This window comes from Mucilaginibacter angelicae (assembly GCF_042434235.1).
GTDB classification, from domain to species: Bacteria; Bacteroidota; Bacteroidia; order Sphingobacteriales; family Sphingobacteriaceae; genus Mucilaginibacter; species Mucilaginibacter angelicae.
The window spans coordinates 173,015-230,685 of record NZ_JBHLTS010000078.1 but is presented as its reverse complement, the minus strand read 5'-3'; the positions used below and the strand labels follow the sequence as shown (position 1 = coordinate 230,685).

Below are 57,671 nucleotides of genomic sequence, written 5' to 3'. Positions count from 1 at the left end.
TAAAAGTTCGTACTGTGCCGGCTTTTAGTTTTCTAACAGACAGATCCGCGCCATCATGTGTAGCCGGGGCAACAGTTGCAGCTACCGCTTTTTTTGAAGTATCACCTGATGCAGGTTTTTTTAGTGTATCGACTGTTGCCAGGTAAGCAATAACAGCTGCGTCTTCGGCTATTTTAAATGAGCGGATAGCCGGGACTTTGATTACGGACGATGATCCTAAAGTAATTATGCCCAAAGTATCTTTAGGGAAATCAGCCTGCTTTTTCTTCTTTATTTTAGCTTGCCTGGTATCCTTATAAAACGGACGGATGAGGCATACTGCAAATTTGGAATCACTACTTATTTTTACGGTATCAGCACGGGGGATTTTTACAGAGATTGCGTTTTTCGAATCTTTTATGATCAGCTCGGCATCTCCCTGCTGTGGTTTTATTACATAGCCTACCCACTTGCCATCGTTACTTATACGCTGCCCGGCTGTACTTTGCCATCCATCAAACACAGTATGATCTAAAGGTTTTTTAGTTGTTTTTTGAGCAGATACATGAAGCCCCAAAGCCAATAACAGGCAGGTTGGTAGTAAAAGTTTACGCATACAGGAAAGATGTCAAACCTAAATATGCTGAAAACTTATGGCTTATTAAAATAAGTTGCGGGAAAGTTACATGAGGATATATATAATAGTGGGAGATAGATTTAATTAAACATGCTATATTTAAGAATAAAGTTCTTTGTGAAATACTATTTTAAGTTTGCTTCTGAGTTATGGGGTTTGATCTTTAATCATGCCCTTTGGCTGTGTATTTGTTGGATTCACGTTATAAGGTCTGCAAGTAGTAATTTTAGCTATTTTTATTTTTTTGCCGGTATTGTGTGGGTGTTACTTACAGTATTTAGATTTATAAAACTGCATAATTTAATCAGCCTGGCTTTAAAAAAGCAGCCTTTATTAGAAGCTAACGAAAATTATTTATATGATCATGTAAGCGGGATTAAATTTTACTGGGATGATATTGAAGAGATCAGCAATGACGAATATGTTTTGTTGCTTAAAACATATGATCCTTCAAAATATTTAAGTCAGTTCAGAAGACCTATTGACAGGTTTTACAACTATTCAAAAAAGAAAAAGGTTTTTAAAATCTCTTTGGATTACATCAAAGCTGATCTTAAAAACCTCGGAGAAACGCTTAATAATTTTAGTATCCTGGCCTTAGCAATTCAGGAAGGAAAGAAATAACCCCTTTTTCCTTTTACCCTTCACCTAAAAACTAACACATCGCCTTGTTCAAAGCGCAGATAGCCTCGTTAAAATCTTCGCGGGCTACTAAAAACTGGATATTTACCATTCTTAAAGCAAAGCCGCAGCTTTTGATATTGATCCCGTTCTGGGCCAATGCTGTAGCTGATTTTGCCAGCAAGCCGGGCTGATCCATATTGGAGCCTATTAAACAAACCATTGCTATTTTTTCAACAGCCACTTTTTCGTAATTATCCTCTAATTCGCTGATCAGTTTTTTGTTATAGTCTTTTTCCCATATCACTATCGAGATGCTGTTAGCGCTGGTGGCCTTAAAGCTGTAACTAACGCCAAATTTGTAAAACAGCTGCATAATATGGAAATCCGTACCAACGTTACCCACCATAGATGGATCATAAATGTCGATCATGATCACCCTATCGGTACCGGTTATCACCTCAACGCGTTTTTTATCGCAAATATATTCGCGGGTGATCAGTGTTCCCGGGTGCTCCGGCTGGAAGGTGTTTTTGATCCGCAGGTCGATATCATTTATTTCCAGCGGTTTTGATGCCTTGGGGTGGATGGCCTCCATACCTACATCAGCCAGCTGATCGGCAACATCATAATTGGTATTACCTACCGGAGAGCAGTTTTCAACACCAACCAGTTGCGGGTCGGCAGTACAAAGGTGATACTCTTTGTGGATGATGGCTTCCTGTGGTTTTACAGCAACAGCAATTTTACTGAAGGTAACTTCAGAGTAGCCGCGGTCAAATTCGCGCATAATGCCTTCGGTACCTTTGGCATAGCCGGTAACAATGGTAATGGTTTTTGCAAAATCAATATGGGCAAGGTCTTTTTTGATGCGCTGATCAATAGTTAAGGCACGGTGATCATGAAAGCCGCTCAGGTCGACTAACGTAGCATTAATACCCATATTTTGCAGGATATTGGTAAAGTTAAAAGCCGAATGACTTTCACCTATTGAGGCCAGGATCTCGCGGGCAGCTTGCAAAATGCCCTCTTTGCCTACATAACCGGATGCCAGGATATTGGCCAGGTTTTCCAGATAGGTTTGCGCATCCTTAATCCTTGTTTCAATGTACTTATCAGCTTCGGCTATGTTCAACCCAAGGCTCTCATAAGTTTTATTGATCTGTTTTAGCCGGACGATAAGTTGCTTTAATGGTGTATGAAAATCCTTGTAACTGGCAAGCTTATGATATACGCCCGGTGCACCTGTCTTTTTATTTTCGAGCAGGAGGTTGGTTACCCCCGAAAATGCCGATACTACAAATATGCGGTTATAAAGTTGTTCTCCGCTGCGTTCAAACTGGATAATGTTTTTGATTACATCGCCCAAAGCGGTCATGGATGTACCGCCAATTTTTTCTACTGTTAACATTTTATATTGAAAGATCAGCAGTCAAATACCATAATTGTACCAAAGTATTATAACTATTTATAATTGGTTGAAAGTAAATAGCTTGTATCCTTACTGCTTTTTAAAAAATAACTCATTCTGATATACACTATCAAAACGATTGAAATATAATGATTTATCAGGGTTTTGCCTTGAGCATTAAGTTTTCGGCCTTTGAACGATTTCGAAATACACTATCAAAGCGATTCAAAAGCTTTCGGCTTTTTTAACTGTCCTTTTTGTACAAATCGCCCGCCTTTTCGGCCGACAAACGAATGCCCTTGATCATGGCCGAGCTGAAACCGTGGTGCTCCATTTCATTCAGGCCGGCAATAGTACAGCCGCTTGGTGAGGTAACCTTATCAATTTCCTGCTCCGGGTGTGATGATAATTGTAGCAGTAAGTCCGCAGCGCCTTTGGCTGTCTGGGCGGCCATTTTCAAGGCGTCATGGGCGTGGAAGCCAATCTCTGTTCCGCCTTGTGATGCCGCACGGATCGACCGTAAAAAGAAAGCGATACCGCAGGCGCAAAGTGCTGTGGCCGAGGTCATCAACTCCTCGTTGATCTGTATGGTTACGCCAACTGTATCAAAAAGCGATTTGGCCATGTTGATGTTTTTATTGGTGCCGTTATCCGTAGCAATACAGGTCATGGAATGGCCAATGGCAATAGCCGTATTGGGCATGGCACGCACTATTTGCACGTTAAGGTCAAGTTGCTGGCGGATATCACCACAGCTAACCCCCGAGATAACAGAGATCAGAAGTTGCTTTTCGGGCTTTAATGCCGGTCTTATTTCGTCAAGCAGTTTGTTAAGCTGCTGGGGCAATACTGCTAATACAATGATATCGGCTTTACGTACCGCGCGTATGTTATTGTCTGATACATGATACCCCAATGTCGCATATTCGGCAAGAGCCGCCACGTTACGGCGGGTTAATGATATTTGCTGGGGTTTACAAATACCCGATTTAACTAAACCTTTGGCTAATGACAGGCCTATGTTACCAGAGCCTAATATTGAAATGTGCTGTTGTGAGTTCATGCGTTTTTAGTTAAACGTGTTCCAAATGGTTTGTTATCTTTCAATTGACCAAGATCATCTGATTTGCCAATAATTACTGCTTTTACGCCGCAGGCAATTGCGGTAAAAGCGTTATCAAGTTTAGGCAGCATTCCACTGTGTATTATCCTTTCCACTTTTAGTTCCTCGTAATGCTGAGGGTTAATTTCCCTTATCAGCGATTCTTCATCATCAATATCTTTTAACACACCTTTTTTCTCAAAACAGTATATGAGTGTGGTTTCATATAACCCCGATAACGATACCGCCAGTGCCGAAGCAATGGTATCGGCATTGGTATTTAGCAACTGGCCTTCGCCGTCGTGCGTTATGGCACAAAAAACGGGGGTGAAGCCTGCTTCCATCAAACGGCTTATATTTTCCGGGTTGATAGAGTCTTTAACAATATCGCCCACAAAACCATAATCAATTGTTTTTACAGGTCGTTTAACAGCTTTAATAAAGTTGCCATCGGCGCCGGTTAAACCTATGGCATTGTTGCCAAAGCGCTGTAGCTGTGCTACTATATTTTTGTTAATGAGGCCGCCATAAACCATGGTAACCACTCTGAGCGTTTCAATATCAGTGATGCGCCTTCCATCAACCATTTTTGATTCAATGCCTAAGTCTTCGGCCATTTGTGTGGCCACTTTGCCGCCCCCGTGTACCAGGATCTTGAAGCCGTCAAGCGCTTCAAAGTCCTTTAAAAAATGATGCAGGTTTTCAGAGTTATCAATAACGTTTCCACCTATTTTGATTATATAAAGGGCCTTATCAGGCGATAAATTACTCGTTTTGATATGATCTGTATCAATTTTATTCATTACAGCTGTTAATATAACTCTTTTAGTGCCAAATTTCCACCTTTTTGAGCAGAAAACTGTTAAAATTACGAAAATATAGTATGTTTTTTAAAGAAATGATTTAAAAATGAATAAATGAATTTGCAGTTTAAGTTTACAATTTGATTATGAAAGATTTAGTAATATTGGAAAACTTTAAGGGATCATCCTTGCTTATATCTATCTATGGAGCAAAAAAAGAATACCAGGCCGCGGGTGGCAATTATTGGAGGAGGATTTGGTGGGATACAATTAGCTAAAAAATTAAAAGATGCACCTGTTGATGTGCTGATGATTGACAAGCATAATTATCACACATTTCAGCCCTTATTGTACCAAGTTGCGGGCGGCTCCATAGCTGCCGACTCAATCGGCTTTCCTTTGCGACGGATTTTTACAAAGCAAAATAATTTCCGCTTTGCGCTTGCTGAGGTGGAGAAGATTAACCCGGAAAGTAATACGCTCGATACCGATATCGGCACCATTTATTACGATTACCTGGCCATTGCTACTGGTTCAGATACAAATTTTTTTGGAAATAAAGAGATAGAGCATTTTGCCATGCCGATGAAAAATATCCCGGAGGCCTTGAATTTAAGGAGCCTGATCCTGCAAAACCTGGAGATGTCGCTCGTATCTAAAGACCCGGAAGAAAAAGCGGCGTTAATGACCTTTGTTGTTGTTGGCGGAGGCCCGACCGGCGTGGAGCTATCCGGTGCCCTTGCCGAAATGCGCGAGTTGATATTAATGAAAGATTACCATGGTCTGCGCAAACATAGCATGAAGGTTTACCTTGTTGAAGGTAAAGCCGAGTTGCTCGCTGCGTTTTCGCAGGGGGCCAGGACTAAGGCCAAGAAGTTTCTGGAGGATATGGACGTAACCATTTTTAACAGCGCGCATGTGCAAAGTTATAATGGATATGAACTCAAGATAGATAACGGTACGTCACTGTTAACCCGCAACGTACTTTGGGCAGCAGGGGTAAAGGGCGAATTTCCTGAAGGTATTTCTGCCGATAATATAGTGAGGGGTAACCGTATCCTCGTTGATGAATTTAATAAAGTAAAAGGTTACGAAAACATTTATGCCATAGGCGATGTAGCAGCCATGATAAGCGATGAATACCCTAACGGACATCCCGGGGTAGCGCCGGTGGCAATTCAGCAAGGGCAAAACCTTGGCGAAAACGTTTACCGCATGTTTGAACGCAAGCCGTTAAAGCCTTTCAAATACAGGGATAAAGGTTCGCTGGCTACCATAGGGCGTAATAAGGCAGTGGCCGATTTGGGGAAGATCCATTTACAGGGATTTTTTGCCTGGCTGATTTGGGGATTTGTACACATCATGTCGTTAGCAGGTTTTACCAACAAGGGCATCATATTTTTTAGCTGGGCCATAAACTATTTTACAAAAAACAGTGATAACCGCCTTATTGTGCGCCATTTTGATACCGAAACACGAATGACTGATCCTGAAACGAGATAGTTACAAACAATAGGCCTTTTAAATCCTTACTTGTAAGTATTTATGGATCTGTTTGTTGTAATTGCTTTATTGGTTATTGTCAGTGCGGTTTTCTCGTACCTCAACGCGCGCTTTATTAAACTGCCTGGTACCATTGGCATTGTGCTGCTGGCCACCATTACTTCTATAACCATACTTATCGTCGATAAAATCGACTCGTCGATAGCCGATTACCTGGGCACGCTTGCCAAAAACATCAATTTTTCAAAAGCGGTATTGAATATCCTGCTTGGTTTCCTGCTTTTTTCAAACTCCTTTAATTTGGATGGGCGGAAGCTGAAGAAAGAGATGCGCCCGGTATTTGTGCTGAGCACATTGGGCGTTATCATTTCGACCGCTGTGTTTGGCTTTTTGTTATTTTACGTTGCCCCGGTTTTTCATATCCACATGCCGCTCATCTATTGCCTGCTGTTCGGCGCTTTGATCTCACCTACAGATCCTGTGGCGGTTTCGGCTATCATCCGTAATTCCAAATTACCTGCAAATCTTGAAACCATTATTTCGGGCGAATCCCTGTTTAATGATGGCATAGGGCTGATCCTGTTTGTGATCATTTTAGAAATTGCCCGGGTAGGTGAAGAAAAAATTGAATTGGCAAAGGTGGTTGTACTTATAATAAAAGAAATAATAGGGGGGATGTTAGCCGGGGCTGTTTTGGGTTATGTTACTCACCGTTTGATGCGCTCTGTTAAAGATTTTCAAACCATTGTATTGATCTCGCTGGCTTTGGTGATGGGCTTGTCGGTATTGGCTGTGTTACTCGGTTTCTCGCTCCCGTTGTCGGTTGTTATAGCCGGATTATTTGCCGGAGGCCAATCTATTAACCAGGACAATAAAGAAAAATCGCATGAGGCATTAGAGAAATTCTGGAAGCTGGTGGATGAAATCCTGAACACCATTTTATTTGTGATGATAGGGCTTCAATTGGTTAATCTGCCATTTGTAAATAATTACTGGGTTACGGGAAGTATTTCTATAGTTACGGTTTTAATAGCCAGATGGCTGAGTATCATGCTGCCGCTCACTTTTTTGAAAAATACACTTAAGGTAAATTACAGTAATATCAACATCATGACCTGGGCGGGGTTACGCGGGGGAATCTCCATTGCTTTGGCGCTGTCGCTACCCAATACGCCATACCGTCACCTCATCCTTTCCGGTAGTTATTTTATTGTGATATTTTCGGTAATAGTGCAGGGCCTAACGCTGAATGCGATGATCAACAGGGTTTCAAAAAAGACAGAAGAATAAAAATCTAATCTGCCGCGGGTTTAGCGCAGCGTAACCCGTGGTAAACGATCTTTGAAGTTTTTAACTTCATCAGTTAAGTTGGAAACTTAACTGATATGCCCCACGGGTTACGCTGCGCTAAACCCGCGGTAGTTGATTATTTAAGGCGCGACATATATTTAGCGATTTCTGCCTCGGTAGTATCTTTGCTCTTATCCAGCGCTTCAATAATGTTTTCCCGTTCTACTTCGGTACGATTTTGACTAAGTTTCTGTTTGCCTTGCAAATCGTCAACAACAATCTCAAACGCTACAATGCCTCTCATCATGCGTTGCTTATACTCATCAGGGAGGTTATTCCATTGGGCCAGGTAACCGGCCTCGTAGTTGCTGATCATATGCACTAACAGATTGGCAGTTTGTTCGCCTTCGGATAATATCGTGGCTTTGCCATATGCATGTACGGCAATGTAGTTCCAGGTAGGTACGTTGGTTTCCTTTTCGTAATGTTTTGGTGAGATATAGGCGTGGGGTTCAGTAAAGATCACCAAGATTTCCTTTCCAATAATTTCAGCAGCCTGCGGATTAGCCCTGGCGAAATGTGATGACAGAACAATTTTATCATCGCGTTTAGTTACCAAAAAGGGGATGTGGGTTGCAAAAGGAACATTATCAGTAGCGGTAACGATAGTTGCAAAACTATAGCGCTGCATAAAGCTGATAGCTTCCTGCTCATCCGTTAACTGAAAATGTTTGGGCGTATACATTGGGAAAAGAATTAAGACGGGAAGAAGCAAGAGCCAGGACACATATAGTTTCGACTCTTGCCTTTATAAAAATAGTAATTACCTATAAACTCTCCAGCATCTGTTTCAATACAGCCTGGGCTGCCCATACACGGTTGCCTGCTTCATGCACAACAATGGAGTTTGGCCCATCCAATATTTCATCAGACAACTCCAGATTACGGCGTACCGGAAGACAGTGCATTACTTTGGCATTGTTGGTCAGCTCCAGTTTTTTATTGGTGAGCATCCATTCTTCGTGTTTGCCCAATATGTTACCATAAGGCTCATAAGCCGACCAGTTTTTTACGTAGATAAAATCCGCGCCTGCCAAAGCTTCATCCTGGTTGTAAGTGATGTTTGCGCCCTGGGTAAAATCGGTACTAAGCTCATAGCCCTTAGGCTGAACAATGGTAAAGTCAACATCGGCCTTACACATCCACTCCGAAAACGAGTTTGGTACAGCCTGCGGCAAAGGTTTTATGTGTGGAGCCCAGGTTAAAACTACTTTAGGGCGTGCCGAAATTTTTAACTCTTCAATGGTAATCAAATCGGCCAAACTTTGCAGTGGGTGGCGGGTGGCTGATTCTAAACTAACAACCGGAACTTTGCAAAATTCAACAAACTTGTTGAAAATCATTTCGCTATAATCTTCTTCACGGTTCCTCAAACCAGGAAATGAACGTACGCCAATGATGTCGGCATACTGGCCCATAACACCGGCAGCTTCGCGGATATGCTCAACTGTGGTGCCATCCATGATCACACCATCGCGCAGTTCAAGTGCCCAGCCTTCTTTATCAATATTAAGCACCATCACATTCATGCCCAGGTTAAGGGCTGCTTTTTGTGTGCTCATACGGGTACGCAAACTTGGGTTTAAAAACACCAATGCAAGTGTTTTATTTTTACCAAGCTGCTGGTGGGCAAAAGGATCCTGCTTAAGCGCCAATGCCTCTTTCACAAGTGCATTAACATCAGCAACATCATTAACAGAAGAAAATAGTTTCATTGGTTTGGGTATTATAGCGAGTTATTGATTTAATACATTTACAAAAGCTTCCAGGAACCTGTCAGCATGGGCCTTAGTTAAATTTAAAGCAGGTAACAGCCTGATCACGTTAGGTTTAGCTTCTCCTGTAAATATGTGGTGCTTGTTTAACAGCTCTTTACGGGCATGGGCTAATTCCTCAGGCAGTTCGATACCGATCATTAAACCACGACCACGAACTTCTTTAACCTGCTCCAGCTTTTTCAATTCTTTGATCAGATAACCGCCAATTTCGGTAGCGTTTTGCATCAGGTCATCCTGCTCCATAGTTTCAAGCACTGCCAAGCCTGCGGCACAAGCCAAATGGTTGCCACCAAAAGTGGTACCCAGCATGCCATAAGCAGGTTGTATTTTTGGCGAAATAATGATGCCGCCAACAGGGAAACCATTACCCATGCCTTTAGCCATGCTGTAAATATCAGCATCAATACCGGCAAAATCATGCGAGAAGAACTTCCCTGTACGGCCGTAACCGCACTGTACCGAATCGGCAATGAAAACTGCATTATACTGATCACACAATGAACGGATCTTTTGCAGGAAGCTTTCAGAAGCAACCTGGATACCACCAACGCCCTGGATGCCTTCAATAATCACTGAAGATATTTCATTGTTTTTGAATGCCTCTTCCAATGCGGCTTCATCTGCCCATGGCAAAAAGATCACATTTTCAGTTTCGTTGATAGGAGCGACGATCTTAGGGTTATCAGTAACCGCAACAGCCAATGAGGTACGACCATGGAATGATTTGCTAAAAGCAATTACTTTCTTTTTTCCATTATAAAAAGAAGCCAGTTTTAAAGCATTCTCATTAGCCTCGGCACCTGAGTTACACAGGAACAACTGGTAATCTTCCTTGCCCGAAACTTTCCCTAATTTTTGAGCCAATTCTTTTTGAATCGGGATCTCGATAGAGTTAGAGTAAAAACCAAGCTTGTGCAGCTGGTCTTCCAGTCTTTTTACATAATGCGGGTGGGTGTGACCAATAGATATTACAGCGTGACCACCATACATGTCTAAGTACTCGGTATCTTGGTTATCATATACTAAACTCCCTTGTCCCCTTACTATATTAATTGGATTTATAGGATAAACGTCGAACAGATTCATATTGTTGAAGCCTTAAAGGCAATTAAAATTAATATTAAACAATTGCTCCCCCTTTAGGGGGCAGGGGGGCTAAAAAGCTATTCCCTTAAGTCGTAAGCCTGCGCGCTCGTCCAGTCCGAACAAGAGGTTCATGTTCTGTACTGCCTGGCCGGATGCGCCTTTAAGTAAGTTATCCATTATGCTGATAATGAATATTTTGTTATCGTGTTTTTTTACCTGGATAAAGCATTTGTTGGTATTTATAATCTGTTTCAGATCGATATTACGGTTAGTTACATGCGTAAACGGATGACCATCGTAATAGCTTTGGTAAAGTGCTAAAGCCTCCTCTTCCGTTAAATCACTTTCAGTATAAATAGATGCTATAATACCGCGGGTAAAATCACCACGATAAGGGATAAAATTGATTGCCTTATCAAAGTTGGCTTGCAGTTGCCTTAACGATTGCCCGATCTCATTTAAATGCTGGTGGCTAAACGCTTTATAAACCGAAAGGTTATCATTACGCCATGTAAAGTGTGATGTTGGTGACAAGCTTTGGCCTGCACCGGTAGAACCTGTAGTTGCTGTAACATGCACTTCGTTATTCAGCAAACCTTTTGATGCCAACGGAAGTAGCCCCAATTGCAAACATGTAGCAAAACAACCTGGATTAGCAATGTTAGCAGCCGTTTTGATAGCCTCGCGGTTTAACTCAGGCAAGCCATAAACAAAGCTTTTACCATTCAGGGTTGAGTTTTGACTCAGTCTGAAATCCTGGCTCAGGTCAATGATCTTAACAGAATCGGGGATAGCATTTGCTTCCAGAAACTTTTTGGCATCGCCATGACCTACACAAAGAAAAAGTACATCAATATCTGTAGATAATTCAGCTGCAAATTTTAGGTCGGTATCACCAAACAGGTCGGTATGTACTTCGTAAACGTAGTTGCCTGCATTGCTGTTGCTATGCACAAAAGCGATATCAACATTAGGGTGATTGATCAGGATCCGGAGCATTTCGCCGCCGGTGTATCCTGCTCCGCCAACTATACCTGCACGTACCGCCCCCCGGCCCCCTGAAGGGGGAGTATTGGAGGCGACTTTTATATTTATAAATTCGGTCATAATTTTAACAATTATTCTCCCTTTAGGGGGTTAGGGGGCTACATTTATCCGATCATTATTTGTAGATGGATATGAATATAAAATAAATTCAAGATCGCTCCGGTCGTTATTGCTGATAAAGTGCTTTTGACCGGAATGGATCTCGATACCCTGTTCGGGCTTCAATACCGTAACCTCACCGTCTATCGAAAAGGTAGCCCGTCCCTTTAAAATAAAAAATACCTGTGTGGCTTTTTCGTGGTAATGTAATTGCTCAGCAGTATCCGGTGGCATCAGTTCCTGTTTAACTGAAAGGGCTTCGGTATCGATGAAAGTCCATCCATGGCAGTCATCGCCCCAGTTATAATGCTTTAAGCAATCACTTTTTGAAAAAGCAACGCCCCCTCCGCCCCCTAAAGGGGGAACCGGAACGTTGGATTTGTTGATCTGATTAGCCATTTTGTCTTTATTGAGCATTTGCTCCCCCTTGAGGGGGCTGGGGGGCGGCATTAACCTTATGATAGATCATTACCTGGTTACCAAATATTTTCGAGAACCCTTTAACGTCTTCGCCGCTCCATGCGTTGTTCATCTCACCATAGCTGCCAAATTTGTTCGACATTAAATCGTGATTAGATTCGATACCCACAACCTGGAAACGGTAAGGATGTAATTGTACAAATACTTTACCGCTTACGTTTAACTGAGTATCGTTCAGGAAAGCTTCGATGTTGCGCATGATAGGATCATGGAACTGGCCTTCATGCAGCCAGTTGCCGTAGAAAGATGATAACTGATCTTTCCATGAAAGCTGCCATTTGGTAAGCACGTGTTTCTCTAAAGTGTGGTGAGCCTTGATGATCACCATTGGAGCAGCAGCCTCAAAACCCACACGACCTTTAATCCCGATAATAGTATCACCAATATGAATATCCCTGCCAATGCCATAAGGCTGTGCAATAGCCTGCAAGGCCTGGATAGCTTGGGTTGGATGATCATATTTTTCATCGCCTATGGCCACCAATTCGCCTTTTTCAAAAGTAAGCACAAGGTCTTTAACTTCAGATGCGGTAACCTGTGTAGGCCATGCTTCTTCAGGCAGGCCAAGGTTTGAAGTTAAAGTTTCTTTACCACCAACAGATGTTCCCCAGATCCCTTTATTGATAGAGTATTTGGCTTTTTCAAAATTCATATCAACACCATGTTTTTTCAGGTATTCGATCTCTTCCTCGCGGCTCAGTTTCAAATCACGGATAGGGGTGATGATCTTTACTTCCGGAACAAGGATGTTGAAGATCATATCAAAACGTACTTGGTCATTACCGGCACCGGTACTACCGTGGGCAACAAACTCGGCACCAATTTCTTTAGCGTAGTTAGCAATAGCAGTAGCCTGGCTTACGCGCTCGGCACTTACTGATAGCGGGTAGGTGTTGTTTTTTAATACGTTGCCGTAAATTAAAAAGCGTACGCAGGTATTGTAAAAGTTTTCAGTTTCGTCAACCACGTGGTGCGAAGTAACGCCCATTTTATAGGCACGTTCCTCAACGCCTTTTAACTCTTCCTCGCTAAAACCGCCGGTATTTACAATAACCGAATGAACCTCGTAGCCAAGATCCTGCGTTAAATAAATACAGCAAAATGAGGTATCTAAACCTCCGCTATAAGCTAATACTACTTTTTTCTTCATGTTTTTGGTGAGCTTAAAGCTAAAAGCGTAATGCTTAAAGCTTTACTTATCAATTATGGTGATCTGTTTCGTTAATTTTAGTATTAAGCCTTCGGCTTAATTTTCCACGTGACCGATGCGTTTCTTTATCGCATTTTCTATGCGTTCCAATAGGGTGGCCTTGTGTGTAATGCGCTGCATCTTCTCTTCGTATTCTTTTTGTTTTTCGGCGGGGTCAAACAGCATGGCGGTGCACATACAGTTTTTGCGGCCTTTGCTGGTTAAAATATCAAAGTTTACACAGCTTTTGCAGCCTGCCCAAAAGTTTTCGTCCTGGGTAAGTTCGGAGTAGGTAACCGGTTCGTAACCAAGTTCGGAGTTGATCTTCATTACAGCCAAACCGGTTGTTAACCCGAATATTTTGGCGTAAGGATATTTGGTACGCGATAACTGGAAAATGCGGTGTTTGATAGCCTTAGCCAATCCCGCCTTGCGGAACTGTGGATTAACAATAAGGCCCGAGTTGGCAACAAAGTCGCCGTGGCTCCAGGTTTCAATGTAGCAGAAACCGGCCCATGTACCGTCTTTATGAAGGGCTATAACAGCTTTGCCTTCCAGCATTTTATTAGCAACATATTCGGGCGAGCGCGTGGCAATGCCTGTACCACGTGCCTTGGCCGATTCGGCCATTTCATCGCAAATTTGTGAGGCATAATCAACGTGCTGTGCAGTAGCAACCTGAATATCAAAATCTTGTATTGTCATTTAAATAGATAATTACCGTGAAATTAATTGGCTTTATCAGCCTTAAATAATTAGATGGTTTTTTTAAAAGAAGTTTAAAAAACTCTTTTTGTGTGGGCAGGAGGAAAATTAATTCAAACCCGTGGCATGTAGGTCCTTCGTCGGAGAGGGCAGTTTAAAAAAACAGTTGAACCCAAGGCAGCAGCAACCGGAGCAAAACTTGCTCTGATGGCGGGCTTATTTAAGCTTGGTGTATTCATTTTTTTATTGAATTACTGTGTTTTTAATTTCGCTGCAAAATAGGCTATAAAATTTTATTTATACAAGAAAAAAATGCGATTATTTGTGGGGTGGTGAATAGTTGACTGGGTTGATTAGCTAAGTAGTTGGGTTTTGCCTGTAAATGTTTGATTTACAAATCGAACTATTCACCTAATCAACCCAGTTAACCACTCAATTCCGACCCACAATATCATTGATAATCATATCAGCATGAATGCGCGAGTTTTCAATGAACCAAAGGTGGGTATCCAGGCCACCGCAAACCACCCCTGCAAGGTATAAACCAGGCATGTTTGTTTCCATGGTTTCGGGGTTATATTGTGGGATAAATTTATCATCAGAAAGAATGATGCCCAGCTTTTTCAGGAAATCGAAGTTGGGTTTGTAGCCCGTCATCGCCATTACAAAATCGTTTGGTATGGTAACCAACCCTTCGGGAGTTTGAATATCAACCTCATTTTCACGAACAGCTTCGAGGTTGGAATTAAAATAGGCTTTAATGCTTCCTTCTTTAATGCGGTTAATGATATCCGGCCTCACCCAGTATTTAACCCGGTTGCTTACCTCGCTGCCGCGGATTACCAGTGTAACCTCGGCACCTTTGCGATAGGTTTCCAAAGCAACGTCAATGGCCGAGTTGCTTGAGCCTACCACTACTACCTTTTGCAGGGTATAATAATGCGGGTCCTGGTAATAGTGTTTTACTTTGGGCAGGTTTTCGCCGGGGATCTCCAGATTAACGGCAATATCATAAAACCCGGTTGATAAAATCACTTTTTTAGCCTGATAGGTTGCCTTTTTTGTGGTTATGGTATAAAAGCCATCGCCGGGAATTACTTCGGTAACCTCTTCAAAAAGATGGATGGGCAGGTTATTTGAAAACGCTACCCGGCGATAATACTCCAAAGCATCATTACGAGTGGGTTTATTGTGTACGGTAACAAAGGGAACTCCGCCGATTTCCAGCTTCTCCGAAGTGGAGAAAAAAGTCATGGTAGCAGGGTAGTTGTATAAGGAATTTACAAGCGTGCCTTTTTCGACAATTACAAAACTTAAACCGGCTTTTTGGGCGGCAAGTCCGCAAGTTAAACCTATCGGGCCTCCACCAATAATGAATATATCGAGCATTTATGTACAATTATGAAATTAAAGAAATCATGAACCTGTGCAGGTTTGGGGCATGTTTGCCGGTGCGGCAAAAATAAGAAAATAAAAAAAGGGTAAGCTACTTTTATCGCGCCGCTCAACTCTCTACCCTTGCTGTGTTCCCACCCTGGGGGAGTTCAAGAGGAGCTGGCCGTAAAAGACTTACCCCGGCGCAAATATAGAAAAAGGTAGCGTTTATGGTTAAGAAAATGTTAAAAAAGGCTTATCTGTTGATTTATAGAGGGATAATTTTTAAATGACTGTGTTAAGCCCATGTTATCAGGCATAGTTGATGCGTTTTGAGAACCCTGAAATTCAAATTCGCGATAGATAACAGCGCGCGACTCCTCGAAAGCTGGACGATTTCGCAAAATAGTAAACCTTGAAACAATAAATTTTTCATGCATCTCCCGTTTCTGAAAATGCGGCCAAAGGCGGTTGAACTGCTCGGGTGTAATATTTCGGGCTATAGTGATATGGGGCGTATCGCTGCCTTTGCCAACTATTTTCCAAAGTAATTTGAACCAATATTTGTTTTGGTCACTTGATTTAAGTTTGGCATATATGGTTTTGTTGTAGTTGTTTTCCTCGTTGAAACAATCAAAACCATCAATTTCAAATACAATAGGAGGCAGCAGTTTTAAGCGTCTTTCGAACATTGTAAACCCTTGCTCGTTGATATATAATGGTTTGCGCGGGTAATTATTAATGGTGATATGCGCCCTGGCATTCATACTGGGGTAATCGCCAATGATGCGTTTGGCCTCATTTTTCAGCCGCATGATCATAAAATTGGCATTGTCTGGTAACGACAGGATAAAGTGAAAAAAAGATAAGCTCATATGCGTAAGTTTTAATTTAAAAAAGATCAATTTGGTCAGGGTCGCCTGCTTTAAGCAACTCCAATTCATCAATGGTATGTCCGGCACCTACCTTGTGCTTAAACTCAAAGTTTTTAAAGTGCTCCCATTTGGCGTAGGCATCAAACGTATCACGTTTCACAACTGTAAGGGTGTTCACCCAAAAGGGTTCAATTAGTTTTTTATGCCTGAAATGCGGCCACAGTGTGCTAAAATCCTTTTCGGGCACATCCCTTACCACGGTTATATGTGGTGTAAGGTTTTTCTTGATCCGCAGCTTTTTCTTAAGCTGTTTAAACCACTCGTCAGATGCCGGGGTAGTGCGGATATTTGCGTAAATGGTCATCCGGCTATGCAGGTGCGGAAAATGACCAAACCCATCTACATGCAATAAAACCGGCGGCAGCGTCGCAAAATCCTGTTCCATCAGCTCCAGGTTTTTATCGGCCATAAATGGCTTTTGACGCTCGAGGTGCTGAACGGAAATATGTGCAGGTGAATTCATGCTTTTATATTCGCCAATGAGCCGGGCCGAGGCTTTTTTGTAGCGCGCTATTTCATGTTTCACGTTTTCGGGCGGTGAAAGCAACATCAAATAATCCTCGTACATACTCATAATCAACAGTTTTAATTAATTCAAATTTGCTAATAAAATTAGCAAAATACCAAATTTATTTTCATATTTGTGTATGGATGCTAAGCGGCATATTGTACATATCGACCTCGACTCGTTTTTTGTTTCGGTTGAGCGTAAGTTCCATCCCGAGCTGATTGGTAAACCCGTGATCATTGGCGGCTCGGCCGATAGGGGTGTGGTGGCTTCGTGCAGTTATGAGGCGCGGGCGTTTGGGGTACATTCGGCTATGCCCACTCGCCAGGCTTTGAAACTCTGTCCGCATGCTATTCTTGTCCGTGGCTCGCATGGGCGCTATTCTGAAGCTTCAAGAGAGGTTACACAGATCATTCATGAAACGGTACCCCTGTATCAAAAAACATCTGTTGATGAGTTTTATATTGATTACACGGGGATGGACCGCTTTTATAATTGCTACCAGGAAGCGAGCAAGCTACGGCAAAAGATCATTAAAGAAACCGGACTGCCCATTTCATTTGGTATGGCATCGGGCAAAACCATAGCCAAAATGGCAACCAACCAGGCCAAGCCAAACGGACAAAAATTTGTAAAACATGGCGAGGAACTCGCTTTTCTGGCCCCGCTCAACATTGGTAAAATTCCCGGCCTGGGCGAAAGTACCCGTAATAAACTGTATCAATACGGCATCGAAAAGATAGGCAACCTGCAGCGTACCAATCTCCGTTTTTTGGAAACTGTTTTTGGCAAGCATGGCCGGTATCTTTGGGAGCGGGCCAATGGAATTGATGACAGCGAGATAGTTCCGCATTCCGATCGTAAATCCATTAGTACGGAGCATACTTTTGATACTAATGTTGCCGATCATCGCACACTTGAAACTATCCTTGTATCCATGACAGAGGAATTATCGTCCAAACTCAGACGGGAGAACAAGCTTTCGTCATGCCTGGCTATTAAGCTGCGTTATGGCAATTTTGAAACACATACACAGCAGCAAAAAATAGCGCTTACTGCGGCAGAGCATATCCTGATTCCCGGTGTGAAAAATTTGCTTAGAAAAGCCTGGGACCAGCACCGGCCTATCAGGCTCATAGGTGTACGGTTGAGTGACCTTTGTACGGGCAGTTACCAGATCAACCTGTTTGAGGATAATGAGGAACGTATTAAACTATACCAGGCCATGGATCAGATCAATTTTAAATTTGGGGATAAAACCGTTTGCAGGGCGGCCGGGATGGAAATTGGAACAAGGAATTTTAACCCGTTTTTGAAGGGCTGAGGGAAGCCATGTCATTGCGAGGAGGAACGACGAAGCAATCGCATGCTATACAGGGTGGCTATGCTTCCGTGCGATTGCTTCGTTCCTCGCAATGACATAACTTTTTTGAGCCTGTTGCCGGTGTTATCACCGCGCCACAAATTTTCAACCAATGGTCAAAGGTTTCTTACCGTTGGTCAAAGTAATTTTATGGGGTGGATGGCAGTAACTTCTTTTGATAAAAAAAGAAGAAATCATGGAAACCACACAACGTCAAACTTACCTCGATTGGTTGAGGATCTTATCCATATTGGGGGTATTATTTTTTCATTCGGCAATGCCCTTTGTTGCCGAAGATGGCTGGCATATCAAAAACCATGAAACCAGCAACCTGATGATGGAATCAAATCATTTTTTGCACCTTTTTCGCATGCCGCTGCTCTTTTTTATTTCAGGTACCGTGAGTTACTACATGATGCAGCGGCGTTCTACACTCAGTTTCATCGGCTTGCGTTTCCGCCGCCTTTTTATTCCGCTGTTGGTGGGCATGTTCATCATTGTGCCACCGCAGATCTACATGGAGCGTTTGGCCAATGGCTACAAAGGATCGTTCCTGGATTTTTATCCAAGTACATTTAGTTTTCAGCCTTATCCTAAAGGTAATTTTAGCTGGCATCACCTTTGGTTTATCGCCTACCTGTTTATTTACGATCTGATCTTTGCGCCGTTATTCGCCTGGATGATCTCGCCCAAAAGCAATGCATTTAAACAAAAACTGGCAGTTTTGGCTGAAGGTAAATGGGTGTACCTATTGATGCTGCCCGGAATCCTGTGGTTTACTTTCACCAGTTGGGACTTACCCGAAACCAATGATCTGATCCACGACGGCAGTTACTTTGTTTACTGGTTGCTATTCCTCCTGGCAGGCTTTATCTGTATCCTTCAACCTAAACTGATAGACAGCCTTGAGCGCAATCGCCGTTTTGCTTTAACCATCGGTTTTTTAAGCCTGATGATATGGGAAGTGATGCGCTGGAACGGCATCGAACCATTGCATCCTCACTGGCCATTTCAAAATATTGCATTTTCGTATGCCTTTACCGCTTTACGGCCGATGATTGCCTGGGGATGGGTGTTGGCGCTGGTTGGCTATGGCAAACATTATTTTAACCGCAGTCATAAAGTGCTCAATTACTTAAACCAGGCAGTATATCCCTTTTATATCTTGCATCAAACGGTTATTGTATTGGTGGTATATTATATAGTACAAACGCAAAATGAAAGCATCCTTTCAAAATACATTTATACCGTGGGCATTACCTTTTTTGTGACTGTGCTTACGTATCATTTGTTAGTACGGCCTTATGCGCTAACCCGATTCCTGTTCGGCATGAAGCCGAAAGAGAAACTAACGAAAGTATCAGGTACAGCGGTATCCGAACTTAATCATGAACCTGTCCTTTCTGCCTGAAATTTGTAATTTGCTGATATGAAATTTTTTAGGAAATATATTTTTCCGGCATTGTATGGCCTATTGGTATATTTTACCATCAGGCTATTACATGATACCGACCTTGGCCAGCATTTTTGGAAAAGGGATTTCTATGTCAATGGCATTGAAATGGCCTGTTCCATATTGGTAGGTTATTTGGCTATCTATCTTTTTGAAAGGCTTTTCAAATACTATGACAAACGCTGGGCAGCACAGCTATCCTATCGGGACGTAGCGCGGGAGTTAATCATATTGGTAGGGGTAAACCTCGTGTTGGTAAACGTCATATTTGTTCCGATGGATATGGCCCTGCACGTAACCCAGGGCATAAGGGAGCTAATGCCCTGGGCGGATGTGGCTGATATTAATATGATCCCCACTTTGTATGCTATTGTTTATTATGGCATTGCACGTAGCAGTACCTGGCTAAAGGCCTATGTAAATAATAAGATGCAACTGGAAAAATTAACCAATGACCAACTGGAAACCGAGCTGAAGTTTTTAAAAGCCCAATACCATCCGCATTTTTTGTTTAATGCACTGAATACTATTTATTTTCAGATGGATGAAGATGTTCCCGGTGCAAAAAAAAGTACCGAGTTATTGTCAAGCCTGTTACGTTATCAGCTTTATGATCAGCAACAACAGGTGCCTATTAAACAGGAGTTGGAGTATCTCGAAAATTATATCAGGCTGCAGCAGATCAGGGCGAGCAGCAAAATGAAGCTTAGTGTTAATTTTGACGGAAACTTAGCTGATCAGATGATCTATCCGCTGCTTTTGCTGCCGTTGGTCGAAAATGCTTTTAAATATATAGGCGGCGGGTATAAAATAGTTATTGAAGGAGGTATTACCGACGGTAAATTTGTTTTTAAAGTTTATAACGACGTGCCTGCGAATATGAAAGCTCCGGATGGTTACAGTGGTATTGGTTTGGAAAACCTGGGCCGGAGGCTGCAATTGCTTTATCCGGGTAAGCATCAACTAACAGCCGGGCGAGAAGAAGATCATTATACAGCAATATTGGAATTGAATATTTAAAACATGGCATTAATTAGCTGCATTATTACCGACGATGAGCCTTTTGCCCGTAAAGGCCTGGAAGGTTATGTTAAAAAAGCCGGATTTTTTGATCTGAAAGCGCAATGTGAGGATGCTATGGAGCTTAGCTCTGTATTGGCACAACAACCTGTAGATTTGCTGTTTTTGGATATCCAGATGCCGCATTTAACCGGTGTTGAATTTATCCGCTCGCTGCCCAATCCGCCAAAGGTGATATTTACGACTGCCTTTAAAGAATATGCCACAGATGGTTTTGATTTGGATGTGCTCGATTATCTTCTCAAGCCTATCCCTTTTGAACGCTTTATGAAGGCCGCTTTTAAAGCTAAGGAGTACTTTGACCTAAGAAATAACGCAGATGCACCTGATTACCTTTTTGTTAAAAGTAATGGTAAACTGGAAAAGATAGTTTTTGACGATGTGCTGTTCATTAAAGGCATGGAAAATTATGTAGAGATCTACACATCTGCCCGTAAAATTATAACACACAGCACCCTAAGGGCCTTTGCTGATAAGTTACCCGCCCGGAAATTCATGCAAACGCATAAGTCGTACATTATCGCCAGTAATAAAATAACATCGATAGAAGGAAATATGCTGAACATTGGCGAGTTTGAGGTGCCCATAAGCAGGCAGTTAAAAGACCATGTGATGCATGCGCTGATTAATCAGAGCAGATAGATAGTCTTAAGTCTGAGTTGGGAGGGGGGCTTAAAGCTCTTTCCTCATTAGTAAATCAGTTTGTTTATCGGTGCCTAAAACAAACTCATGGCTGCTGAAAACTTTAAAACCATGCTTTTCATAAAAGGCAAGTGCTTTTTGGTTGTGTTCCCAAACGCCAAGCCATACGTATTGCAGATTTTTAAAGGCAGCTTCTTTTAAGGTGAAATCAATGAACTGATGGCCTATCTTTTTGCCATGATGCTGGGCCAAAACATAAATGCGTTCTATCTCAACAGCGTTTTGGTCCTGAAATTCTGTTTGGGCGGGACCATAGTTTAGCTTGAGATAGCCGGCTATTTCACCATCAAGCATTGCAAAGAAAAAGTGGGAGTTTGGGTTGTTGAGCTCGGTTTGTATTTTCTGTAGAGTGAAAGCAATAGCTGCATAAGCCTCCATATCTTCCGGCTTATTTAAATGTGCAAAGAAATCGAAAAACGTTTTTTTGCTTAAAGCCAGTAATGTGTCAGCATCAGCAAGGGTTAGTTTTTGAATGGTTACAGTTTCGGGAGCCATGAAGCAAATCTAAAAAAATGCCGGTTTAATCAAACTGCTCCTGCAGGCGTACCAATCTATCAATCATCAGGTTTAGTTTTTCTTCCTCGTTTTTAAACATACGGGGTTTAAGGTAAAAGGTAGTGAACAGAAACCATACAGCAATTGAGGTATAAGTTACTATTTTAAATGCTAAGGATGAGTGTTCAAGCACTTCAACAAAATACATGGCCAGTCCGGCGCTTATCATGAGTATATAAATATAGTAAAACCAGCCTATCACTTTCGACCGGCTTTTTTGATACTCTTTAAGGCTATGCAAATATTCGGTTGGGTTTAATGTAGCATCCTGTTTGCTCAGGATATGGTAATGCCTCAAAATTAAAGAGAGGTACATAAGCATAGTAACTAATACTATCAAAATACCTACTGTAGTTACAGTTGATTTAAACGCCAGGAAAAATGTAACAATAAACGCGAATGCCGCGATGATCACCATGGCCACTATTGTGCGGTACAACTTAGTAGTTATGCTGCGGATCCCCTTCTTTACCTGCTTCAGCACCTCATCCACCGAAAGCTGATCTGGTTTTGGCTGTCCCTGCCAAACCGACATCAAATGATCAAAGTCTTTCATACTGGTTATATAACTCCGTTAATTTTTGTTTTATGCGATAAATTTTCACCCTCAAGTTCCCTTCTGATATACCCGAAATTTCAGCAATTTCGGGATACGGCACCTCATCAAGTACCATGGTTATAATAATCCTTTCTGATTCTTCCAGTTTTGAAATACACTTATATAGTAAAGCTACCTGCTCGTTTTTGTCAGACAGCTCCTCTCGTTTTGTTTCGGCTAATTGTGGGGTCAGTTCGTCTTTGGCCTGGCGTTTTTCCGAGCGCAAATAGGTTAAACAGGTATTTACAGCAATACGGTAAATCCAGGTTGAGATCATGGCCTGGTTACGGAATTTCTCTAAATTTTGCCAAACCTTTAAAAAGGTTTCCTGTAGCAGGTCGTTAGCGGCATCGTCATCGCCGGTATAACCATAGCACAGATGGAATATCTTTTTAGAATTAGCTTCATATATCTGCTTGAATGCTGCTTCTTTGTTGGCCACTTCAGTTAATTTTATATTTAGACGATGTTAAGCTTTATATGTTACAACAAATGATCATTCTTTTTAAACCAGCCCAGCTTGCTTTCGGCATCGCTTATTAATTTATTGTAACTGTCCTGGTAATCAAATTGTAAATCTTCATGCAGCTTGTCAATTAACCCGCGGGTTTTTTCTACCTGCCTTATCAGGATCAGCCTTAAAGGCTTGTATGATGTGCGCTTGTCGGCATATTCGAGGTAATTTTCGCAAAAATTAATCAGTAATTCAATTTCAGCCCCTTTTGATGCCATAAATTTGGTGTACTTGCTCAACAACCTCAGTATTTTACGCATGCCTTTTGCCGCGTTATAACTTAATGATGATAACTGGCTGAACATGAACCCGGCCTCGGCTTTTACCTTTTCAATAAAGGCGGCTTCATCATGGGCTTCAAAAAGCAGGTAGGCGAGGAGCTCCTTGTTTTCTTTTTTATAACGCGCCAGGCGGAGCATCAATTCGGCCAGCTGCTCATTAGGCAGGTGCTGAATTTCCTTTTTTATATGCTGTAATCCGTAGGCTGTTGTAGTCATGATGTAAATACGTTGCCAAAATACTAATTGTTTTGATGATGTGTAATAATGCTAAAACGTGGCGGGATGTTTTATTTGCCTAATGCAAGTCGTTATAAAATAGAATATTCCCATGCCTGTTTAAACAGCCCGTAAATTTTGTAGTTTTGCAGGCTTATTATATTAAATGGAAAAAAGCAGACTGACGCTCTTCATTTTTATCGCACTGGTATTGGGTGTGGTAGCCGGTTATATTTATAACACCTATGTTTTTGCCGATTTGAATAAACAGCTCAGTACTGCGAGTACTGCTATTAAAGCTATCGACAAAAATATTGAAGCATTGCCCGATACAACGGTTGCTGCCTATAAAGACTTTAAGCTGCAAAGAATTGCCCAGGTAAAAATACAAAACCAGGCTACAGATGCACGGGAGGATAAACTGGAGCTTTTCAATATCCTGAGTAAAATATTCCTTAATCTTATTAAAATGATAGTGGCCCCATTGGTGTTTACCACACTGGTAGTTGGGGTAGCCAAGGTAGGGGACATTAAAGCTGTTGGGAGGATTGGAGGTAAAACCATGCTTTGGTTTATCAGCGCAACGTTGGTATCCTTATTATTGGGGATGCTGCTGGTTAACTTGTTTGAGCCGGGTAAAACCATGCACCTGCCGCTTCCCGATAGTCATTTAAGTACAGGGATCAAAAAATCGGCGCTGTCATTAACCGAATTTATCGGTCACGTTTTCCCGAAAAGTTTTATTGAGGCGATGGCCAATAATGAGATATTGCAAATTGTAGTATTCTCCTTGTTTTTTGGTGTAGCTACAGCAGCTATAGGCGAACAGGGCAAAATAGTGATCAAAGCGATGGATGCCTTTGCGCATGTGATTATGAAGATTACCGGTTATGTGATGAAAATGGCCCCTTTAGCTGTGTTTGGTGCTATAACTGCCGTTGTGGCCAAACAGGGCCTTGGCGTACTTTCAACCTATGGTATTTTTATCAGTGAATTTTATTTTTCGCTCATTGTGCTGTGGTCGGTAATTATACTGGCAGGATATATAGTATTGAGAAAGCCGGTGTTCAGGCTGATTAACAGTATTAAAGATGCTATGCTGATAGCGTTCAGTACCTCAACAAGCGAAGCTGCCTATCCAAAAGTACTGGAAGAACTGGAAAAGTTTGGCTGCAGTAATAAAATAGTAAGCTTTGTATTGCCATTAGGCTATTCATTTAATTTGGATGGTTCCATGATGTACATGACCTTTGCGTCATTGTTCCTTGCGCAATCATATGATATTCATCTTTCGTTTGGGCACCAGTTATCTATGTTACTGGTGCTGATGCTTACCAGTAAAGGTGTGGCCGGTGTGCCGAGGGCTTCACTGGTAGTTATAGCCGGTACACTATCCATGTTCAATATCCCGGAAGCAGGTTTGTTTTTGCTGATAGGTATTGATCCATTATTGGATATGGGGCGTTCGGCCACTAATGTGTTAGGCAATGCTATGGCTACAGCAGTAGTAAGCAAATGGGAAGGCGAAGAGGTAGGTAAACAATTAATAAGAGAATAAAACAATCGTCATTGCGAGGAACGAAGCAATCGCGAACTATACAGAGCGGCTCTGCTTATCGGGGATTGCTTCGTTCCTCGCAATGACGGTAGGATAAATAATTTACAAATTCAATAACTCAATAATTATATATGTCTCCCCGTTTAAAAAAAGTATTCCTGATCATGACCGTTGTGGTGCCGTTTATACTGTACTGCGTATATTATTATGGTATGATGATCAAGAATGCACCGTACCGTTTCGTTGATTTTGAATCAATCAGTTTTCAATATGGTCATAAGGATAGTCTTGTGAATAAATATGATTCAAGTACCGGCACCTTCCAATATCTCGACAAGCGCGATTCGCTGGTGAAAGAGCATTTGCGTTTAACTAAAGACGACTTGCTGTACCTGCACCGCAAGGCTGCTGATTTAGGTTTTTGGGATTTTCCGTCTAATGAAATTGGTGATACAACCGCAGCTGCTGCAAATAAGGCTGTGAGGTACGTCATTGAGTTCAAATACAAGGAAAAAACCAAGCGTGTGATCTTCGATAGTGATTATTTCGGTAATCCTACGCTGATTGATGCTAATAAGCGGTTGATAGGTGAGATTCAGAAAAAACTTACTGATGTCGAGAATCGTGGTAAAAAATAAAATACAGGGATATTGTTTATTAAATAATCAATCCCTATATTTGCACCTCGAAATTTAAAACAATATTTAACAAACATGTACGCAATAGTAAGTATAGCAGGACAGCAATTTAAAGTTGCTAAAGACCAGCAGATCTTTGTACACAGGCTACAAGGCGATGAAGGCGCTAATATTGAATTTGACAGTGTATTGTTAGCAGAAAACGAAGGTAAATTCAAATTAGGTTCTGATTTGAAAGGCGCTAAAGTATCGGCTAAGATCGTGTCACATTTAAAAGGTGATAAAGTAATTATCTTCAAAAAGAAAAGAAGAAAAGGTTACAAAAAGAAAAACGGTCACCGTCAGCAATTTACCAAGATCGAGATCACCGGTATTACATTATAATTAAAGGTTAAACCGGAGTTGTTCTGCAATTCCATAAAAATATAAGAAATGGCACATAAAAAAGGGGCCGGTAGTTCCAGAAACGGTCGTGAGTCACATAGCAAGCGTTTAGGTATCAAGATTTTCGGTGGTCAGCCAGCAATTGCAGGTAACATCATCGTACGTCAGCGTGGTACTAAACACAACCCAGGCTTAAACGTTGGTCTTGGTAAAGATCATACTTTATTTGCACTGGCTGAAGGTATCGTAGTTTTCAAAAAGAAAGCTGATAACCGTTCATATGTATCGGTTGTTCCGTTTGAGGCTGAAGTTGAAGAAGTAGCTGCACCTGCACCAAAAGCTAAAAAAGAAGCTGTAGCTGTTGAAGCTCCTGCTGCTGAAGAAGCTCCAAAAGCAAAGAAAGCTGCTGCACCAAAAGCTAAAAAAGAAGAAGCTGCTGATGCTGCTGAAGAAACTGTAGCTGAGTAATCAGTTAACAAATATCAGGATATAAAAAATCCCGGTCAGTTTTGATCGGGATTTTTTTGTTTTGTATAATATTTTTAGTCGGATGAGGTGTAAAGTCATTGCATATGCAGTATCTGGCCTGAAGGAGATACAAGAGCGTCATTGCGAGGCACGAAGCAATCCCAAACTATACAGAGAGCGGCTCTGCTAATCGGGGATTGCTTCGTGCCTCGCAATGACGCTTTTTTTATGTTATGATATCTTTGAAAATAGAGCACCTACGAAATCTGCTTGTCCTTATTCAATGATCAGCTTCTTCAAATAATAGGTATCCGGGTCAATAACCGGCATAGTTTTGCTGGTTATTGTTATTCCCTTTTTATCAAGTGTATAACGCTGTGTAGTGCCATCAGCAATGATATCAACAGGTAATGGCATATCTATATTTAACAATTGAACCTGGTATTTATCTCCGCGCTGGGCTTTTACGTGTACTTCGAGTTTATTGATCGAATAGATATACAGATCAAACAGCGGTTTAAGATCCTTGCCAGCAGCCTTGCTGAAATACTGGATCACATCATCTGTACTTGCTAAATTGCTGTAGGTATAACGCGGATCTGTAACAAAGCCTTTAAGGGTAGGGAAGAAGGTGCTATCGCCCATAATATACCTGAGTGTATGCATAAAGAATGCGCCCTTGCCATAAATATCACCGTTATAAGCGGATTCTTCATCGATATCTTTTCCCATAACAATAGGAACCTTATTGCCGAATGACAATGCCGAATTTTGGAAGAATTTGATATAAGCTTTTTCGCCCTCAAATTCCCTTACATAAAGTGCATCACCGTAGGTGCAGATCCCCTCATGGATCCAGTAATCAGCCCAGTCTTTGGCGGTTACTTTGTTTCCCCACCATTCGTGCCCAAACTCGTGGTGCATGAGGCCATCATAATCTTCGCCGCCAACTTTGGTGTACTTGAATTTGGCTCCGTAGGCGTTCATGGTTTGATGTTCCATGCCCAGGTGAGGGGTTTCAACAATTCCGATTTTTTCCTTTACCCAGGGGTATTCGCCAAAATATTTTTCCTGTTCCTTAATTGTTTTTACAAAAATATCCAGGTGATGTTCGGCTTTGGCTGCATGTTCTTTTAATACATAAAACTGGATGGGTACCTGGTGCCCATCGACAGTAGTATACGGACGGGTTACTACAGTATAATCACCGGCATTAAATAATATGCTGTAATTGTTAATGGTGTACTTGGTTTGCCAATGGAATGTAGCTGTTTCCTTTTGTTTGGTTACACCTTTTAATAACCCCGGCCCGGCAACAACCAAATCTTTAGGAACGGTAATGAACATATCCACGCCTTCGTTCGGTTCGTCGGAAGGGTGATCTTTACAAGGGAAATACAATTTGCCGCCTGTACCTTCGGCTGTAATAGCCATCCATTGGTGCCCGGTTGAATCACGGGTCCAGATAAAGCCGTCATCCCATGGCGGTCTGCGGGCAACGTGTGGTTTACCGCCGTAAATCACTTTTACGCTTGCTTTGCCTGCAGGCAGTTCTTTTGCGGTATTAATGGTAATAAGGTTGTTTTTATAGTCAAATGGTTCCGGTTTGCCATTCACTAAAACCTTACTGATACTTAATGAATCTAACAGATCAAAAAGTAAAACTTTGGTTGGCTGCGCCATGATCACATCAATGGTGGTAAAACCGTCGATGGTTTTCTGCACGGGATCAACAGCAAGCGAAATGGTATAATGGCGCACATCCATTATGGCCTGCTCGGGTTTTAGTTTGCCGCCGGAGGTTAGAGTTTGGGCCTGTAGCAGGCAGGTAGAAATAATGTAAGATAACACGACTGCTAAAAAGTTTTTCATCTAATTAATTGCGTTTAAAACGTAAAGGTACTGTGTGTTTACCTGGTTTAGGCTCCTTATGTATAATTCGTGGTTTCCAGTCAGGATAGGAGCAGATCACTCTTAAAGCTTCGGCGTCTGTCGCTTCAGACAAGCTTTGTTTAATATGAGCTTCAATCAGTTTGCCTTGTTCATCAGTTGTATATTCAACTAATACTTCCCCCTCAATGGTTTCGCCTTCGGGGTAGTTCAAGTTGTTGGTTATATAATCGGTAAACTTTTTCATTTAGTCAAAGTCGAAATGCACCGTTAGCGCTACTTCGGTTATTTTTATTTTTTGTTCTTCCATAGTAGGTATAAGTTAAGCAAAACTATCCGTTATCCTGCTTAATCGTAATCTCTAATAAAACTAATCGGCATGCTGTACTGAACCCGTTTCGGTTTCCCGTTTTGAAAAGCCGGTTTCCACTTTGGGCTTTTCCGCATCAGGCGTATCGCTTCTTTATCTATTTCGGATGATAAGCCCCTTACAACCTTTATATTGGTTAATTCTCCGCTTGTTTCAACTGTAAATGTAACTATCACCCGGCCTTCAATATCATCATATCCTTTGCCAGGCCACCTTAGTTTTTTTTTGATAAATGAACGTAGACCATCAATGCCACCAGGAAATTCAGGGTCTGTCGTAAAAACACATACTATAACTCCCAATGTGTCAGGGTTTATTGCGCCTTTTTGTGCCTGTGCAATGCAGGTATTCGCAAGTATGCATCCTGAAAATATCAGCAAAACTGCTTTGATCATTACAATTCCGTTAATTCATATAGAATAGGTACCGAATATTTTGATTTGATAGATTTGCCATCGCGCGTAGCCGGAACCCATTTGGGGGAAAGGTTAATAACCCTTAAAGCTTCCTTATCAAATTCGGGAGCAAAGCCCTGCATAAGTTTAATATCCGACAGCACACCATTATTTTCTACATAAAAACTTATTTTGATAATGCCTCGCTTAATAAGCGAATCTTTCGGCCATTTTAAGTTTTGATCTAAAAAATCATGAAAAGCCTTATCGCCGCCACGAAAATGAGGTGGTACGAGTTTTTGGGCTTTTGCGCTTATTGAACAAACCAGGATGATAAGGATGGGTAAAAGTTTCTTCATCCTTAAATATAAATCAATTCTCCCTCACCAGCAAACCGTCGGCAAAATCGCGAAGATATTGTTTATGGTCTTCTGGCAAATTAATGGCATCGAGGGCTGCAAATGCTTTATCGGCATAGGTTTGCATCGCTTCTTCGGCATGTTGTCTGATATCAAGCCCGTTGTATATATCAGTGATAACTTTAACCTTTTCTACACTGTCAAAGTCGGTTGCGTTTAGCCAGTGATTTAAAGTCTTTGCCTGGCTATCTTTAGCCAGTTCAAGGGCGCGGATAAGTAAAAAGGTTTTTTTATTGGAGATGATATCTCCGCCAACTTGTTTGCCAAATTTTTCGGGATCGCCATAAACATCCAGGATATCATCCTGAAGCTGAAACGCAATACCAAGGTTTACCCCGAAAGCGTCGATCAGATCAGCATCAGCTAACGCAGCGCCGCCTATGATAGAACCAATTTTCAATGTACCGCCCAGCAATACCGCCGTTTTAAGGCGGATCATGTTGATGTATTCCTCAATACTTACATCGTTACGTTGTTCAAAGCTCATATCAATCTGCTGGCCTTCGCATACGCCAGTAGCCGTATCATTGAACACATCAAGTACCTTGCGTAAAATGCTGTCGTCAACCATCATCATCATTCGGTTGGCCTCTACCATCATGGCATCGCCTGAAAGAATGGCGACATTGGCGTTCCACTTTTCATGCACAGTTGCTTTACCACGGCGAAGGGGTGCTTTATCCATGATATCATCATGCATCAGCGTGAAATTATGGAATACCTCTATAGCCAGTGCAGGCTCAATAGCCTTATTAACGTCGCCGCCAAAAAGATCGCAGGCCAGGAGGAGCAGGGCAGGGCGCATACGCTTGCCGCCAATAGATAAAATATAGCTTATCGGTTCATACAGATCGGCCGGGTAAGCGGGGTAGCTTAGTTTACCAACTGCATCATTTATTAGTAATTGTAACTCTGTAAGTTGTTTCATTTATTTAGTGAGTGGTTCATTAGGTTGATTAAGTGAGTGGTTTCAGCGTTTAACTCAATCAACTACTCACCCAATCAACCATTCACCAATTATCAATCTTGTACCAGTGAAAAATCTATCTGCTTTTTGGTTAGGTCAACGTGTTTTACTTTGATCTTTACTTCATCGCCCAGTTGGTAGATCTTCTTTTTACGCTGGCCTATGATGGCATAGTTTTTTTCGTCCAAAGTATAAAAATCGTCAGATATATCGCGCAGGCGGATCATGCCTTCGCATTTGTTTTCGATGATTTCCACGTACATGCCCCATTCGGTAACACCCGAAATGATGCCCATAAAGGTATTACCAACCTGGTCGCGAAGATACTCAGCCTGTTTATATTTTACTGAAGAACGTTCTGCATCGGCCGCTTTTTTCTCCATTAAAGAGCTGTGCGAACATAGCTTTTCATAAAACTCGGCATTGGCCGATTGACCGCCGTTTAAATAATGGAACAATAGCCTGTGTACCATTACATCCGGATAGCGGCGAATTGGTGAGGTGAAATGCGTATAATGATCAAAAGCCAAACCGTAATGACTGCTGCTTTTGGTTGTATAAATTGCTTTAGCCATGGAGCGGATAGCCAGGTGGGTTAACACGTTTTGTTCCTTTTTGCCTTCAACATCCTCCATGAGGTAATTAAGGGATTTGGCTGTTTCCTTATCAGATTTGGTGTTGATCTTATATCCAAACCTTGCTGCAAACTGGGCAAAATTGGCCAGTGCATCGGGCTTAGGCGAATCATGTACACGGTAAACAAACGTATATTTGTGTTTGCCCTTGCCCATTTTACTTACACGCTCGGCTACCTTACGGTTAGCCAGCAACATGAAGTCCTCAATCAGTTTGTGGGCATCCTTACGCTCTTTCACATAAACGCCTGTTGGTTTGCCGGTTTCATCAAGCTTGAACTTAACCTCGGTGGTTTCAAAGCTGATGGCACCGTTTTTAAATTTACGGTCGCGAAGTTTATAAGCGAGTGCGTTTAGTTTAAATATCTCTTCCTTAAAATCACCTTCACCTGTTTCTATAACTTCCTGCACTTCCTCGTAAGTGAAGCGCCTGTCGGAGTAAATGATGGTTTTACCATACCATTCGGTAATGATATTGGCGTTCTCATCCATTTCAAATACTGCCGAAAAGCAGAGTTTTTCTTCTTTAGGACGAAGGGAGCAAAGGCCATTTGATAACCTTTCAGGAAGCATCGGTATTACCCTGTCAACAAGGTAAACCGAGGTTGCCCTGTCCAAAGCTTCTTTATCCAAAGCCGAATCGGGGATGATATAGTGCGATACGTCGGCAATGTGAACGCCTACTTCATAGTTGCCGTTTTCCAGCACCTGGTATGATAAGGCATCGTCAAAGTCCTTAGCATCAAACGGATCGATAGTAAAAGTGGTGATTTTACGGAAATCACGGCGTTTGGCAATTTCTTCGGGCGTTATCACGTCCGGAATTTCCTCGGCATCATGCTCAACTTCGGCTGGGAATGATAACGGAAAACCATATTCGGCCAGGATGGCGTTCATTTCCGTATCGTTCTCGCCCTGGGTACCTAAGATATGCTTGATGCGGCCGATAGGGTTTTTAGCCTCGGTTGGCCAGTCGATAATTTCGGCTATGGCTTTAATGCCGTTTTTAGCCCCGTTAAGCTCGGTAATGGGGATAAAAATATCGTGCATCATCTTGCGGTCGTCAGGAACAAAAAAGGCGTAGCGTTCAGAGAGCTTAACGATACCCGTAAATTCCATTTTAGCACGGTGAATGATCTCGATAACTTCACCTTCTTTGTGCTTGCCTTTACTTTTGGCGTATACGTAAACTTTAACGCGGTCGCCGTTCAGCGCTGTGCGAAGCTTACGGGGAGCGATGAAGATATCACTTTCAGCTTCATCGTCGGTAACAATAAAGGCAGAGCCATCATTGGTAAGATCAACTACACCTTCAATAAAAGTTTTTAATTCAAGAAGTTGGTATTTACCGTGAGTGATTTCTTTAAGAACTGATTTCTTAACTTCTTCCTGTAGTATTTCGTGTATGATCTCGCGCGATTCAGGGTCGCGTACGTTTAGTTTAGCAGAAACCTGTTTATAATTGAGTGGCGTATTGCCGTTTTGTTCAAATATATCAAGTACCATTTGGGTAAGTACCTGGTGTATAGAAGAGTTGTTTTTCTTGTGTTTAGACATAGAATAGTATTTGCATCAAAGATACTGAATTTTGGGGTGTGGGAATGAGGATGTTCAACGGCACAAATAGGTATATGTAGTAAAGTCGAAGAAGAACGAAAAATCTTTTGTTTAGATATTTAAAATATCCATGAACGATGAGACTCAAGGCTTTTTTCATCACTCGTTCCTAATGTTTTTTACATGGTTTTGGAAATCTATATATTGCTCATCAGCTAATTTTAGCTTACCTCTAAAATCAGATGGCTTCTTACTTTCTATCCTTTTTTCTTCCTGTAACTCATCTCCGACATATAAAAGCACTTCTATCGGCTTCCCTATATAGTTCTGAGGAATACGAATAGAAATATCCTGATGTTTCGGTATTAGTTTCATGCGTGTCATTTTTACTAAATAAAAAATTGAGTTTCTAAGAAGTTGTTTAAAGCGGATTAAGTCATTGCCGTTGACTTTAGTCAACGGTAAAAGAAAATAGCATTGCGGGCTTCAGCCCAATTATTCAAGCGGGATTTTGGCTAAAGCCACTCGTTTTCAACTATTATTCCGTTGACTAAAGTCAACGGCAATGATTTTTATATGAAATAGGTAATATTATCAAATTTAAACGTTTTTCCAGCTTAATCAACCCGGTATCGAAGCTATCAACCTTTTAGTATATTCCTCTTTTGGCCGGTAGTAAATATCATCAGGATAGCCTGTTTCCACTATTTCTCCTTTGTTCATCACCATCATCCTATCGGAGATGTGCTTGATCACAGCCAGGTCATGCGAAATAAAAATGTAGGTAAGCTTAAGCTCGTCCTGCAGCTCGCGGATCAGGTTCAATACCTGGGCCTGTACCGATACATCAAGCGCCGAAACAGATTCATCGCAAATAATAAATTTAGGCTGAAGTGCTAAAGCCCTCGCTATCACTATCCGCTGCCGCTGCCCGCCCGAAAATTCATGGGGATAGCGGTTAAAGTGCGCAGGCTGCAGGTTAACTCTTTCCAGCAGTTCAAGTACTTTACGTTTGCGGGTAGCATCGTTATTGTAAAACTGATGCACTTGCAAAGGCTCCATTAGTGATTGCCCAACAGTAAGCTTAGGGTTTAATGACGAATAAGGATCCTGAAAAATGATCTGGATATCTTTCCTGATCTGCCTTAATTCATCTTTCTTAAGCCCCCGGAGATCGGTACCATCGAAAGTGACCCTGCCCGATGTTGGTTCTATCAATCTTAAAATGCTTCGTCCCAAAGTAGTTTTGCCACATCCCGATTCACCTACAAGGCCCAGGGTTTCGCCGGGGTATACTTCAAAGCTTACATTGTTTACTGCTTTTACAACATGGTCTTTTCGTTTAAAAAGACCCGTACCCGTAGGGAACCAGGTGTTCAGCTTTTCTGCTTTCAATAACGGCTGTTGCTGGTATAGCCTAAGTTTTCTCTCAGCTATTTCATCATCGGGGTAATGGTATAATTCCCTGATACTTTCAATAGTTACAGGAGGCTTACTTTCATTCAGGAAATCGGCTACAACAGGTAGTTTTTTCAAATGCTGTTGCGGAGATGGGCGGCAGGCCAGTAACCCTTTAGTATAGGGATGTTGGGGATTTGCAAATAGATCTTTTACTGTAGCTTCTTCCACAATTTCGCCTTTATACATTACCAAAACCCGGTCGGCAATTTCTTTGATCACTCCCAAATCGTGAGAGATAAAGATCAGGCTCATGTGCCTTTCGGCCTTAAGCTTGTGCAATAGTTCAATAATAGTTTTTTGTACCGTAACGTCAAGCGCGGTGGTTGGCTCATCAGCAATCAGGATCTCCGGGTTACAGGATAAGGCCATGGCAATCATAACCCTTTGTTTTTGCCCTCCCGAAATTTGGTGCGGATAGCTGTCAAATATCGCTTCAGGCCGGGGTAACTGCACCTCTTTGAACAAATCAATGGTTTTCTTTTTGGCTTCGGCATTATTTAATCCCAAATGCAGCCTGATGGCCTCGGTAAGCTGAAAGCCGCAGGTAAGCACAGGATTAAGCGAGGTCATGGGTTCCTGGAAGATCATGGCTACCTGATTGCCGCGCACATGCCGCATTTCATCTTCGGATAACTTGCACAGGCATACCCCGTTTAAAAGCACCGAGCCTTGTATTACAGCCTGATCTTCATTCAGTAAACGCATCAGCGCAAGCGAGGTTACTGATTTCCCTGAACCCGATTCGCCAACAATACCAATGGTTTCGCCTTTAGCAAGTGTAAATGAAATTCCCTTTACGGCGGTAACCTGGTCTTTGCCATTCTTAAAACTAACCGACAGATCGTTTACTTTAAGCATTATTGGCCTACTAAGGTTATAAATTCGTCAGGTATCAGTTCTTCGCCGCGGTAACGCCTTAATAATTGCGCTGTGGCTACCACATCTTTTTGGCAGTAAGCGCAAATCCGCTCCAATTGGTTTTCCTGCCAGTAAACTCGACCGACGTCGCTGCCGTCGATATCATCTTTTGGAGTTGGGATATTAAAAATAGCGGTGAGTAGGCTTAAAGAAGTATAGTGTTTGTGATCGCCAAATTTCCATAACTCCATGGTATCTAAATGAATAACCTCCCATGGCTTTTTACCTGCTATTTGCAACTGCGGCGGAAAAGGCATGCCATTTACCAACAACCGCCGACAGATATAAGGAAAGTCAAATTCCTTACCATTATGGGCGCATAAAACAAGGTTGGCCGGTTGACTAAACAACAGGTTGGAGAATTTGGTAAGCAACTCCTTTTCATCATGCGACGCAAAGGATTTTACGCGCAACCCGATATTTTTCCCGGCGGTAAAGATCCCAGCCGAAATGCAAACTATTTTACCAAACTCGGCCCAGATGCCTGCACGTTCGTAATACGCTTCGGCGGTTTCGTCCTTGCGTTGGTACTGGGTTTTGATCTCCCATAAAGCCTGCAGGTTTTCGGGCAGTTGTTCGTGACTGCTGTATTGGGGTACGGTTTCAATATCAATTACCAGTAAATTATGCAGGTCGTACTGTTCAAGCATCCAGTTAAAAATTATGGAAGCAAGATAATGATAGTTTTTATTTTAAGTATGTATGCGGCTTTGTGTGGTATGCTAATTTTTAAATATGGTATTTTAATGATGTTTTGAGCTATTCAATTTAAAGCCAACGCTGATTTGAACTGTTCCAGGGCTGTTTTTATAGTTCCCAAAGCCCGAGGTTATATTATAACCGCCAAGGCTTTTTTGATACAAGGCCTCAAGGCTTAGCCGGTTAAATTGAAAGCTGATACCGCCCGATAAACCAAGGTTTATCTTTTGATCATATCGGGTTGTTTTCAATTGATTAACCGTATTGGCTAAAAAAATGGTATCTATATTGTCGGTCAATCGCCGCACATTAGTTATGCCATTGATTTGCTTAACGGGAATATTAATAACCGGGCCTCCTTTTACGCTGATGTTGTTGGTAATCTTATATACCGCATGTACCGGAATACTTACAAAATAGGCTTTCCGCGAATCTGTCACCTTAACAAGTTTTGCAGAATCAACCCCGCTGTTTTCGTTGGTATAGGAGCCACTGAAGTTAAGCGGCGTTAAAAGCCTTACCTGGGCGTTTATAGCCCATCTGTTATTTAAATGATAAGTGCCGAATAGGCCGGCGTAAATATCAACAGGGAAACTGCCATAAAAATTGCTGTTTTGAGCACTTTGTGTAAAACTTCCGGATGAATTTGCTCCAAGTAAAACGCCCCAGTCCACATTAGCTAAAACGGTAGATAATGACCTGCCCGATGAAATTTTCGCACTCTTTGTTTTACGGTTGATTGTCAACTTGTTTTTAGATGCACTGTTTTTACTCTTTGAATTTTTGCTTTGAGCGTTATTACCCTGCTTGTTGTAATAAGGATTATCTATTACAAATTTTGACAAAGGCTGATTAGCAAATATCTGAGGTTGCATGAATGTATTGTTGTTCAAGCCGGATGATTGACCAATACGGGTTGTATTAGCCGAAAGGACAAACGCGCCATTTATAGAATTGCCATTTTGTGTAAAATTACTATTGGGAGAACTATTCATGGTATTAGTACCGGCAATTAAACCATTTTGCGTGCTTTGGCTACCCATGTATGCCGACTGATTGCCACCGTGATGCTTTCCCGGAATTATATAACTGCCATTATTGTGGTTTGATTGTACTATATGATTCGGCGTATTGCTACCGCTGCCCGTTTGCTGATTGATAACTGGCAGACCATTTTTTGAAGCAGAGGCACCTGTTTTAATATTGCTGCTACCTGAAGGATTTATGTTCGCTGTGTTATTAACGCTATCCGTTTTATTTGCGGATGGTGCCAATTCTGTTCCTATTACTTTTAAAGCCTGTAAGCTATCATCAGCACCCGTGTTGAGATTTATTAACGAGTCGGATGATGTTGCAGTGGTGTTTAAACTGTCTTTTCCAATAATCCGATTATGTTTTTTAGGCTGATGATGTGATGTGTTTTTATGCTGTTCGTTCTTAATTAAATAGATCGCAGTACCTGTAACAGTAGCCACAGTTAAAGAGGCTATTAATATCGATGTGGCTTTCATCGCTTTAACAGCTTTTACAATTTTTGCCAGTTTTGAAACATGAGGGGCAGCTGTTACCGGTAAAACAGGCAAATGTTTATCAAGGATAGATTGCATTTCCTGCCATCCGCTTTGCGGTTCGGAATCAACCGGTAGTTCAGCACGTTTTTGCCGCCAAAGATCGGGGTCTTTAAATAAATCTTTCATCGTTTTATTTCACTCCTTTCTTTCGCCTCAATGTTGCCAGGTTCAAGCAGCTCCCTTAATTTTCTTTTTGCTTCGGCCAGGTGCCAGCGGGATGTGCCTTCGCTTATGTTTAATTGTTCGCCTATTTCTTTGTGTGTAAACCCGTCAAGTACCGACAGGTTGAAAACGGTTTGGGTAGCAAGGGGCAGGGTGCGGATGCTTTGCAGGATCTCCTCAAAATAGATTTTTTCCAGGGCCGAGGGTGAGATAAAGTAATCGTCATGCTCTTTGAGATCAAAACTTACTGTATTGAACTTTAATTCCTTCCTGCACAGGTCTATTGAAGTATAGATCATGATTTTCCGGATCCATCCGCCTAATTCGCCTTTTTCAATATCGAAATTGTTTATGGATTGGAAAACCTTCAGGAACCCGCTGTTGAAAGCCTCCTTAGCCAGTTCTTTATCAGGTACATAACTATAGCATACACGAAGCATTTCGGCATAAAATAATTTGTACAAGGTTTCCTGCGCCGTCCGGTCGTTATTGATACACCCTTTTACCAGCCTCTCTGTTTGCTTCTTGCTTAGGTTCATTCAAAAAAATCACGTTTAAATGATTGTAATTACATCTTCGGATACAATCCATTAAACGTTGGGTACAATGTAGATTTTTTTTCAAATTGTTTTCGGATTTAATAATGAGGAAAAACCAACCCGATCAACTTTCTGCAACAAGCTGATTGGATTGGTTTTAAATTGTTGTTAACGTGATAAGGTTTTAGGTGAAATTACGATGCCCGACGAATAATTCCAGTCGAAGGTGATGGTGCTTGCCGATATAACAATATTACCGGTGTAGGTTGTGCCGTTAAGCGTTACTGTTAAAGGGTGACTGCCATTTGTAAGATAACTTCTTTGAAAGCGTACCGCTGCCGCCATTGGGATATCGCCGGTTCCGTGGCAAACCAAAGGCTCCTGCACATTAAGGAAATCAATAAAGAAGTTGTTGTTTGCATCCAGGGTGTTATGGAATTTCAGCAACCCGTTTGAACAGTACCGGTTAGTTGTAACAGCATTGAACGAAATGCCCACACTATCGCCTGCTGCATAGTACCCGGGAGATAATGTGATCTTATCACCTGTTAAGGCAACAAGTTGTGCCGTATCTGGAGGCGTTTGTATAACAGTATCGCCGGATGCTTTTAAAGGGTTTTTGCTGGCCGCGATTTTCGTGTCGCTGATGGCGTCATTTTTTTTAGTACATCCGGTAACGATAAAAAAAGCCAGTAAGAAGGTTACAATGGAATAGGTTAGTTTTTTCATTTTGATTGATTTATGATTTTATTACATCATCGCATCAATCAGGGTAAACGTTGGGTAGGGGCAACATTTTTATTAATTATTTTTTCAATACCTCAAATCCTATACTGATGGTATTGCCGTTGCCATCAACCAAATTAAGGATATGTTTGCCTGGAGGTGGATTTAAGGCCATCTGGTGAAAATCTTTGGTTTCGCCAACGTACTGGTCATCCAAATGCCAAAAGATCTTCATGCCGGGCTGGCGATGGGCAGCGTTGCAGATCATCCGGCCGCGGGTACCGTCCGCTTCAAGAGGCACATATATTTTAGCGCCGTTTTTGGGGTAGATCACTTCCATCGCATTCCCATTTTCAGTCTGGGCACAATCAGAGCGGAAGGGAGGGAGTACATGGTATTGATAGTTCCTTGCCTTATAATAATATTCCATCGAAGGGGGCAGTACAAACCAGCTTTTATTAAGGATATTATCCGGCGGCTCGCAATTGCCGTTTACCTGCCACTTGGCATCGGCCGATAAATGAACCAATTGATGATATGGACAAACGGGTGCTTTCAAGCCACTTTTAGGTACGTATTGCTCGTCAACGTCCTCGCAGTATTGCCCGGCACGGTAGCCGCTTTGTTTACACACATTTACTTTTACCATTTCTCCCATGGGCATCTCAAACCAATCGTGCGATACGGGCAGCAATCTGAAGATCTCAAACAGGGCAGGGGCGGCTGTATTGATCCCAGTTAATCCCGGCCGACCCTCGCCATCGGTATTGCCAACCCAAACACCAACTACATATTTGGGCGTAACGCCAATAGCCCAGCCATCGCGGAAGCCAAAGCTTGTGCCTGTTTTCCAGGCTACGCGCTGGCTTGAGCTAAATTGCTGCCACAGCATTTCTTCGCCCGGTCGCATTACCTCCTCCATAGCCTGGAAGGTGTAATAAATAGAAGCCGCATCCAGCAATCCCGATTTTTCAAGTTCAGGCTTGGCAATCGGCTTCTTTTCGTAAACAGGGTTATGAAAATCCGCCGGGGCATATTTACCGTTATTTTTATTGTAATGATTAAGTACACGCGCCATATCGGCATAAGCGCCGCTTAATTCCCATAGCGTATTTTCGCCTCCGCCTAAAATGAGCGATAACCCATAATGATCAGCAGGTTTGGTTAATGTTGTAATACCTGTTTTATGTAAGAAATCATAAAAGCGCTCATATTTATACTGTTGAAGCATTTTAACTGCAGGCACATTCAGCGAACGGGATAAGGCCCGCGATGCCGGTACTGCCCCGTCATAGCCCAGATCAAAGTTTTCGGGATGATAACCCGCTATCATGGTAGGCACATCAGGCATCAAGCTGTTGGGCAATATCAGGCCATCGTGCAGTATCGCTGCATAAAGCAGTGGTTTCAGGGTACTTCCGGGGCTTCGCGGGGCATCAACCACATCAACATCGCTTTCCATTTGCGGGTCTTCGCGGTGGGATATGTTACCGGCGTAGGCAAGGGTAGCACCAGTTTCAACATCGAGTACAATGGCAGCTATGTTGTTAATATCATTTGCCTTTAATAAACTGTGATGCTGCTCCAAAATATCATTTACCTGCTGCTGAAGCGATGATTTAATGCTGCTCGTGATGCGGGTATCCCCATCAGGATTTGCCTGGTGATCGGCTTTAAACCGCTGTAACAGGTGTGGGGCAAGCTGCGGGAGGGGCATAGGTCTGTCGGGCACAGGTTCGAGCCGGGCAAGGGCAGATGTTGTGCTGTCGATAATCCCGGCTTTATGCAGTTTATCCAATAGTGAATTGCGTTTGCGAAGCAGGATAGCCCTGTTCCTTCCTGGATGTACCAGTGAGGGAGAATTGGGTAAAACAGCCATAGCCGCCATTTCGCCCCAGGAAAGCTTATCCGGACTGCGGCCAAAATATCGCCAGGAAGCCGCATCCAACCCAATAACATTGGTACCGAAGGGTGCATTACTGGCATATAAAGCTAAGATCTCACTTTTGCTGTAAGTTACTTCAAGGCGCATGGCCATGAAGATCTCTTTCAGTTTATTCCAGATGTTGCGCTTGTGTTTAGTAGCCAGCCGGATCACCTGCATGGTGATGGTACTGCCGCCGCTGCTTACTTTTTTTGAGCCCAGATTTTGTTTGATAGCACGGCCAAAGGCAACAATGTCAAAGCCAGGGTGATGCTCAAAGCGTTTATCCTCAAAGGTGATGATACATTGTTTAAATTTTTCGGGCACATCGGCATTATAAGGAAAGCGCCATTGCCCGTCGTTTGCTATGGATGCGCCGAGAAGCTGGCCCTGGTCGTCATCAATTACGTAAGATGTTGGACTATTAAATAAGGGTTTAGGCAAACAAAACCAGAATATGAGGGTTAAAACAAACAAAAAGAAAAGTGATATTATTACTTTTGGCTTTTTTAAATAACTTTTTGCTCGTTTTAGCACAAATTGCATTATTAAATATAAAAATATTAAGCCAGTTCAGGTTTATACAACTATAATTGTGGCAAAAATCTACCAGGCAATAATACAATAAATGACAATACAAAAATTATCAATTATTATCCCGGCTTATAACGAAGGTAATACCATACATTTAATTTTGGATAAAATTAAAGCGGTAAGCCTTGTTAATGATATCGAAAAAGAAGTGATCATTGTAAATGATTGTTCAAAGGATGATACAGAAGCTGCCATTTATAAATACAAGCTTGGTAACCCGGATGTTAATATCCAGTACTTTAAGCATGAAGTAAATAAGGGTAAGGGGGCAGCCTTGCATACAGGCATCGCCAAAGCTACCGGAGATTACCTCATTATTCAGGATGCCGATCTTGAATATGACCCTGCCGAGTACAACGATCTGTTAAAACCTGTAGTAGCAGGTTTTGCCGATGTAGTTTATGGTTCACGGTTTATGGGGAGCAATCCGCACCGCATCCTGTTTTTTTGGCATACCATTGGTAACAGGTGGCTTACATTTGCTTCAAATTGGTTTTCCAATCTTAACCTTACCGATATGGAAACGTGTTATAAGTTATTTAACACCAAAGTCATCCAATCCATACAGCTTACCGAAAAACGTTTTGGCTTTGAGCCGGAGGTTACCCAGAAAATCGCACGTGTACCCCGCATCAGGATCTATGAGGTGGGTATTTCATACTATGGACGTACCTATGAAGAGGGTAAAAAGATAGGATGGAAAGATGGTGTTAGGGCTATTTATTGTATCCTTAAATACGGCTTATTTAAATCGAAGTAAGATCGATATCGCGAAACTGAATTGCGATGGCATCTTTGCTTTCATAAGCCAGTGTAGCTAAATTACTGCTATCAAGCCTGAAACTTACAAGCTTTATTGCTTTAGGTGAATTAATGATATTGCTGTTTGTGAGGTGATTACCATCTAAACAAGGAATGTTCTTAATCCGTTCATCTAATCCCTGGCTTGTAAGTTTTGTTATGGCTTCTTTGCGTGTCCAAAGCAATATGAATTTTTCTTCCGGATTGCTCTGGTTGATGAAACGGATCTCATCTCCACTGAAATTATCAGCAAGAATTTCTTTATAGGCGAATGAGCGGTCAATTTTTTCCGTATCGATACCGACACCAGTTTTTGATACGGCGATAGTTACCCACTCGTCCGAATGGGATACATTATAATTAATAGCTGCCCCGGTGGTTTTTACAAAAGGCTTTTTATTGGGGCCGATTTCAAAGCGGAGATCTTCGGGTTGCTGACCCAGATATCTGCCTAAGATGGTCCTCAAAGCAGCACGGCTCACGATAAAACGTTGCCTGTCTTTTTCCTGGTAATACCGCTCAGCCCGTTTTATTTCATCAGGCATCAGCAATTTTATAAGCTGGGCGATAAGCGAGAGATGATCGGCTGTTTTAATCCGCCATACATCTATTTCATCGCCTATAGTAAAGTTGTGGGCGGTATCCTGCTGCCATTCAACAGTATCAAGATAGCGGATTTCAACTTTTACTGCCTCCATAAACTATTTCTTTGCAGCTTCATCAAGGCAGTTTTGTAAAATGCTTGCGAAGATCTTATCATTCGGGGCTTTGAATATGGAATTATGTTCACCGGGAATAGGATGCACGTTAATGCCTTTTAACGCGTAAGGCCTCCAACCAAGGTACTCAAAATCATCCATATAAAAAGTGTGGGTGTTAGCCTTAAACAATTCAATTGAAATATTATAAGGCTTCAACTGGTAATTCCGTTCGGCTTGCTGGTTCATTTCATCTATCTTGTTTGAATAACCAAAAAAGCCTTCCTGTTGCTCGTCTTTCTTTAAACGCCATAAAAACCTGGTAGCGTGGCGCTTAATGTTTTTAGTTTTACCTGCAATGTTTTGCGAAAGCCCTTCGCCGGTAAGGAGGTTGTATTTCAGTTTACGTAAAAAGAATTTGGCACGCTTGGTTTGCATAGTAAGCCAGGGATCAAAAAACGGGGAGCGGTATGCGTAGGTATCAAACATAGCCAGCATTTTTACCTTTTTACCTTGTGCTTCCAGTTGTTTGGCCATTTCAAAAGCTATAATACCGCCAAATGAATAGCCAGCTAAAGCATATGGGCCGTTAGGGTTTTGAGCCTGGATGGCCGAAATATAATGCGCGGCTATATCCTTGATCTCGGTTAGCGGCTCATCTATACCATTAAGCCCTTTGGCCTGTAAGCCATAAACCGGCTGGTCGGGGTGCATGTTGATAGCCAGCGCGTTGAATAATAGTACATTAAGGCCTGCACCATGCACAATATAGAGCGGCATTTTATTGCCAGTGGGTTTTATAGGTACAAGCGAGTCCCAAACGATTGATCTGCCATCCATCTCCAGCATAAGGGACAGCTTTTCTACTGTAGAGTTTTCAAAAAGTGCAGCTAATGGCAGGCGTTTTCCCGTAAGTTTTTCAATACGAGTCATTACCTGAACCGCAATAAGCGAGTGGCCTCCCAGCTCAAAGAAATTATCATAAACGCCTATATTTTCGATCTCCAAAAACTCACTCCAAACTTCTGCAACCAATTGCTCCACATCAGTTCTTGGTGCTACATACAGGTGGATACTTTCGGCAAGTGGGGTAACGCTGCTTTGTATCAGTACTTTTTTATCAACCTTGCCATTTGGTGTAAGCGGGATAGAAGGTATTACGATAAAATCATCCGGCACCATATAGTCGGGCAGAGAGCTTTTTAGGGATGCCCGCCAGTTTTTTACCTGTGTAACCTCATCTTCGGCAATATAATTGTCGTTTATGACGATGTAAGCTACCAGTTTATTGATACCGTTTTTATCGGGCTGGGCAACAACTACCGCCTGCTTTACATTGGGTTTGTTAATGAGATGGTACTCTATCTCACCGGTTTCGATACGGTAACCACGAATCTTGATCTGAGCATCTGCACGGCCAAGGCATTCAATTTCGCCGTTATCCAGGAACCTGCCTAAATCGCCTGTCCGGTACATTTTGGCACCTGTCTGATCTGAAAAAGGATCAGCAATGAATTTCTCGGCTGTAAGCTCCGGCTGGTTTAAATAACCTGCAGCAAGGCCGTCGCCGCCAATAAAAATTTCACCTACAGTGCCGGTATCCAGTGGATTAAGGTTTTTATCTAAAATATAAATCGAAGTATTATCGATTGGGCGACCAATGGTAATTGCTGTGTCCTCAGCCCTGATCTCTTTAATGGTCGACCAGATGGTGGTTTCCGTTGGTCCGTAAACATTCCATAATGATGATGCTTTTCCAAGAATCCTTTCAGCAAGCTCTTTTGGTAGTGCCTCGCCGCCGCAGATTACTTTTATAGGCAGGGTTGCATCCCAGCCGGCCTCCAACATAATACGCCAGGTGTATGGGGTGGCCTGCATGATGGTCACCTTTTCTTCACGGATAATATCGAGCAGGGCACGGCCATCTTTTGCAGTGGCTGTATCTGCAATAATTACCTGTGCGCCGCTTAGCAACGGTAAAAACAGCTCGAGCCCGGCAATATCAAAACTGATAGTGGTTACAGCAAGCAATTTATCATCCGCGGTCATCCCAGGAATTTTTTGCATGCTGTGCAGGAAATTAACCAGGCTATGCTGACTGATTTGAACACCTTTAGGCATGCCTGTTGATCCCGAGGTGTACAGGATATAAGCAAGGTCATTGCCCGTAACGCTGACATTCGGCGTATCGGCAATATACTTTGAAAGATTAGGCCATTCAGTTTCTAAGGTAAGCTCAGTAGCGTTTGACTGGTAATGGCCTTTGTATTTTTCTGAGGTTAACAATACAACCGCTTTCGAGTCGCTGAGCATATAATTGATCCGCTCAAGCGGAAACTGCGGATCGAGCGGCACATAGATCCCGCCGGCTTTCATGATAGCTAATATAACCACCAGCATTTCGGCCGAACGATCAACTGCAAAGGCAACTTTGTCACCTTTTTTCACGCCTTTATCAATCAGTAAAGCAGTTAGCATGTTACTGATTTTGTTTAATTGTTGATATGTAAGTGTCTGATCTTTAAATTTTAATGCGATTGAATTACTTTGCCAATTGATGAACTGGTGTAAGGATTTATCTTTGGGATAGGCTACCTCTGTATTATTCCACAACTTCAGTTTTTCAATCAATTCGGCTCTGTTGGAAGCCGGTATTTCGCCTATTAAAGTATCAGGAGCATTTACCAGTTCGTTAAGCAAAAAGTTAAATTCATCCATCATATGGCGGATAGCTTTTTCGCTGAATAACTGCGTGTTATATGACCATTCCAATACTAAAGCTTCATCCCGCCCCGAGATATTAACAAAGATCTCAAAGCTTTCATATTCGCGTGGGGTGCTGGTTAAATGATGTTTTAATCCATAAAAATCAACGTCGTCATCCATCCCCATATCAATGTTAAACATTACGGGAACTAATGGGACCCGTGAAGCATCGCGCGGGATGCTCAGTTTTTTGAGCAGCTCACCGAATGTATACTGCTGATGATCATACGCATCCAAAATGGCAGAATTGCGTTGTTTAAGATAGCTGCGGAACGATTGGTCATTTTTAGGATAGCTCCTGAGTGCAAGCAGGTTAACACAATGCCCAACCAAACGGTAATTGCCTGTAACTGATTGGCCGGCGGCAGGTAAACCCAATATGATCTCATCCTGGCCGGTGATCCTTTGTAAAAATACTTCAAAAGCGGCTAACAGCGTAGTTACAAAGCTGCTTCCATTTGTTTTGCCTAATTGCTTCAATGCCGAAGTAAGGTTTTTGTCAAGATCAAAGTCAAGACGGTTGCTTTTATAGGTGCGTACCGCAGGGCGTAGCAGATCGGCGGGCAGATCAAGCAGGTAATTGCTGCCTTTAAACTCGTTTAACCAATACTGCTCGGTCTCTTTATATTCCTGGCTACCAGTAAACAATTCCTGTTCGTTTGAATAGTCGCTGAATGATGGGGCTTCAGGTAATTGGATATATTCACCTTTGGTATAAGCAGAGTACAGCTTGCTTAAATCCTGCATCATGATCCCGATAGACCAGCCATCGCAAATAATGTGGTGCGCTATAAAAGTTAGCCTGTGTTCGGTTTCAGCCAGTTTAATCAGCTGTACCTTAAACAAGGGACCTGTAACCAGGTTAAAAGCCGTAAACGAGTTTTGATTGTTTTGTTCGGTGATGAATGATTGCTGTTCGGCAAGACTTCTTTCCGACATGTCGGCGAACCTGAAATCCAAGGGCAGATATTTGTAAATGCAGATAGATTTTCCATCAGCACTAAAAGCCGAGCGCAAGGCCTGGTGCATGTTCGTGATTTCCTGTAAGGCCTCAAACATAGCCTCCTGGTCAAGCTGGCCGGAAAGCTGCAGTGAAAAGGACTCGTTATACGCGCAATTGGCTTCATCACTGCCAATAATACACGAAGCCCAGATCTCTAACTGAGGTTCGGTTGAAGGGGCAATAGCAACAAGTTCGGGCCCTGCAAAAGGATCAAATTCAACCGGGATAGTATCGTATGGGGTAGTGGTAGTCAAGTTAGTTATTGCTGATCTTTACCTGTAAATATTTTCCTGGATTATTTGCATCGGTTACAAACCAACCGGGGTTGCCATCTTTATCACGGCCCAGTTTTGCACCCGGTACAGGGGGCTCGGTCGGCAAACCATTTTTGGCGGGCTCAACTTTCACCGGCTCCGACTTGTTGGTTGGCATAAACCCGGCCTCAATAAGTTCATGAATGCTTTCGCTGAATTTACTGATGATCTGGTCAATGTCTTCGTCAGTATGTGCAGCTGTAATAAAACAAGGGAAAAGATCCCAGATATGGATGCCTTTAAGGCGCATCAGCGTAAATAGCAATTCGCCATAAGCCAGCTCATAATCAAATTTGATCTTCCATAACGAGCCGAATGAAGGGATGTGCAATGGTAAACCTTCTTTTTCACAAATGGCATTCAATGCATCGGCCAAACGTTTGGTCATTGTGTTAAGACCTTCCTGCAGGGCAGGGCCTTTTTCCTTCATATAGTTTAACGATGCCTTTGCGGTAGCTAAAGCCAATGGATGGCGTACAAAAGTGCCCGCAAAGTAGGTTACACCAGCTTCGGGTGATGAATCATCACCAAACTGCCAGTTACCGCCATCAAGGGCGTCCATATATTTGCTGATACCGGCAATGGCGCCAATAGGCATACCACCACCAATTACTTTACCGTAAGTACCCAAATCGGCTTTAATACCAAACATGGCCTGGGCGCCGCCCGGGTGCATCCTGAAGCCGGTGATCACCTCATCAAAAATCAAAACAGTTTCCGACTGGCGGGTAATTTCCCTAACCCTTTTCAGAAACTCAACAGGGCGAAAATCCGGTCGGCGGCTTTGGACCGGCTCAACTAAAACGGCTGCCAGCTCATGGGCACGTTCGGCTATTATTTTCAATGATTCTTCGGTGCCGTAATCCAGGATAAGCATATTTTGCACTACCTCGGGCATAATCCCGGGAGCCGCAGGCACAGTTTTTAATTTTTTGGTACCACGAACGATAACCTCATCATTTATACCATGATATGAACCGTTAAATGCCACAATGAGTGAACGGCCTGTTACTGTACGCGCTATGCGCATGGCACCCAAAACCGCTTCGGAGCCGGTATTGCACAAAGCAGAACGATCAAAATTGGTAAACTCACAAATTAGTTTACAAACCTCACCGGCAAGTTCATGCTGCGGACCAATTTCGTAACCTTTTTCAATCTGGTCTAAAACAGCTTGTTTCAGGATCTCGGTTTGATAGCCAAGGAAATTTGAGCCAAAGCCATTCAGCGCATCTATGTATTCATTACCATCAATATCCCAAACCCGACTGCCTTTTGAGCGGTTAACTACCAGCGGATAAACAATTTCTTTAGTCAACGGGCGGAAGCCGCTAACAACACGTGGATCGGCCATGTAAGGCCTGTCTTTTTGTGTTTGTGCTTTGCTGCCTTTTGTTTTTGCGTTATATTTTTCTGTAAGATCTTTTAAAAATGCCTGTTGCTTATCGCTCAATCCCTGTACCTGTTTTTCGATGCGGGCAGTTGCGCCGAAGGGTTTTTTTAGTTCAACCTGCTCTTCCGGCGTAAAATCAGCCGCAAGTGATAACAGTGATTTTGCAGGGGTTGCAGCAAGAGCGGAGGCGTTATATGTTTGTGTAGCAGGGGCTTGTACAATAGGTATATTACCCTGGATAAGTGTTAACTGGCTGGCCAGTAATTGCAATTGTTGAGATATTAAACTGATTGCTATATCGTTGTTTCCCTGACCTGTGAATCCTGAAGGAATAACCTGTGCATGCTGTGCAGTTCCGTTAGTAGCACCATGTTGAAATGCAGGGTTAACTGCCGGCGCAACCTGCGGCTGAAATGCATCGGCAGGTAAATTGTTATCCAGGTAAACTGCAAGCAGTTCAAGACTGTTATATTCTTCAAACAGTTTTCGGAAAGTAATGGGTACGTTGAAGACCTTTTTTAGATTGGTAGCTATTTGTGTAAGCGAAAGAGAATCAAAGCCAATTTCAATAAAGCTCATGCCGGTGGCAGCCGTATCTATCTCAATACCGGCAGCATCTTCAAAGATCTCTTTAAGTTTATCAATTAAAATATCCTTCCTCATCAGTGCAGGTTGCGTGGTTTTTGTATTTGTTTGTTGTTGTGTTAAGGTTTCAGAAACAATATTTATTGTTATGGCAGGCTCAAGCCAATACCGTTTATGATCAAAAGCATAGGTTGGGATATCTATCTTTTTACGGTTTTGACCCAAATAAGTTGCCTCCCAGTTTGGTTCAATACCATTTAGCCATAGCTGGCCTAATGCTTTCAACAGGCTGTGATATTCTGTTAAAGTATCGGTTTGTTCAAAACCCGATATTATGGAGATGTTTTTACCGGCAGTATGCTGGCGTGCAAGGGTAGCCAGGATATTTCCCGGGCCGCTTTCAAGTAATAAGCGGTTATCATCTTCTGTCACAGTATCCAACGCGGCCGAAAAGCGAACAGTGCTGCGTAAGTGCTGTGCCCAGTATTCAGGATCGGTAGCCTGTGCTTCGCTGAGCCAGGTACCTGTTACTGTTGATACAACTGGTTTAACATGTTTATTTAGCTTTACAGATTTAACTACCGCTTTAAAAGGCTCCACAATATCATCCATCATTAATGAATGGAAGGCGTGACTGGTTAAAAGCAGCCTTGCAGGGATCCCTTTTTGAGAGAGTTCGTCGGTAAATTTCGTTATAGTATCTTCAGGCCCAGCCACTACACATAGCTTTTTGCTGTTTACAGCTGCAATGGAAAGCCCTGCAGGTAATGTGGCTTTCAATTGCTCTTCTTCTATACGTACTGAAAGCATTTGTCCGTGGGGGGCGCTGCTGACCAAACGTGCCCGTTCTGATATCAGGGTCAAAGCATCTTTTAAGCTGAATACACCTGCCAGATGTGCCGCCACAAATTCGCCTATGCTGTGTCCCATCAGTATCGCCGGTTGAATGCCTTTACTCATCCATAACTGGGCCATGGCATATTCTAAAATGAATAGCGCGGGCTGGGTATACAGGGTATTCTTTATTTTTTTTGCCGATTCAGGATCTGCCGGATCGGCGAAAATTATTTCTTTAAGGCCGGCATGAATAGTGCCCTGCAACAGGCTTAAACATTCATCCACCGCATCTTTAAAAACAGGTTCATTTTGATACAGGTCATGACCCATATTTACATATTGCGAACCCTGGCCGGGGAACATGAAAACTACCTCAGCAGGAATTGTGCTGAGCTTTTTCATGGATGATGGATCTGGGTTTGTGGTGTTTAGTTTTATTACCAGATCATCAACATCTGTCGCTATTACAAAACGGCGATGGTTAAAATCGGCACGGGTAGTTTGCAGGGTGTAGGCTACATCATTAAGATCAACACTCTTATTAGTGCCGATAAAAGCTGCAAGCTTACCTGCATATTTAGCTAAGCTATGCTCGTTTTTGGCCGACCAACTGATCAATTTTAAAGGCTTGTCAGCGCCCGGTTCAACAGGCTCCGGCTTTTTATATTCCTCCAAAACAACATGCACGTTGGTCCCGCCTACACCAAAGGAACTGATACCGGCGCGTTTCAGCTCCGTATCCCATGGCTTAAGTTCTGCATTGACAAAAAACGGGGTATTCTCTATATCAATATTCGGGTTGATCTTGTTGAAAAACAGCGATGGCGGGATTTGGGCATGTTGCATAGCCAGCACTGTTTTGATCAGCCCGGCAACGCCCGAAGCAGCGGTGAGGTGACCAAAGTTGCTTTTTACCGATCCTATGGCACAAAACTGATTTTGATCCTGCTGGCCGAAAGCAAGGTTAAGCCCTTCAATTTCTATCGGGTCGCCTAATGGAGTGGCGGTGCCGTGGGCTTCAATATAGCTTATGGTTGATGCATCTATTCCTGCATCGGCAATGGCCATGGCTATTGCACCGGCCTGGCCATAAGCGTTTGGTCCGCCGAAGCTTCCTTTTTCGGAGCCATCATTATTTACGCCAACACCTTTAATAACGGCATAAATGGTATCGCCGTCGCGTTGTGCATCTTCGAGGCTTTTTAACAGTACCACACCGGCGCCGTCACTGAATACAGTGCCCGAAGCTTCGGCATCAAAAGGCCTGCAATGACCATCGATGCTCATGATGGAACCTTCTTCGTAAATATGACCGCTTTTTATAGGCGATGTGATGGATGCAGCACCGGCAATGGCAACCTGGCACTGGCCATTACGGATGCTGCTCACTGCCTGTGTTATGGCTAATAATGAAGTTGAGCATGCCGAATATACCGCAACAGCCGGGCCCTTCAGGTTTAACTGGTAGGCTGTGCGGGTGGCTATATAATCTTTTTCGTTTAGTGTACGTACCTGGAAATGGCCAACAGTCTCAACTACTTCCGGATTGGTTAATACATTATTGTTGTAATAGGTATTATAACCACAGCCCGCAAATACACCGGTAAGCCCATCATATTTTTGAGGCAGATGACCTGTTTTTTCCAGCACTTCCCAGGCAAGTTCTAAAAAGATGCGTTGCTGTGGATCCATTAATTCGGCTGCACGAGGGTTAAAACCAAAAAATCCTGCATCAAACTCGTCGGCTCCGTTAAGGATACCGCGGGCTTTTACATAGGCGGGGTTGCTTTTTTCGTAAAGCGGAATGTATTTGTCTAATTCTTCGTCTGTAAAAAAGCTTGTGCCTTCACTGCCTTCGGCCAGCATTTGCCAAAATTCATCGATAGTATCGGCACCAGGGAAACGACCTGCCATGCCAATTATGGCAACGTCGGTATTGCCACCGGTTGTTTTTGTTTGGTGTTTTGAAAGGGGAGTGGTTTGTTTGTTTATCCCGTTAATCAGCTTTACTATACCTGCAATAGTTGGATATTGGTATAATTTAGTGATGGGAACTTCGTAATTGAAACGTTGTTTTAACAGCGCTACCGTTTTTAAAGCCAGTAACGAGTTGCCGCCCAACTGAAAAAAGTTATCATCAATGCCTACTTTATCAAATTGCAGCAACTCCGTTAAAATGGCTGCGATGTTTTTTTCGGTTGGGTTTGATGGCGCTTTGTAAAGTACATCAAGCTCAGGGCGTTTAATGTCGGGTTTGGGGAGGGCTTTTCTGTCAACTTTGCCACTGGTAGTTTTGGGTAATTCTTTTAACCAAACATAGGCTGAGGGCAGCATAAAGTCGGGCAGCTGCTCTTCCAAAGATTTACGAACAGCTTCGGTATCTTCCTTAGCGCCCGATGAAACGAGGTAAGCCACGAGGCGCTTTTGTCCGGCGACATCAGCAGGAGCAGTTACCACCGCCTGTTTTATATTGTCAAGCTGACTGATCAGTACTTCTATTTCACCTGTCTCCACACGGTTGCCGCGTATTTTAACCTGCGTATCCCTACGACCAAGGTATTCGATGTTGCCATCGCCCATAAAACGGGCCAGGTCGCCGGTACGATAGATGCGGATGGTTTTATTGCCCTCTGTCCAGTCTATAAATTTTTCGGCTGTTAGTTCGGGTTTGTTGAGATAGCCGTTGGCAAGGCTTATACCTGAAACGCATAATTCACCTGTTTCCTCATCGGCAACGCGGTTAAGGCTTTCATCAAGTAAAATGATCTCTGTATTGCTGATAGCCGAACCGATAGATGGGAGTGTGGGCCACCGGGAGGCATCACCATCCAGCTTTAGCTGGGTAACAACGTGTGTTTCTGTTGGGCCGTACTGGTTATAAAGCACACAACCAGGTAAAATGTTAAAAAAGCTTACTATCTGTGGTGTGATCTTTAACTGCTCACCGGCTGTCATCACTTCTTTTAATGAAGCTGGGATATAATTATTAGCTATAGCAGCCTCGGTAAGGTATTGCAGTACTACAAAAGGTAAAAAGATGCGGTTAATAGCATGCTTATCAATAAACTGCAATAGCTTAACCGGATCGATCCGTAATTCTTCGTCAACCAAAAACAAGGTGCCACCGGTACCCAGCGTAGCAAAAATCTCCTGGAAAGAAACATCAAACGTTAAAGGTGCAAACTGCAGGGTATTAGTGCCTGTGGTAGCGATGGAATTTTCCTGTTGCCAAAGTAACAGGTTAACCAATGCTGCATTACCCATAGACACGCCTTTGGGGGTACCGGTTGATCCCGAAGTATACAATACATAGGCTGTATCAGCCAAATGAGTTTGCTGGAATGATTTAGTACTTTGATCATAAGTATCATCCGCAACCAGGATATTGACAGGCAAGCCGTCAAACAAATGCTTTTTATCCGAAGCAACAACGCATGCAGGTATCCCCGAATCTTTAATGATTGTTTCGAGCCGGTCTTTAGGATAATCAGGATCAAGGGGCAGGTAACCTTTGCCTGCTTTTAGTATGGCCAGTACTCCAATTATGGTTTGGATACTCCGGTTTGCACTTACGCCAATAATTTCCGAATCCGGATATAAATTTAAGATAGCCGAAGCCAGATCATCAGCCTTTTGATAAAGCTGATGATACGTAAGCGTATCATTATTATGCACAACAGCAATTGCATCGGGTAATTTTATCCGCTGTTGTTCAAATAAATCGTATACATTGAGGGCAATAGATTCCCCGTTTTTTAAAATAATCCCCAGCTCAATATTCATCAGGATCAATAAGGTTTCACCGTGGTTAGCGGTCGAAATATACTTTTTAATTAGTTGACAGGTAATCCAAAAAGCAGCTGAAGATAATTTTTTTAGTCTTATCTTCTTTTATCACCGATTATTTTATGGTATATTTTTATTCATTCAATATATTAAACTATAAAATAATTTTCTTTTTAACTTATAATCAATGTTTTACTGCTTTCGTTGTACCTTTTCCCAAACCGCGCTTTGCTTAGTGCTAAAATACCGGATAATACCAGCCAGCACTGCATAGTTCATAACACAAAAATAATAGGGTATAAAAAGAACTTTTATGCGCAGTTGCCGCTTTTCCATTATTAAGCCAAGCAAGGCAAGTATATAAAACAATACCTGTGCCAATAATAAGCCCCGCATAGCTGTTTCGCCCGGTTTAAGGGCTAATATTACGTTTAAGATAAATGACAGGATGAGCAGAAATGGGGTAATTGTCCATCTCAATACCCGGTGACTGATATACTGAAATGATAAAACCGGGTAGGGGAACGGGTTAAATAATTTTTTAAGCCTTAAGATAGATTGGATCCCGCCGGCAGCTATCCTCACTTTTCGTTTTAACTCTTCCGAAACATTTTCGGACGCTGTTTCGGTAGCGAAGGCTTCTGGTTCATAAATAATGCGGTAGCCTTTAGCAGCTATCAGCATCGAAATCATAAAATCATCAAGCACCGTATCCGGCTCAACAGGCTGGTACAGGGAACGGCGTACACTAAACAGTTCACCTGCTGCCCCCACAACAGAGTACAATTCTGAGTCCCATTTTTTTAGTGCCGATTCATATTTCCAATAAAAGCCTTCGCCCGCTGCGCTGGCATCTGCATTTTCATCAATATGTACGCGTTTCTCGCCGGCTACAGCGCCAACTGTTGCGTCGCTGTAATGCCTGCATATTTTTATTAATGCATCCTTATTTAAAAAAGTATTGGCATCGGTAAACACAACGGCATCGGTATCAACATATTCCATGGCACGGTGTACAGCGGCTATTTTACCTGCCCGCTCCGGCTTGTGCAGCAATTGAATTTGTGGGTACCGGGCAATAATATCAGGTGTTTTGTCTGATGATCCGTCGGTAACAAAAAGCAGCTTCAGCTTTCCTTCCGGATAATTGAGCTGAAGGCTGTTGCTGATCTTTTGTTCAATAAAATATTCTTCGTTGTAAGCAGCTATGATCAAGGTACAGGAAGGGAGTACATCCAGATTTTCCAAAGGGAGAGGTCTTCGGCCTTTAAAAGCCCTTTTGATCCTGATGATCAGGTACAGGAAAATCCCGTATCCGGCAAAAGTGTAAAAAACAATAAAGAGGCTTATGGCTAAAATTATTTTCATGCTATGGTGTTAATGGGGTATCCTAAATTGCTGCTGTTTTTTGAGTGGGTAAAATTCCACCATACCGCTTTAAGAAGCATAGGTATAAATCCATACTGTTTTTCTTTGATATAGCTAACCAAATTGCGGGGTACCACAAGCAGCAGGAAATAAAAATAAAAGAAGATTTTTTTAAACAGCGGGGCATTCCGGCGGATAAACAGGATCCTGTTACGGTTCATAAAATATTCCTTTAGCTTGCTTTTTTTACCTACCGAAACTGATTCTTTGTGGTAAATGAGTGCATCGGTACAAACCCAAGCCTTGAAACCAGCTCTTATGATCTGTTCACACCAATCAACCTCTTCATAGTATAAAAAGAAGTTTTCGCACATTATGCCAGCCTTGTCAATAGCTTCTTTCCTGATCATCATGGCTGCGCCGTGGCAGTAAGCAGTAGGGGCGGTTATATGGTCAAACTGGCCTTCATCCTTTTGTTTTAAGCCAATGACACTATTACGGCAGGTGTAGTAGTTCATGGGGGTGTACCCGGCATATTGTATCAGGTTTTTATCACTAAAGTAATTGATCTTGGGTGATAGCATGCCTACAGCTTTATTGCTATCCATTACCTCAACCAGTTTTTCAACCAAGCCTGGGGTAAATTCGGTATCATTGTTCACCATGAAAATATAATCGCCGGTTGCAGCTGTAAGCCCAAGGTTATTACCGCCTGCAAAACCAAGATTAATATCCGAACGAATAAATGTAATATTGGGGTATTTTATCCTCCAGCCGGGTACCGGATCTATCTTACTTGCATTATCAACAACAATTATTTCCATATTACTGTAAGTACTTGTATTTTTAATCGATAATAACATCTCTTCGGTGATAGATGGCTGATTAAAACTTACAGTAACAACAGAAACTTTTTTCATCTAAGAGGGGTTATTATCAATATTGCTTTTTACGGCTAATATCAGTAAAAGTTAACCAAATTATATCACTACATTCCTTTGAAGAATAAACTAACCAATAATGATGAGTCGCTGCTTGATACAAAAGTTGATGAGCTTATACTACTGCTGAAAAAGGGGGATATTGATAAAGAATATATTAAAGTTATACAGCAAAGAATAAATAATGCCATTGATCATAACCCCATTCCGCAAAAATTTGATGCCTTTAGCGGGTTAGACCAGGAACAAAATCGCCTGGATATGGTAACAAACCTGGAGCTTTTACTTACGCAACACCCCGTTGATAGCCGGGAATCAAAGAGGTACCTGTTTCATGAAAAATTAAAACGAATTGTTTTAATAGCGATTGCGGTTACCATGATTATACTTGGTTTGGCCATGATCATAATGCCGGCACCTCCGTACTTTGAAATGTTTACCATCTTTTATTTTACAAAGGATGATGGCATAACTTTAATGGATGTTATATCGGTATTAATAGTGTTAACAGGCGTATATTTGTTTATAAACGCCATACTGCGGAAAATTAATTCCTGAATACCTAACTTATGCCAAAGCGTCCCAAAATACTATTGGTTGATGATAGCCTGCTTGTTTTGAAGGTTATTGGTCAGGCTTTGGAAAAAGACGGCTTTGTGTGTAGTAAGGCTGATAATGCTGAAGAAGCTTTGGCGCTGCTTAAAAATGAGGTGCCCGACCTGATCTTGTCTGATTACCAGATGCCCGGTACCGATGGCTTTGCGTTCAGGCAAAGTTTAATGGCTGTGCCCGAGTATAAAAATATCCCCTTTATGTTTCTGACATCGGTTACAGATCATGATCATATGATAGCGGGAATGAGCCTTGATGCTATAGATTACATTGATAAGGATACACCCATTGCCTTCATTATTTCAAAGATCAATAATTTTCTGAATAGCATCCGCGAAAGGCATGAGCACACAATAAGAGAACTGAGCAGTGCCGCAATGGCGTTAAACTTATATTCTGTTCCGCAGGAAAGGCCCCGTATCGATGGTTTTGAAATCGACTTTTGGCATAAATCATTTGAAAATTACCCGGGCGGAGATTTTATTGATGTGATAACTATCAATAACAGATATACTTTTATTATCCTGGGCGATGTTATGGGCAAAAAGTGGGGCGCCTGGTTTTTTTCATTCGGCTATCTGAGCTATATAAGGGCCGCTGTTAGGTTATGTGTTTCGGAAGGGGACGTATCGACCAAAAGCATCATGCAAAAAATCAATTCGGTTATTTATCATGATCCGGTTGTGAGTGAGGTATTATCGACACTTTCACTTATCATGATTGATTCCATGGATGAAATGCTAAGCTATACAGGAGCAGGTGATTTGCCGCTACTATATTTTAGCTGTGCCGAAAATAGGCTTGACAGGATCAGCTCATCGGGATTATTGCTCGGGGTTAGTAAGCAAGGCGGTTATGACGAACATTTGTTTACTATGCAGCCCGGCGACCAATTGATTATGATTACCGACGGATTGATAGATAAAGAGACGTCGGCAGGTAAGAAAACCGACCTGAATGGCTTTACTAACGAAATTGAGGCGTATCTTGGTAAAGCTGATTCATTCGCGATATTAAAATATGATGGCTTCTTAAATGAAAAGGCCAATGAACAAATTGACGATTGCAGTTTAATATTTATTCAAAAAATACCTAAATGATATTACAAACACGTTTGCTTGATAATGTACCGATTGCGGACATACAGCTTAAAGAGGCAAATTTGGCGAGTGCTGAACAGTTTAAGTCGGAATTGCTTAGCCTGATCAGCAACGGAAACAAGTATGTTATTGTAAACTTTGAGCAGGTAATATATGTGGATAGTTCTTTTTTAGGCGCATTGGTATCAGCACTTAAACTGGCCATAAACAACGGGGGAGATAT

General features: G+C 42.3%; 51 protein-coding genes and 1 other RNA gene (2 of these 52 running past the window's edge). 15 read left to right on the top strand and 37 right to left on the bottom strand.

Going from position 1 to position 57,671, the window contains the following annotated elements:
* Window positions 1-595: the 5' end (the start) of an alpha/beta hydrolase family protein gene (locus ACFFGT_RS29250; RefSeq protein ID WP_377026061.1), read on the bottom strand. The gene continues 2,216 nt to the left of window position 1, outside the view; 595 of the gene's 2,811 nt are visible here — the first part of the coding sequence; the start codon lies at window positions 593-595; its stop codon lies beyond the left edge, outside the window.
* Window positions 596-706: 111 nt separating this feature from the next.
* Between ACFFGT_RS29250 and ACFFGT_RS29245 the strand changes: the two genes are divergently transcribed.
* Window positions 707-1,240: an STM3941 family protein gene (locus tag ACFFGT_RS29245; protein WP_377026060.1), complete on the top strand. Its 534-nt coding sequence runs from the start codon at window positions 707-709 to the stop codon at window positions 1,238-1,240.
* Between the two features lie 31 nt (window positions 1,241-1,271).
* On the opposite strand, the gene ACFFGT_RS29240 is transcribed toward ACFFGT_RS29245, so the two are convergent.
* The 3 genes from ACFFGT_RS29240 to argB all read right to left on the bottom strand — a co-directional run bounded on the left by ACFFGT_RS29240 (window position 1,272) and on the right by argB (window position 4,553).
* Window positions 1,272-2,648 (bottom strand): aspartate kinase, encoded by a 1,377-nt coding sequence (locus ACFFGT_RS29240; protein ID WP_377026059.1) that lies wholly within the window; start codon window positions 2,646-2,648, stop codon window positions 1,272-1,274.
* A 244-nt stretch (window positions 2,649-2,892) separates the two neighbouring features.
* The gene (gene proC, locus ACFFGT_RS29235; protein WP_377026058.1) at window positions 2,893-3,711 is read right to left on the bottom strand and encodes a pyrroline-5-carboxylate reductase; all 819 of its coding nucleotides are present in this window, start codon (window positions 3,709-3,711) and stop codon (window positions 2,893-2,895) included.
* Window positions 3,708-4,553 carry an acetylglutamate kinase gene (gene argB / locus ACFFGT_RS29230; protein WP_377026057.1) on the bottom strand — a complete coding sequence of 282 codons (846 nt, stop codon included), beginning with the start codon at window positions 4,551-4,553 and terminating at the stop codon, window positions 3,708-3,710. Before argB ends, proC begins: the two co-directional genes overlap by 4 nt.
* 204 nt (window positions 4,554-4,757) lie before the next feature.
* Between argB and ACFFGT_RS29225 the strand changes: the two genes are divergently transcribed.
* Both ACFFGT_RS29225 and ACFFGT_RS29220 read left to right on the top strand, forming a co-directional pair.
* The gene (locus ACFFGT_RS29225; RefSeq protein WP_377026056.1) at window positions 4,758-6,056 is read left to right on the top strand and encodes an NAD(P)/FAD-dependent oxidoreductase; all 1,299 of its coding nucleotides are present in this window, start codon (window positions 4,758-4,760) and stop codon (window positions 6,054-6,056) included.
* A gap of 42 nt (window positions 6,057-6,098) precedes the next feature.
* A complete protein-coding gene (locus ACFFGT_RS29220; protein ID WP_377026055.1) occupies window positions 6,099-7,346 on the top strand; it encodes a cation:proton antiporter in 1,248 nt (415 codons plus the stop codon).
* Window positions 7,347-7,482: 136 nt separating this feature from the next.
* Here the strand turns inward: ACFFGT_RS29220 and ACFFGT_RS29215 are convergent, their stop codons facing one another.
* The 11 genes from ACFFGT_RS29215 to ACFFGT_RS29165 all read right to left on the bottom strand — a co-directional run bounded on the left by ACFFGT_RS29215 (window position 7,483) and on the right by ACFFGT_RS29165 (window position 16,673).
* A complete protein-coding gene (locus ACFFGT_RS29215; protein ID WP_377026054.1) occupies window positions 7,483-8,091 on the bottom strand; it encodes an FMN-binding negative transcriptional regulator in 609 nt (202 codons plus the stop codon).
* Window positions 8,092-8,173: 82 nt separating this feature from the next.
* The gene (locus tag ACFFGT_RS29210; RefSeq protein ID WP_377026053.1) at window positions 8,174-9,121 is read right to left on the bottom strand and encodes an N-acetylornithine carbamoyltransferase; all 948 of its coding nucleotides are present in this window, start codon (window positions 9,119-9,121) and stop codon (window positions 8,174-8,176) included.
* 21 nt (window positions 9,122-9,142) lie between these two features.
* Complete coding sequence (locus ACFFGT_RS29205) at window positions 9,143-10,270, bottom strand: aspartate aminotransferase family protein (protein WP_377026052.1); 1,128 nt, start codon at window positions 10,268-10,270, stop codon at window positions 9,143-9,145.
* 69 nt (window positions 10,271-10,339) lie between these two features.
* Window positions 10,340-11,377, bottom strand: a complete 1,038-nt coding sequence (gene argC / locus ACFFGT_RS29200) for an N-acetyl-gamma-glutamyl-phosphate reductase (RefSeq protein WP_377026051.1) — start codon at window positions 11,375-11,377, stop codon at window positions 10,340-10,342.
* Window positions 11,378-11,407: 30 nt separating this feature from the next.
* Window positions 11,408-11,815 (bottom strand): cupin domain-containing protein, encoded by a 408-nt coding sequence (locus tag ACFFGT_RS29195; RefSeq protein ID WP_377026050.1) that lies wholly within the window; start codon window positions 11,813-11,815, stop codon window positions 11,408-11,410.
* 7 nt (window positions 11,816-11,822) lie between these two features.
* Window positions 11,823-13,046 (bottom strand): argininosuccinate synthase, encoded by a 1,224-nt coding sequence (gene argG / locus ACFFGT_RS29190; RefSeq protein ID WP_377026049.1) that lies wholly within the window; start codon window positions 13,044-13,046, stop codon window positions 11,823-11,825.
* Between the two features lie 96 nt (window positions 13,047-13,142).
* A complete protein-coding gene (locus tag ACFFGT_RS29185; protein WP_377026048.1) occupies window positions 13,143-13,790 on the bottom strand; it encodes a GNAT family N-acetyltransferase in 648 nt (215 codons plus the stop codon).
* Window positions 13,791-14,222: 432 nt separating this feature from the next.
* A complete protein-coding gene (locus ACFFGT_RS29180) occupies window positions 14,223-15,179 on the bottom strand; it encodes a YpdA family putative bacillithiol disulfide reductase (RefSeq protein WP_377026047.1) in 957 nt (318 codons plus the stop codon).
* A gap of 87 nt (window positions 15,180-15,266) precedes the next feature.
* Window positions 15,267-15,365: signal recognition particle sRNA small type (gene ffs, locus ACFFGT_RS29175), an RNA gene on the bottom strand.
* Between the two features lie 44 nt (window positions 15,366-15,409).
* Window positions 15,410-16,039 carry a 2'-5' RNA ligase family protein gene (locus tag ACFFGT_RS29170; RefSeq protein WP_377026046.1) on the bottom strand — a complete coding sequence of 210 codons (630 nt, stop codon included), beginning with the start codon at window positions 16,037-16,039 and terminating at the stop codon, window positions 15,410-15,412.
* Between the two features lie 16 nt (window positions 16,040-16,055).
* Entirely contained in the window at window positions 16,056-16,673 is a 618-nt protein-coding gene (locus tag ACFFGT_RS29165) for a 2'-5' RNA ligase family protein (RefSeq protein ID WP_377026045.1), read from the bottom strand.
* A 73-nt stretch (window positions 16,674-16,746) separates the two neighbouring features.
* Between ACFFGT_RS29165 and dinB the strand changes: the two genes are divergently transcribed.
* The 4 genes from dinB to ACFFGT_RS29145 all read left to right on the top strand — a co-directional run bounded on the left by dinB (window position 16,747) and on the right by ACFFGT_RS29145 (window position 21,145).
* Window positions 16,747-17,931 (top strand): DNA polymerase IV, encoded by a 1,185-nt coding sequence (dinB, locus tag ACFFGT_RS29160; protein ID WP_377026044.1) that lies wholly within the window; start codon window positions 16,747-16,749, stop codon window positions 17,929-17,931.
* 235 nt (window positions 17,932-18,166) lie between these two features.
* Window positions 18,167-19,381, top strand: coding sequence for an acyltransferase family protein (locus ACFFGT_RS29155; RefSeq protein WP_377026043.1), 1,215 nt, complete (start codon window positions 18,167-18,169; stop codon window positions 19,379-19,381).
* 18 nt (window positions 19,382-19,399) lie between these two features.
* Window positions 19,400-20,443 (top strand): sensor histidine kinase, encoded by a 1,044-nt coding sequence (locus ACFFGT_RS29150; RefSeq protein ID WP_377026042.1) that lies wholly within the window; start codon window positions 19,400-19,402, stop codon window positions 20,441-20,443.
* Window positions 20,444-20,446: 3 nt separating this feature from the next.
* Complete coding sequence (locus ACFFGT_RS29145) at window positions 20,447-21,145, top strand: LytR/AlgR family response regulator transcription factor (RefSeq protein ID WP_377026041.1); 699 nt, start codon at window positions 20,447-20,449, stop codon at window positions 21,143-21,145.
* A 30-nt stretch (window positions 21,146-21,175) separates the two neighbouring features.
* Here the strand turns inward: ACFFGT_RS29145 and ACFFGT_RS29140 are convergent, their stop codons facing one another.
* The 4 genes from ACFFGT_RS29140 to ACFFGT_RS29125 are packed head-to-tail and all read right to left on the bottom strand — an operon-like array spanning window position 21,176 to window position 23,369.
* A complete protein-coding gene (locus ACFFGT_RS29140; RefSeq protein ID WP_377026040.1) occupies window positions 21,176-21,700 on the bottom strand; it encodes a GNAT family N-acetyltransferase in 525 nt (174 codons plus the stop codon).
* A 25-nt stretch (window positions 21,701-21,725) separates the two neighbouring features.
* Window positions 21,726-22,316, bottom strand: a complete 591-nt coding sequence (locus ACFFGT_RS29135) for a hypothetical protein (protein ID WP_377026039.1) — start codon at window positions 22,314-22,316, stop codon at window positions 21,726-21,728.
* On the bottom strand, window positions 22,303-22,800 hold the full coding sequence (locus ACFFGT_RS29130; protein ID WP_090525007.1) for an RNA polymerase sigma factor: 498 nt from the start codon (window positions 22,798-22,800) through the stop codon (window positions 22,303-22,305). Before ACFFGT_RS29130 ends, ACFFGT_RS29135 begins: the two co-directional genes overlap by 14 nt.
* Before the next feature lie 41 nt (window positions 22,801-22,841).
* On the bottom strand, window positions 22,842-23,369 hold the full coding sequence (locus ACFFGT_RS29125) for a hypothetical protein (RefSeq protein WP_377026038.1): 528 nt from the start codon (window positions 23,367-23,369) through the stop codon (window positions 22,842-22,844).
* Between the two features lie 166 nt (window positions 23,370-23,535).
* On the opposite strand from ACFFGT_RS29125, the gene ACFFGT_RS29120 reads away from it, so the two are divergent.
* The 4 genes from ACFFGT_RS29120 (at window position 23,536) to rpmA (ending at window position 26,417) form a co-directional block, all read left to right on the top strand.
* Window positions 23,536-24,927, top strand: a complete 1,392-nt coding sequence (locus ACFFGT_RS29120; protein ID WP_377026037.1) for a dicarboxylate/amino acid:cation symporter — start codon at window positions 23,536-23,538, stop codon at window positions 24,925-24,927.
* Between the two features lie 131 nt (window positions 24,928-25,058).
* Window positions 25,059-25,565 carry a hypothetical protein gene (locus ACFFGT_RS29115; protein WP_377026036.1) on the top strand — a complete coding sequence of 169 codons (507 nt, stop codon included), beginning with the start codon at window positions 25,059-25,061 and terminating at the stop codon, window positions 25,563-25,565.
* A gap of 75 nt (window positions 25,566-25,640) precedes the next feature.
* Complete coding sequence (gene rplU, locus ACFFGT_RS29110; RefSeq protein ID WP_091211724.1) at window positions 25,641-25,949, top strand: 50S ribosomal protein L21; 309 nt, start codon at window positions 25,641-25,643, stop codon at window positions 25,947-25,949.
* A gap of 48 nt (window positions 25,950-25,997) precedes the next feature.
* Window positions 25,998-26,417 carry a 50S ribosomal protein L27 gene (rpmA, locus tag ACFFGT_RS29105; protein WP_377026035.1) on the top strand — a complete coding sequence of 140 codons (420 nt, stop codon included), beginning with the start codon at window positions 25,998-26,000 and terminating at the stop codon, window positions 26,415-26,417.
* Between the two features lie 276 nt (window positions 26,418-26,693).
* Here the strand turns inward: rpmA and ACFFGT_RS29100 are convergent, their stop codons facing one another.
* The 13 genes from ACFFGT_RS29100 to pbpC all read right to left on the bottom strand — a co-directional run bounded on the left by ACFFGT_RS29100 (window position 26,694) and on the right by pbpC (window position 41,094).
* Window positions 26,694-28,289 (bottom strand): M1 family metallopeptidase, encoded by a 1,596-nt coding sequence (locus tag ACFFGT_RS29100; RefSeq protein ID WP_377026034.1) that lies wholly within the window; start codon window positions 28,287-28,289, stop codon window positions 26,694-26,696.
* A gap of 4 nt (window positions 28,290-28,293) precedes the next feature.
* On the bottom strand, window positions 28,294-28,554 hold the full coding sequence (locus ACFFGT_RS29095; RefSeq protein WP_377026033.1) for a TonB family protein: 261 nt from the start codon (window positions 28,552-28,554) through the stop codon (window positions 28,294-28,296).
* 101 nt (window positions 28,555-28,655) lie between these two features.
* Window positions 28,656-29,072, bottom strand: a complete 417-nt coding sequence (locus ACFFGT_RS29090) for an energy transducer TonB (protein ID WP_377026032.1) — start codon at window positions 29,070-29,072, stop codon at window positions 28,656-28,658.
* Entirely contained in the window at window positions 29,072-29,431 is a 360-nt protein-coding gene (locus ACFFGT_RS29085) for an energy transducer TonB (protein ID WP_377026031.1), read from the bottom strand. Before ACFFGT_RS29085 ends, ACFFGT_RS29090 begins: the two co-directional genes overlap by 1 nt.
* A 13-nt stretch (window positions 29,432-29,444) precedes the next feature.
* Window positions 29,445-30,419, bottom strand: a complete 975-nt coding sequence (locus ACFFGT_RS29080; protein WP_377026030.1) for a polyprenyl synthetase family protein — start codon at window positions 30,417-30,419, stop codon at window positions 29,445-29,447.
* A 92-nt stretch (window positions 30,420-30,511) separates the two neighbouring features.
* On the bottom strand, window positions 30,512-32,650 hold the full coding sequence (gene rnr / locus ACFFGT_RS29075) for a ribonuclease R (RefSeq protein WP_377026029.1): 2,139 nt from the start codon (window positions 32,648-32,650) through the stop codon (window positions 30,512-30,514).
* A 159-nt stretch (window positions 32,651-32,809) separates the two neighbouring features.
* Window positions 32,810-33,025, bottom strand: coding sequence for a hypothetical protein (locus ACFFGT_RS29070; protein WP_377026028.1), 216 nt, complete (start codon window positions 33,023-33,025; stop codon window positions 32,810-32,812).
* Window positions 33,026-33,271: 246 nt separating this feature from the next.
* A complete protein-coding gene (locus ACFFGT_RS29065; RefSeq protein ID WP_377026027.1) occupies window positions 33,272-34,969 on the bottom strand; it encodes an ABC transporter ATP-binding protein in 1,698 nt (565 codons plus the stop codon).
* Entirely contained in the window at window positions 34,969-35,679 is a 711-nt protein-coding gene (locus ACFFGT_RS29060; protein ID WP_377026026.1) for a 3'-5' exonuclease, read from the bottom strand. Before ACFFGT_RS29060 ends, ACFFGT_RS29065 begins: the two co-directional genes overlap by 1 nt.
* 93 nt (window positions 35,680-35,772) lie before the next feature.
* The gene (locus ACFFGT_RS29055; protein WP_377026025.1) at window positions 35,773-37,425 is read right to left on the bottom strand and encodes an outer membrane beta-barrel protein; all 1,653 of its coding nucleotides are present in this window, start codon (window positions 37,423-37,425) and stop codon (window positions 35,773-35,775) included.
* Window positions 37,422-38,000 carry an RNA polymerase sigma factor gene (locus tag ACFFGT_RS29050; protein ID WP_377026024.1) on the bottom strand — a complete coding sequence of 193 codons (579 nt, stop codon included), beginning with the start codon at window positions 37,998-38,000 and terminating at the stop codon, window positions 37,422-37,424. The genes ACFFGT_RS29055 and ACFFGT_RS29050 overlap by 4 nt, the downstream gene beginning before the upstream one ends.
* Window positions 38,001-38,168: 168 nt before the next feature.
* Window positions 38,169-38,729: a hypothetical protein gene (locus tag ACFFGT_RS29045; protein ID WP_377026023.1), complete on the bottom strand. Its 561-nt coding sequence runs from the start codon at window positions 38,727-38,729 to the stop codon at window positions 38,169-38,171.
* A 76-nt stretch (window positions 38,730-38,805) separates the two neighbouring features.
* On the bottom strand, window positions 38,806-41,094 hold the full coding sequence (pbpC, locus tag ACFFGT_RS29040; protein ID WP_377026022.1) for a penicillin-binding protein 1C: 2,289 nt from the start codon (window positions 41,092-41,094) through the stop codon (window positions 38,806-38,808).
* Between the two features lie 184 nt (window positions 41,095-41,278).
* Here pbpC and ACFFGT_RS29035 point away from each other — a divergent pair, with 184 nt between their 5' ends.
* Entirely contained in the window at window positions 41,279-42,004 is a 726-nt protein-coding gene (locus tag ACFFGT_RS29035; protein ID WP_377026021.1) for a glycosyltransferase family 2 protein, read from the top strand.
* Here the strand turns inward: ACFFGT_RS29035 and ACFFGT_RS29030 are convergent.
* From ACFFGT_RS29030 to ACFFGT_RS29010, 5 genes are all read right to left on the bottom strand, one after another.
* Window positions 41,991-42,743, bottom strand: a complete 753-nt coding sequence (locus ACFFGT_RS29030; protein WP_377026020.1) for a 4'-phosphopantetheinyl transferase family protein — start codon at window positions 42,741-42,743, stop codon at window positions 41,991-41,993. The two genes, ACFFGT_RS29035 and ACFFGT_RS29030, sit on opposite strands and share 14 nt — an antisense overlap.
* A gap of 3 nt (window positions 42,744-42,746) precedes the next feature.
* Window positions 42,747-46,766, bottom strand: a complete 4,020-nt coding sequence (locus tag ACFFGT_RS29025; protein WP_377026019.1) for a non-ribosomal peptide synthetase — start codon at window positions 46,764-46,766, stop codon at window positions 42,747-42,749.
* Between the two features lies 1 nt (window position 46,767).
* Window positions 46,768-53,424, bottom strand: coding sequence for an amino acid adenylation domain-containing protein (locus ACFFGT_RS29020; RefSeq protein WP_377026018.1), 6,657 nt, complete (start codon window positions 53,422-53,424; stop codon window positions 46,768-46,770).
* Window positions 53,425-53,619: 195 nt separating this feature from the next.
* The gene (locus tag ACFFGT_RS29015; protein ID WP_377026017.1) at window positions 53,620-54,795 is read right to left on the bottom strand and encodes a glycosyltransferase family 2 protein; all 1,176 of its coding nucleotides are present in this window, start codon (window positions 54,793-54,795) and stop codon (window positions 53,620-53,622) included.
* Window positions 54,792-55,715 (bottom strand): glycosyltransferase family 2 protein, encoded by a 924-nt coding sequence (locus ACFFGT_RS29010; protein WP_377026016.1) that lies wholly within the window; start codon window positions 55,713-55,715, stop codon window positions 54,792-54,794. Before ACFFGT_RS29010 ends, ACFFGT_RS29015 begins: the two co-directional genes overlap by 4 nt.
* Before the next feature lie 78 nt (window positions 55,716-55,793).
* Between ACFFGT_RS29010 and ACFFGT_RS29005 the strand changes: the two genes are divergently transcribed.
* The 3 genes in view from ACFFGT_RS29005 to ACFFGT_RS28995 are tightly spaced (at most 11 nt apart) and all read left to right on the top strand, a layout consistent with a single transcriptional unit that may run on beyond the window.
* On the top strand, window positions 55,794-56,294 hold the full coding sequence (locus ACFFGT_RS29005; protein ID WP_377026015.1) for a hypothetical protein: 501 nt from the start codon (window positions 55,794-55,796) through the stop codon (window positions 56,292-56,294).
* Between the two features lie 11 nt (window positions 56,295-56,305).
* Entirely contained in the window at window positions 56,306-57,448 is a 1,143-nt protein-coding gene (locus ACFFGT_RS29000; RefSeq protein WP_377026014.1) for a SpoIIE family protein phosphatase, read from the top strand.
* Window positions 57,445-57,671: the 5' portion of an STAS domain-containing protein gene (locus tag ACFFGT_RS28995; RefSeq protein ID WP_377026013.1), read on the top strand. The gene runs 109 nt beyond the window's last position; the window shows 227 of its 336 coding nt (coding positions 1-227); the start codon lies at window positions 57,445-57,447; its stop codon lies beyond the right edge, outside the window. Before ACFFGT_RS29000 ends, ACFFGT_RS28995 begins: the two co-directional genes overlap by 4 nt.

Excerpts from the sequence above, each read along its gene's own strand:
- ACFFGT_RS29185 (WP_377026048.1), bottom strand. The coding sequence starts at position 13,790 with ATGACAATACAAGATTTTGATATTCAGGTTGCTACTGCACAGCACGTT.
- ACFFGT_RS29180 (WP_377026047.1), bottom strand. The coding sequence starts at position 15,179 with ATGCTCGATATATTCATTATTGGTGGAGGCCCGATAGGTTTAACTTGC.
- ACFFGT_RS29065 (WP_377026027.1), bottom strand. The coding sequence starts at position 34,969 with ATGCTTAAAGTAAACGATCTGTCGGTTAGTTTTAAGAATGGCAAAGAC.
- ACFFGT_RS29070 (WP_377026028.1), bottom strand. The coding sequence starts at position 33,025 with ATGAAACTAATACCGAAACATCAGGATATTTCTATTCGTATTCCTCAG.
- ACFFGT_RS29245 (WP_377026060.1), top strand. The coding sequence starts at position 707 with ATGCTATATTTAAGAATAAAGTTCTTTGTGAAATACTATTTTAAGTTT.
- ACFFGT_RS29090 (WP_377026032.1), bottom strand. The coding sequence starts at position 29,072 with ATGATCAAAGCAGTTTTGCTGATATTTTCAGGATGCATACTTGCGAAT.
- ACFFGT_RS29220 (WP_377026055.1), top strand. The coding sequence starts at position 6,099 with ATGGATCTGTTTGTTGTAATTGCTTTATTGGTTATTGTCAGTGCGGTT.
- dinB (WP_377026044.1), top strand. The coding sequence starts at position 16,747 with ATGGATGCTAAGCGGCATATTGTACATATCGACCTCGACTCGTTTTTT.
- ACFFGT_RS29225 (WP_377026056.1), top strand. The coding sequence starts at position 4,758 with ATGGAGCAAAAAAAGAATACCAGGCCGCGGGTGGCAATTATTGGAGGA.
- ACFFGT_RS29135 (WP_377026039.1), bottom strand. The coding sequence starts at position 22,316 with ATGAAAGACTTTGATCATTTGATGTCGGTTTGGCAGGGACAGCCAAAA.
- ACFFGT_RS29240 (WP_377026059.1), bottom strand. The coding sequence starts at position 2,648 with ATGTTAACAGTAGAAAAAATTGGCGGTACATCCATGACCGCTTTGGGC.
- argC (WP_377026051.1), bottom strand. The coding sequence starts at position 11,377 with ATGACCGAATTTATAAATATAAAAGTCGCCTCCAATACTCCCCCTTCA.
- argG (WP_377026049.1), bottom strand. The coding sequence starts at position 13,046 with ATGAAGAAAAAAGTAGTATTAGCTTATAGCGGAGGTTTAGATACCTCA.
- ACFFGT_RS29115 (WP_377026036.1), top strand. The coding sequence starts at position 25,059 with ATGTCTCCCCGTTTAAAAAAAGTATTCCTGATCATGACCGTTGTGGTG.
- ACFFGT_RS29020 (WP_377026018.1), bottom strand. The coding sequence starts at position 53,424 with ATGAATATTGAGCTGGGGATTATTTTAAAAAACGGGGAATCTATTGCC.
- argB (WP_377026057.1), bottom strand. The coding sequence starts at position 4,553 with ATGAATAAAATTGATACAGATCATATCAAAACGAGTAATTTATCGCCT.
- ACFFGT_RS29015 (WP_377026017.1), bottom strand. The coding sequence starts at position 54,795 with ATGAAAATAATTTTAGCCATAAGCCTCTTTATTGTTTTTTACACTTTT.
- ACFFGT_RS29080 (WP_377026030.1), bottom strand. The coding sequence starts at position 30,419 with ATGAAACAACTTACAGAGTTACAATTACTAATAAATGATGCAGTTGGT.
- ACFFGT_RS29215 (WP_377026054.1), bottom strand. The coding sequence starts at position 8,091 with ATGTATACGCCCAAACATTTTCAGTTAACGGATGAGCAGGAAGCTATC.
- ACFFGT_RS29205 (WP_377026052.1), bottom strand. The coding sequence starts at position 10,270 with ATGAATCTGTTCGACGTTTATCCTATAAATCCAATTAATATAGTAAGG.
- ACFFGT_RS29165 (WP_377026045.1), bottom strand. The coding sequence starts at position 16,673 with ATGAGTATGTACGAGGATTATTTGATGTTGCTTTCACCGCCCGAAAAC.
- ACFFGT_RS29000 (WP_377026014.1), top strand. The coding sequence starts at position 56,306 with ATGCCAAAGCGTCCCAAAATACTATTGGTTGATGATAGCCTGCTTGTT.
- ACFFGT_RS29050 (WP_377026024.1), bottom strand. The coding sequence starts at position 38,000 with ATGAACCTAAGCAAGAAGCAAACAGAGAGGCTGGTAAAAGGGTGTATC.
- rnr (WP_377026029.1), bottom strand. The coding sequence starts at position 32,650 with ATGTCTAAACACAAGAAAAACAACTCTTCTATACACCAGGTACTTACC.
- ACFFGT_RS29030 (WP_377026020.1), bottom strand. The coding sequence starts at position 42,743 with ATGGAGGCAGTAAAAGTTGAAATCCGCTATCTTGATACTGTTGAATGG.
- ACFFGT_RS29170 (WP_377026046.1), bottom strand. The coding sequence starts at position 16,039 with ATGAGCTTATCTTTTTTTCACTTTATCCTGTCGTTACCAGACAATGCC.
- rpmA (WP_377026035.1), top strand. The coding sequence starts at position 25,998 with ATGGCACATAAAAAAGGGGCCGGTAGTTCCAGAAACGGTCGTGAGTCA.
- proC (WP_377026058.1), bottom strand. The coding sequence starts at position 3,711 with ATGAACTCACAACAGCACATTTCAATATTAGGCTCTGGTAACATAGGC.
- ACFFGT_RS29195 (WP_377026050.1), bottom strand. The coding sequence starts at position 11,815 with ATGGCTAATCAGATCAACAAATCCAACGTTCCGGTTCCCCCTTTAGGG.
- ACFFGT_RS29150 (WP_377026042.1), top strand. The coding sequence starts at position 19,400 with ATGAAATTTTTTAGGAAATATATTTTTCCGGCATTGTATGGCCTATTG.
- ACFFGT_RS29100 (WP_377026034.1), bottom strand. The coding sequence starts at position 28,289 with ATGAAAAACTTTTTAGCAGTCGTGTTATCTTACATTATTTCTACCTGC.
- ACFFGT_RS29095 (WP_377026033.1), bottom strand. The coding sequence starts at position 28,554 with ATGAAAAAGTTTACCGATTATATAACCAACAACTTGAACTACCCCGAA.
- ACFFGT_RS29035 (WP_377026021.1), top strand. The coding sequence starts at position 41,279 with ATGACAATACAAAAATTATCAATTATTATCCCGGCTTATAACGAAGGT.
- ACFFGT_RS29210 (WP_377026053.1), bottom strand. The coding sequence starts at position 9,121 with ATGAAACTATTTTCTTCTGTTAATGATGTTGCTGATGTTAATGCACTT.
- rplU (WP_091211724.1), top strand. The coding sequence starts at position 25,641 with ATGTACGCAATAGTAAGTATAGCAGGACAGCAATTTAAAGTTGCTAAA.
- ACFFGT_RS29045 (WP_377026023.1), bottom strand. The coding sequence starts at position 38,729 with ATGAAAAAACTAACCTATTCCATTGTAACCTTCTTACTGGCTTTTTTT.
- ACFFGT_RS29120 (WP_377026037.1), top strand. The coding sequence starts at position 23,536 with ATGGAAAAAAGCAGACTGACGCTCTTCATTTTTATCGCACTGGTATTG.
- ACFFGT_RS29055 (WP_377026025.1), bottom strand. The coding sequence starts at position 37,425 with ATGAAAGATTTATTTAAAGACCCCGATCTTTGGCGGCAAAAACGTGCT.
- ACFFGT_RS29155 (WP_377026043.1), top strand. The coding sequence starts at position 18,167 with ATGGAAACCACACAACGTCAAACTTACCTCGATTGGTTGAGGATCTTA.
- ACFFGT_RS29085 (WP_377026031.1), bottom strand. The coding sequence starts at position 29,431 with ATGAAGAAACTTTTACCCATCCTTATCATCCTGGTTTGTTCAATAAGC.
- ACFFGT_RS29140 (WP_377026040.1), bottom strand. The coding sequence starts at position 21,700 with ATGGCTCCCGAAACTGTAACCATTCAAAAACTAACCCTTGCTGATGCT.
- ACFFGT_RS29060 (WP_377026026.1), bottom strand. The coding sequence starts at position 35,679 with ATGCTTGAACAGTACGACCTGCATAATTTACTGGTAATTGATATTGAA.
- ACFFGT_RS29125 (WP_377026038.1), bottom strand. The coding sequence starts at position 23,369 with ATGACTACAACAGCCTACGGATTACAGCATATAAAAAAGGAAATTCAG.
- ACFFGT_RS29145 (WP_377026041.1), top strand. The coding sequence starts at position 20,447 with ATGGCATTAATTAGCTGCATTATTACCGACGATGAGCCTTTTGCCCGT.
- ACFFGT_RS29010 (WP_377026016.1), bottom strand. The coding sequence starts at position 55,715 with ATGAAAAAAGTTTCTGTTGTTACTGTAAGTTTTAATCAGCCATCTATC.